General features: G+C 60.2%; 46 protein-coding genes (1 of these 46 only partly in view). 28 read left to right on the top strand and 18 right to left on the bottom strand.

What is annotated here, in order from left to right:
• Nucleotides 1–1444, bottom strand: the 5' portion of a protein-coding gene (locus tag I9H07_RS03365) for a CoA-acylating methylmalonate-semialdehyde dehydrogenase (protein WP_058824947.1). 50 nt of this gene lie to the left of the window's left edge; only the first 1444 of its 1494 coding nucleotides appear in the window; its start codon is at nt 1442–1444; its stop codon lies beyond the left edge, outside the window.
• Between the two features lie 92 nt (nt 1445–1536).
• Nucleotides 1537–2883: an aspartate aminotransferase family protein gene (locus tag I9H07_RS03360; protein ID WP_236425546.1), complete on the bottom strand. Its 1347-nt coding sequence runs from the start codon at nt 2881–2883 to the stop codon at nt 1537–1539.
• Nucleotides 2884–2995: 112 nt separating this feature from the next.
• On the opposite strand from I9H07_RS03360, the gene I9H07_RS03355 reads away from it, so the two are divergent.
• The 7 genes from I9H07_RS03355 (at nt 2996) to I9H07_RS03325 (ending at nt 11005) form a co-directional block, all read left to right on the top strand.
• Complete coding sequence (locus tag I9H07_RS03355; RefSeq protein WP_024672238.1) at nt 2996–3916, top strand: LysR family transcriptional regulator; 921 nt, start codon at nt 2996–2998, stop codon at nt 3914–3916.
• 186 nt (nt 3917–4102) lie between these two features.
• Nucleotides 4103–5509 carry a uracil-xanthine permease family protein gene (locus I9H07_RS03350; RefSeq protein ID WP_024672239.1) on the top strand — a complete coding sequence of 469 codons (1407 nt, stop codon included), beginning with the start codon at nt 4103–4105 and terminating at the stop codon, nt 5507–5509.
• 90 nt (nt 5510–5599) lie between these two features.
• Nucleotides 5600–6262 carry a TetR/AcrR family transcriptional regulator gene (locus I9H07_RS03345; protein WP_236425545.1) on the top strand — a complete coding sequence of 221 codons (663 nt, stop codon included), beginning with the start codon at nt 5600–5602 and terminating at the stop codon, nt 6260–6262.
• 33 nt (nt 6263–6295) lie between these two features.
• Complete coding sequence (locus I9H07_RS03340; protein ID WP_236425544.1) at nt 6296–6889, top strand: IMPACT family protein; 594 nt, start codon at nt 6296–6298, stop codon at nt 6887–6889.
• A 524-nt stretch (nt 6890–7413) separates the two neighbouring features.
• A complete protein-coding gene (locus I9H07_RS03335; RefSeq protein ID WP_236425543.1) occupies nt 7414–8967 on the top strand; it encodes an ABC transporter ATP-binding protein in 1554 nt (517 codons plus the stop codon).
• Nucleotides 8968–8978: 11 nt separating this feature from the next.
• Nucleotides 8979–10079 (top strand): ABC transporter permease, encoded by a 1101-nt coding sequence (locus tag I9H07_RS03330; RefSeq protein ID WP_024672243.1) that lies wholly within the window; start codon nt 8979–8981, stop codon nt 10077–10079.
• Complete coding sequence (locus I9H07_RS03325; protein ID WP_024672244.1) at nt 10079–11005, top strand: ABC transporter permease; 927 nt, start codon at nt 10079–10081, stop codon at nt 11003–11005. Before I9H07_RS03330 ends, I9H07_RS03325 begins: the two co-directional genes overlap by 1 nt.
• Before the next feature lie 115 nt (nt 11006–11120).
• Here I9H07_RS03325 and I9H07_RS03320 read toward each other — a convergent pair whose 3' ends face one another.
• From I9H07_RS03320 to I9H07_RS03305, 4 genes are read right to left on the bottom strand one after another with little or no spacing between them, the layout of a single operon-like run.
• Nucleotides 11121–11753, bottom strand: coding sequence for a BRCT domain-containing protein (locus I9H07_RS03320; protein ID WP_058824942.1), 633 nt, complete (start codon nt 11751–11753; stop codon nt 11121–11123).
• Nucleotides 11710–12156, bottom strand: coding sequence for a hypothetical protein (locus I9H07_RS03315; protein WP_419178548.1), 447 nt, complete (start codon nt 12154–12156; stop codon nt 11710–11712). The genes I9H07_RS03320 and I9H07_RS03315 overlap by 44 nt, the downstream gene beginning before the upstream one ends.
• Nucleotides 12150–12638 (bottom strand): hypothetical protein, encoded by a 489-nt coding sequence (locus tag I9H07_RS03310; protein ID WP_152998532.1) that lies wholly within the window; start codon nt 12636–12638, stop codon nt 12150–12152. The genes I9H07_RS03315 and I9H07_RS03310 overlap by 7 nt, the downstream gene beginning before the upstream one ends.
• Before the next feature lie 54 nt (nt 12639–12692).
• Complete coding sequence (locus I9H07_RS03305; protein ID WP_058824941.1) at nt 12693–13103, bottom strand: hypothetical protein; 411 nt, start codon at nt 13101–13103, stop codon at nt 12693–12695.
• An 86-nt stretch (nt 13104–13189) separates the two neighbouring features.
• On the opposite strand from I9H07_RS03305, the gene I9H07_RS03300 reads away from it, so the two are divergent.
• From I9H07_RS03300 to I9H07_RS03290, 3 genes are all read left to right on the top strand, one after another.
• Complete coding sequence (locus I9H07_RS03300) at nt 13190–13540, top strand: MerR family transcriptional regulator (RefSeq protein WP_058824940.1); 351 nt, start codon at nt 13190–13192, stop codon at nt 13538–13540.
• Between the two features lie 33 nt (nt 13541–13573).
• Nucleotides 13574–14263 (top strand): SDR family oxidoreductase, encoded by a 690-nt coding sequence (locus tag I9H07_RS03295; protein WP_236425542.1) that lies wholly within the window; start codon nt 13574–13576, stop codon nt 14261–14263.
• A 141-nt stretch (nt 14264–14404) separates the two neighbouring features.
• Nucleotides 14405–15760 carry an 8-oxoguanine deaminase gene (locus I9H07_RS03290; RefSeq protein ID WP_236427039.1) on the top strand — a complete coding sequence of 452 codons (1356 nt, stop codon included), beginning with the start codon at nt 14405–14407 and terminating at the stop codon, nt 15758–15760.
• A gap of 350 nt (nt 15761–16110) precedes the next feature.
• Here the strand turns inward: I9H07_RS03290 and I9H07_RS03285 are convergent, their stop codons facing one another.
• Complete coding sequence (locus I9H07_RS03285) at nt 16111–17208, bottom strand: calcium:proton antiporter (RefSeq protein ID WP_236425109.1); 1098 nt, start codon at nt 17206–17208, stop codon at nt 16111–16113.
• A 244-nt stretch (nt 17209–17452) separates the two neighbouring features.
• Here I9H07_RS03285 and I9H07_RS03280 point away from each other — a divergent pair, with 244 nt between their 5' ends.
• The 7 genes from I9H07_RS03280 to I9H07_RS03250 all read left to right on the top strand — a co-directional run bounded on the left by I9H07_RS03280 (nt 17453) and on the right by I9H07_RS03250 (nt 24592).
• Nucleotides 17453–18373: a Fe(3+) dicitrate ABC transporter substrate-binding protein FecB gene (locus I9H07_RS03280; RefSeq protein WP_236425110.1), complete on the top strand. Its 921-nt coding sequence runs from the start codon at nt 17453–17455 to the stop codon at nt 18371–18373.
• Nucleotides 18374–19363, top strand: a complete 990-nt coding sequence (fecC, locus tag I9H07_RS03275; RefSeq protein WP_236425111.1) for an iron-dicitrate ABC transporter permease FecC — start codon at nt 18374–18376, stop codon at nt 19361–19363.
• Nucleotides 19360–20328 carry an iron chelate uptake ABC transporter family permease subunit gene (locus I9H07_RS03270; RefSeq protein ID WP_236425112.1) on the top strand — a complete coding sequence of 323 codons (969 nt, stop codon included), beginning with the start codon at nt 19360–19362 and terminating at the stop codon, nt 20326–20328. Before fecC ends, I9H07_RS03270 begins: the two co-directional genes overlap by 4 nt.
• Before the next feature lie 4 nt (nt 20329–20332).
• Entirely contained in the window at nt 20333–21124 is a 792-nt protein-coding gene (gene fecE / locus I9H07_RS03265; protein WP_058391101.1) for a Fe(3+) dicitrate ABC transporter ATP-binding protein FecE, read from the top strand.
• A gap of 299 nt (nt 21125–21423) precedes the next feature.
• The gene (locus I9H07_RS03260) at nt 21424–22518 is read left to right on the top strand and encodes a BMP family ABC transporter substrate-binding protein (protein WP_236425113.1); all 1095 of its coding nucleotides are present in this window, start codon (nt 21424–21426) and stop codon (nt 22516–22518) included.
• A gap of 76 nt (nt 22519–22594) precedes the next feature.
• The gene (locus tag I9H07_RS03255; protein ID WP_058824935.1) at nt 22595–23560 is read left to right on the top strand and encodes a 2-oxoglutarate and iron-dependent oxygenase domain-containing protein; all 966 of its coding nucleotides are present in this window, start codon (nt 22595–22597) and stop codon (nt 23558–23560) included.
• Between the two features lie 78 nt (nt 23561–23638).
• Complete coding sequence (locus I9H07_RS03250; RefSeq protein WP_058391103.1) at nt 23639–24592, top strand: adenosine deaminase; 954 nt, start codon at nt 23639–23641, stop codon at nt 24590–24592.
• 158 nt (nt 24593–24750) lie between these two features.
• On the opposite strand, the gene I9H07_RS03245 is transcribed toward I9H07_RS03250, so the two are convergent.
• Nucleotides 24751–25443 carry an ArsR/SmtB family transcription factor gene (locus tag I9H07_RS03245; protein ID WP_024672750.1) on the bottom strand — a complete coding sequence of 231 codons (693 nt, stop codon included), beginning with the start codon at nt 25441–25443 and terminating at the stop codon, nt 24751–24753.
• Between the two features lie 435 nt (nt 25444–25878).
• Complete coding sequence (locus I9H07_RS03240; RefSeq protein ID WP_236425114.1) at nt 25879–26802, bottom strand: LysR family transcriptional regulator; 924 nt, start codon at nt 26800–26802, stop codon at nt 25879–25881.
• 114 nt (nt 26803–26916) lie between these two features.
• Between I9H07_RS03240 and I9H07_RS03235 the strand changes: the two genes are divergently transcribed.
• Nucleotides 26917–27930: a zinc-binding alcohol dehydrogenase family protein gene (locus I9H07_RS03235; RefSeq protein WP_058391946.1), complete on the top strand. Its 1014-nt coding sequence runs from the start codon at nt 26917–26919 to the stop codon at nt 27928–27930.
• Nucleotides 27931–27987: 57 nt separating this feature from the next.
• Here I9H07_RS03235 and I9H07_RS03230 read toward each other — a convergent pair whose 3' ends face one another.
• Nucleotides 27988–29184, bottom strand: a complete 1197-nt coding sequence (locus I9H07_RS03230; RefSeq protein ID WP_058824934.1) for a multidrug effflux MFS transporter — start codon at nt 29182–29184, stop codon at nt 27988–27990.
• Nucleotides 29185–29330: 146 nt separating this feature from the next.
• Nucleotides 29331–29528, bottom strand: a complete 198-nt coding sequence (locus I9H07_RS03225) for a heavy-metal-associated domain-containing protein (protein ID WP_024672754.1) — start codon at nt 29526–29528, stop codon at nt 29331–29333.
• A gap of 167 nt (nt 29529–29695) precedes the next feature.
• Between I9H07_RS03225 and I9H07_RS03220 the strand changes: the two genes are divergently transcribed.
• The 3 genes from I9H07_RS03220 to cueR all read left to right on the top strand — a co-directional run bounded on the left by I9H07_RS03220 (nt 29696) and on the right by cueR (nt 32738).
• Nucleotides 29696–30076, top strand: coding sequence for a hypothetical protein (locus I9H07_RS03220; protein WP_058391948.1), 381 nt, complete (start codon nt 29696–29698; stop codon nt 30074–30076).
• A gap of 68 nt (nt 30077–30144) precedes the next feature.
• Nucleotides 30145–32343 carry a heavy metal translocating P-type ATPase gene (locus I9H07_RS03215; RefSeq protein ID WP_024672756.1) on the top strand — a complete coding sequence of 733 codons (2199 nt, stop codon included), beginning with the start codon at nt 30145–30147 and terminating at the stop codon, nt 32341–32343.
• Complete coding sequence (gene cueR, locus I9H07_RS03210) at nt 32340–32738, top strand: Cu(I)-responsive transcriptional regulator (RefSeq protein ID WP_024672757.1); 399 nt, start codon at nt 32340–32342, stop codon at nt 32736–32738. Before I9H07_RS03215 ends, cueR begins: the two co-directional genes overlap by 4 nt.
• 179 nt (nt 32739–32917) lie before the next feature.
• On the opposite strand, the gene I9H07_RS03205 is transcribed toward cueR, so the two are convergent.
• Nucleotides 32918–33814 (bottom strand): PA4780 family RIO1-like protein kinase, encoded by an 897-nt coding sequence (locus tag I9H07_RS03205; RefSeq protein WP_024673563.1) that lies wholly within the window; start codon nt 33812–33814, stop codon nt 32918–32920.
• 387 nt (nt 33815–34201) lie between these two features.
• Here I9H07_RS03205 and I9H07_RS03200 point away from each other — a divergent pair, with 387 nt between their 5' ends.
• Nucleotides 34202–35302 carry a bile acid:sodium symporter family protein gene (locus I9H07_RS03200; RefSeq protein ID WP_419204606.1) on the top strand — a complete coding sequence of 367 codons (1101 nt, stop codon included), beginning with the start codon at nt 34202–34204 and terminating at the stop codon, nt 35300–35302.
• 6 nt (nt 35303–35308) lie between these two features.
• Here I9H07_RS03200 and I9H07_RS03195 read toward each other — a convergent pair whose 3' ends face one another.
• The 3 genes from I9H07_RS03195 to I9H07_RS03185 all read right to left on the bottom strand — a co-directional run bounded on the left by I9H07_RS03195 (nt 35309) and on the right by I9H07_RS03185 (nt 38450).
• Nucleotides 35309–36724, bottom strand: a complete 1416-nt coding sequence (locus I9H07_RS03195; protein ID WP_236425115.1) for a DUF726 domain-containing protein — start codon at nt 36722–36724, stop codon at nt 35309–35311.
• Between the two features lie 32 nt (nt 36725–36756).
• Nucleotides 36757–37035: a hypothetical protein gene (locus tag I9H07_RS03190; protein WP_236425116.1), complete on the bottom strand. Its 279-nt coding sequence runs from the start codon at nt 37033–37035 to the stop codon at nt 36757–36759.
• A gap of 137 nt (nt 37036–37172) precedes the next feature.
• Complete coding sequence (locus I9H07_RS03185; protein ID WP_236425117.1) at nt 37173–38450, bottom strand: acetyl-CoA C-acetyltransferase; 1278 nt, start codon at nt 38448–38450, stop codon at nt 37173–37175.
• A 108-nt stretch (nt 38451–38558) separates the two neighbouring features.
• On the opposite strand from I9H07_RS03185, the gene I9H07_RS03180 reads away from it, so the two are divergent.
• The 6 genes from I9H07_RS03180 to I9H07_RS03155 all read left to right on the top strand — a co-directional run bounded on the left by I9H07_RS03180 (nt 38559) and on the right by I9H07_RS03155 (nt 43208).
• Nucleotides 38559–39914, top strand: coding sequence for a 3-oxoacyl-ACP reductase (locus tag I9H07_RS03180; RefSeq protein ID WP_236425118.1), 1356 nt, complete (start codon nt 38559–38561; stop codon nt 39912–39914).
• A gap of 31 nt (nt 39915–39945) precedes the next feature.
• Entirely contained in the window at nt 39946–40806 is an 861-nt protein-coding gene (locus I9H07_RS03175) for a MaoC/PaaZ C-terminal domain-containing protein (protein ID WP_024673305.1), read from the top strand.
• Nucleotides 40807–40928: 122 nt separating this feature from the next.
• Nucleotides 40929–41234 carry a MazG-like family protein gene (locus I9H07_RS03170; protein ID WP_024646206.1) on the top strand — a complete coding sequence of 102 codons (306 nt, stop codon included), beginning with the start codon at nt 40929–40931 and terminating at the stop codon, nt 41232–41234.
• Nucleotides 41231–41980 (top strand): methyltransferase domain-containing protein, encoded by a 750-nt coding sequence (locus I9H07_RS03165; RefSeq protein ID WP_024673306.1) that lies wholly within the window; start codon nt 41231–41233, stop codon nt 41978–41980. The genes I9H07_RS03170 and I9H07_RS03165 overlap by 4 nt, the downstream gene beginning before the upstream one ends.
• 19 nt (nt 41981–41999) lie before the next feature.
• Nucleotides 42000–42623 carry a DUF4136 domain-containing protein gene (locus I9H07_RS03160; RefSeq protein ID WP_024673307.1) on the top strand — a complete coding sequence of 208 codons (624 nt, stop codon included), beginning with the start codon at nt 42000–42002 and terminating at the stop codon, nt 42621–42623.
• Nucleotides 42624–42641: 18 nt separating this feature from the next.
• Complete coding sequence (locus I9H07_RS03155) at nt 42642–43208, top strand: DUF4136 domain-containing protein (RefSeq protein ID WP_058391955.1); 567 nt, start codon at nt 42642–42644, stop codon at nt 43206–43208.
• A 440-nt stretch (nt 43209–43648) separates the two neighbouring features.
• On the opposite strand, the gene I9H07_RS03150 is transcribed toward I9H07_RS03155, so the two are convergent.
• Genes I9H07_RS03150 through I9H07_RS03140 form a run of 3 tightly spaced genes read right to left on the bottom strand, consistent with a single transcriptional unit; the run spans nt 43649 to nt 45333 of the window.
• On the bottom strand, nt 43649–44239 hold the full coding sequence (locus I9H07_RS03150; protein WP_024673467.1) for an LON peptidase substrate-binding domain-containing protein: 591 nt from the start codon (nt 44237–44239) through the stop codon (nt 43649–43651).
• Between the two features lie 18 nt (nt 44240–44257).
• Entirely contained in the window at nt 44258–44974 is a 717-nt protein-coding gene (locus I9H07_RS03145) for an LrgB family protein (protein WP_024673466.1), read from the bottom strand.
• A complete protein-coding gene (locus tag I9H07_RS03140) occupies nt 44971–45333 on the bottom strand; it encodes a CidA/LrgA family protein (protein ID WP_024673465.1) in 363 nt (120 codons plus the stop codon). The genes I9H07_RS03145 and I9H07_RS03140 overlap by 4 nt, the downstream gene beginning before the upstream one ends.
• Nucleotides 45334–45554 lie beyond the last annotated feature (221 nt).

Raw genomic sequence — 45554 nt, 5'->3', positions numbered from 1 at the left:
GCCAGCGCTGAGTAATCGCCTTGCGACGCGTATAGAAACGCACGCCATCCGGCCCGTAGGCATGCAAATCGCCAAACAACGACCGCTTCCAGCCGCCAAAGCTGTGGTAAGCGACCGGCACTGGCAGCGGGACATTGACCCCGACCATGCCCACTTCAATCTCATCGCAGAACAACCGTGCAGCTTCGCCATCACGGGTGAAGATGCACGTGCCGTTGCCATACTCGTGATCGTTGATCAATTGCATGGCCTGCTCGAGGCTGTCCACGCGCACGATGCACAGCACCGGCCCGAAGATCTCTTCTTTATAGATACGCATCTGTGGTGTCACGCGATCAAACAGACACCCGCCCATAAAGAAACCCGCCTCGTGCCCGGCAACCTGAAGATTGCGGCCATCCACAACCAGCGTAGCGCCCGACTGCACACCGTCTTCTATATAGCCGCTGACTTTGTCGCGATGCTGCCCGGTCACCAGCGGCCCCATGTCCAGGCCGCAGGTCGTGCCGGCACCGATCTTCAGGCTCTGGATTTGCGGAACCAGTTTGGCCACCAGCGCATCGGCGATCTGATCACCCACACAGACTGCGACCGAAATTGCCATGCAGCGCTCACCGCAAGAACCGTAGGCGGCCCCCATCAACGCACTGACCGCGTTATCGAGGTCAGCATCCGGCATCAGCACCGCGTGGTTCTTGGCACCACCCAGCGCCTGCACGCGTTTTCCTCGTGCCGCGCCTTCCTTATAGATGTACTCGGCAATCGGCGTTGAACCCACGAAACTCAGCGCTTTGACTTCTGGCGCTTCGATCAGCGCATCCACCGCCACCTTGTCGCCATGCACCACGTTGAGTATGCCCTTGGGCAATCCGGCTTCATGCAGCAATTCGGCGATCAACAGCGTAGAGCTCGGATCACGCTCGGATGGCTTGAGAATGAAGCAGTTACCGCATGCAATGGCCAGCGGGTACATCCAAAGCGGCACCATGGCCGGAAAGTTGAACGGCGTTATGCCCGCAACAATGCCCAACGGCTGGAAGTCCGACCACGCGTCGATGTTCGGCCCCACGTTACGACTGTATTCACCCTTGAGCACTTCCGGCGCAGCGCAGGCGTACTCCACGTTTTCGATACCGCGCTTCAGCTCACCCGCCGCATCTTCCAGCGTCTTGCCATGTTCTTCGCTGATCAACTGCGCGATACGCGCTTCGTTTTGTTCCAGTAATTGCTTGAAGCGAAACATCACTTGGGCGCGTTTGGCAGGTGGTGTGTTGCGCCAGGCCGGGAAGGCTGATTTGGCCGAGTCGATGGCTTGCTGAACGGTTTCACGGCTGGCCAGTGCAACCTGATGAATGACCTGCCCGGTCGAAGGATTGAACACATCTGCTGTGCGATCGTTACCGGATACGAACTCGCCGTGGATCAGGTGCTGAATGCTGCTCATGAAAAAGCTCCAAAAAACTGCGTCAGGCGCGAATGACTCCGTGCCCGCGGTTGAAAAAGTGACCTATATAAGAAGAAGCGCTGGCAGCACCATCAGTCGATCAGGTTCAGCGTCTCACCAACCGCATCGAACAGACGGTCCAGGTCCTGTGCCTGACTGTTAAACATTGGGCCGAACTGCAGGGTGTCGCCGCCGAAGCGCACGTAGAAGCCAGCCTTCCACAGCTTCATGCCTGCTTCGAACGGACGCACAATGGCATCGCCATCACGCGGAGCGATCTGGATGGCACCGGCCAATCCGTAATTGCGGATATCAACGACGTTCTTCGCCCCTTTGATGCCATGCAATACGTTTTCGAAATGCGGCGCGATTTCCGCTGCCTGTTGCACCAGATTCTCACGCTGCAACAGTTCCAGCGCTGCCAGCCCTGCTGCGCAGGCCACCGGGTGCGCCGAGTAGGTGTAACCGTGCGGAAACTCAACGGCGTATTCCGGCGTCGGCTGATTCATGAAGGTCTGATAAATCTCGCTGCTGGCAATCACCGCGCCCATCGGAATCGCGCCATTGGTGATCTGCTTGGCGATGCACATCAGGTCCGGGGTCACACCGAAGCTGTCGGCACCGAACATCGACCCGGTACGACCAAACCCGGTAATGACTTCGTCGAAGATCAGCAGGATGTTGTGCTGATCGCAAATTTCACGCAGTCGCTTGAGGTAGCCTTGTGGCGGGACGATGACCCCCGCCGAGCCCGCCATCGGCTCGACAATGACTGCCGCGATGTTCGACGCGTCATGCAGCTCAATCAGCTTGAGCATTTCGTCGGCCAGTGCGATACCGCCTGCCTCAGGCATGCCCTTGGAGAACGCATTGCTGGCCAGCAAGGTGTGCGGCAGATGGTCGACATCCATCAATTGACCGAACATCTTGCGGTTGCCATTCACTCCACCCAGGCTGGTGCCAGCCACGTTGACGCCATGGTAACCACGCGCACGGCCGATCATCTTGGTCTTGGTCGCCTGCCCTTTCAGGCGCCAGTAGGCGCGCACCATCTTCACGGCCGTGTCGGCGCACTCGGAGCCGGAGTTGGTATAGAAGACGTGATTGAGGTTGCCGGGGGTCAGATCGGTGATCTTTTCCGCTAACCGAAACGAAGCAGGATGCCCGAACTGGAAGCCCGGCGAGTAATCGAGCACACCCAACTGCCGTGAAACAGCCTCTTGAATTTCCTTGCGTGTGTGCCCGGCACCGCAGGTCCACAGGCCGGACAGCCCGTCGTAGATCTTGCGCCCCTTGTCGTCGGTCAGATAGCAGCCGCTTGCCGCAACGACCATGCGCGGATCACGCTGGAAATTGCGGTTCGCTGTGTAGGGCATCCAGTGGGCATCAAGTTTCAACTGGCTGGTGACGGGCAGATCGGACGCTTCGAACATATTCATGGGAGCAGGCCTCGCAGGCGCTTGAGCGAACAGTGATTGCAGCCAAGTTGCCATGCGACTAAGGTTCGTAAAACCTGATTTTCCTGATCTTTAGTTAGGTAACCACTAAACAATGAGTATCCGTCGCCCCGATCCCTTGGCGCAGGTCAGCGACTTTGATATTCGCTTGCTGCGTATTTTCAAAAGCGTCGTTGAAGCGGGCGGTTTTTCGGCCGCAGAAAGCGTGCTTGGTATCGGTCGATCAGCCATCAGTCAGCAGATGAGTGACCTGGAACAGCGTCTCGGCTTGCGCCTCTGTCAACGCGGCAGGGCCGGTTTTTCGTTGACTGACGAAGGGCGCGAGGTTTACCAGTCCTCCCTGCAATTGCTCAGTGCCCTGGAAAGTTTCAGGACCGAGGTCAACGGCCTGCACCAGAATCTGCGCGGCGAGTTGAACATCGGCCTGACCGACAACCTCGTCACCCTCCCCCACATGCGTATTACCCATGCATTGTCGCGCCTCAAAGAGCGCGGTCCCGGCGTGCACATCAATATCCGCATGAGCGCTCCCGCTGAAGTCGAGCAAGGCGTGCTGGACGGCGGGCTGCATGTCGGCGTCGTGCCACAGGCCAGCGCATTGCCAGGGCTGGAATATCACGCGCTGTACAGCGAGCGCTCGCTGCTCTACTGCGCGGTGGGTCATCCCCTGTTCTATGCCGAAAATGCGGGCCTGAGTGATGAACGTCTAGCCGGGCAGGACGCCATCGCCCCGACCTTTCGCTTGCCCAAAGACATTCAGGCTCACTATCAGGCGCTCACTTGCACCGCCAGCGCCTCCGACCGGGAGGGCATTGCGTTTCTGATCCTGACGGGCCGCTACATCGGCTACCTGCCGGATCATTACGCCAACGCCTGGGTGCAGGAAGGCAGGTTGCGCGCGCTGAAACCCGAATCGAAATTCTATGACCTCGATCTGGTCACCGTTACACGCAAGGGCCGGCGCCCTCATTTGGTGCTTGAGAGCTTTCTGGAAGCACTCGCTGCTACCCGCTGACACACTGCTGCATGGCAAATGCTCAACAGGCCCACTTCATGAAGCTCCTCGAAAGGGCTATCAGGCTGATATATCTGGCAATAAACAAGCTCACGACGAAATAACCTGAGCAGGTGGACAGTTTTTTGCAGGTGTTCCGGATAACGCCACGCCAGTACATGGCACTTCCCATTCCGAGACTTCGCCATGCAGCCTGAAAGCGTTGAGAATTCTGAAAACAATGACCTGATCTACGGCCTGAACGACCGCCCCAAACCACTGACGGCCCTATTGGCAGCGCTGCAACACGTCCTTGCCAGCTTCGTCGGCATCATCACCCCGCCGCTGATTATCGGCTCGACGCTCGGATTGACCGAATACTTGCCCTACCTGATCAGCATGGCCCTGATGGTGTCGGGTACCGGTACGTTCATTCAGGCACGCCGACCGTTCGGTATCGGCGCCGGAATGATCTGCCTGCAAGGCACCAGCTTCGCCTTCTTGGGTGCGGTGTTGTCAGCAGGTTTTCTGGTCAAGCAGCGTGGCGGCAGCCCGGAAGACATCATGGCGATGATCTTCGGCGTGTGCTTTTTCGGCGCGTTGGTGCAGATCGTTCTGAGTCGCTGCATCGGCCAGTTGCGGCGCGTCATCACACCACTGGTGACCGGTATCGTGATCACCCTGATCGGGGTGAGCCTGATCAAGGTCGGCGTCACCGACCTGGGTGGCGGCTTCAACGCAGCGGATTTCGGCGCGCCGTTGAACCTTGCACTGGGTGTGTTCGTACTGGCGGTGATCATCGTGCTCAACCGCTCCAATACACCGTCGGTGCGCTTGTCGGCGATCATCATCGGCCTGGCCATCGGCAGCCTGGCCGCGTGGTTCAGCGGCAAGCTGGTTCCTCAACCCATTCACGATCTGCCGTTGATCAGCGTGCCGGTGCCATTCAGATTCGGTTTCAGTTTTGACTGGACCGCCTTCCTGCCGGTCGCGCTGATTTATCTGATCAGCAGCATCGAAACAGTCGGCGACCTCACCGCCAATTGCATGCTGGCGCGTCAGCCGATCAGCGGCCCGGGTTATCTCGCACGCCTCAAGGGCGGCGTGCTGGGCGATGGGGTGAGCTGCATGATTGCCGCTACGTTCAGCGCGTTTCCCAACACCACGTTTGCGCAGAACAATGGCGTGATCCAGCTGACCGGCGTCGCCAGCCGCTATGTCGGCCTGTACATCGGCGCGGTGCTGTTCATCCTCGGCCTGTTCCCGCATATCGGCGCTATCGTCCAGCAGATTCCCAAGCCGGTACTGGGCGGTGCAACGCTGGTGATGTTCGGCAGCGTGGCGGCGGCAGGCGTACGAATTCTGGCCCAGTCGCCACTGGACCGACGCAGCATGCTGATCATCGCAACCTCGTTCGGCGTCGGTTTGGGCATTGCGGCGCAGCCTGCACTGCTGCATCTCATGCCCAGACTGGTGCAGAACCTGTTCGACTCGGCCATCACCAGCGGCGGCATTACCGCCATCGTCATGTGCCTGCTGATCCCTGAAAGCAACGTCAGCGTCACCCAGGCTGATCCGCTCAACGAACCCAATCCCCTTGAGCAACCACGATAACTGTCGACAGTCGCACCAGCGCTTGCCGGATGGCCGCCGGTGCGCTATCTGTTCACCTGTTGTGCCCCCACGACCTGCCCGGAATTGCCCATGACACTTGAAGTCCCAGCGCACGGCGCTCACGTCACCAAGCCCGCAAGCCGTATTCGTCAGAAGAACGAGGAAGCGATTATCCAGGCAGCCGAAGATGAATTCGCCCGCCACGGCTTCAAGGGCACCAGCATGAACACCATTGCGCTGAAAGCCGGGCTGCCGAAAGCCAACCTGCATTATTACTTCACCAACAAGCTTGGTCTGTATGTCGCGGTGCTGAGCAACATCATCGATTTGTGGGACAGCACCTTCAACCACCTCAGCGTCGATGACGATCCGGCCGAGGCACTCACACGTTACATTCGCGCCAAGATGGAATTCTCGCGTCGCCAGCCTCAGGCCTCGCGGATCTTCGCCATGGAGATCATCAGCGGTGGCGAATGCATGAGTGAATATTTCAGTCAGGATTACCGCCTCTGGTTTCAGGGGCGAGCAGCGGTTTTTCAGGCCTGGATCGATGCGGGCAAGATGGACCCGGTCGACCCGGTGCACTTGATCTTCCTGCTGTGGGGCAGCACTCAGCATTACGCCGACTTCGCGACCCAGATCTGTCGCGTGACCGGGCGCAGTCGCCTGACGCGTCAGGATATGGATCAGGCCAGCGACAATCTGATCCGGATCATCCTCAAAGGTTGTGGGCTGACGCCGCCAGCCTTGTAGAATCTGTACCTTGCCGCCAGCAAGGACACCTGAATGCCTTTTACCCTCGTCGGCCCTTGCGAGTTTCGAGAAGAAATTCGCAAGAGCCGCTTCATCACTCTCGCCGCTCCCATCGCCAGCCCGGCAGACGCGCAAGCGTTCATCGAGCAGCACAGCGACCTGAACGCGACCCACAATTGCTGGGCCTGGAAGCTGGGCGGCCAATACCGCAGCAATGACGATGGCGAACCGGGCGGCACCGCAGGCAGACCGATTCTGGCAGCCATCGAAGCGCAGGAATTCGATCAGGTCGTGGTCCTGGTGATTCGCTGGTATGGCGGCATTCAGTTGGGCACCGGCGGCCTGGCGCGCGCATACGGTGGCGGTGCCAACAAGTGTTTGCAGCAGGCCGAACGCTTGCCGTTGATTCAGCGCTCATCGTTCAATCTGGAATGCAGCTTCAGTGAGCTGGCCCTGGTCAAGGTGCGGCTGGCAGAGCTGAACGGCTTGGTGGAAAGCGAGGATTTCACCGCCAATGGTGTCCAGATGGCGATTGCCATCGGCCCTGAGCATCTCGACACATTACAACGCCAATTAGCCGACCTGAGTCGTGGAAGGATCCTTTTGCACAGCGTCGTGGATGACTGAACGCACCTTTTGGCGGCCTTTCGACAATTGCCCACATCTACTGTGCATCCGGTTGTGGATAACCTGAGCACACTCCACTGCACGCCTTGCCGGACGGGCGTTTCAAGCGAATGATCATTTTTTGTACAATCCGCCGGATAAATACCAAAAGCGGCGTAAAAACAGGCTGTTAGCGCGCTTTAGAACCGTTGGGAGCTAACCCGACTGGCGTTATTCCCCCCTTTCGAGCTTGCGCACATTAACGGTGGAACAACCTGTGGATAACAGGTGCAAGGGTGCCGTGACCACTGGCCGTGCCGCTGTCGACGGCGACTGTGCGTTTCTTGCTCAAATCAATGAGCCATAATCGACGCCTCGCCCCATCAGCGCGCCCCGAACTGGTGCTGAACTGGCAGCTTCTGAAGGTCGAGACACTCAAAGTCCCCCTATTAACACCCGATTCATTGCGGCTCGCCTGAATCCTGACTCATTGGCCAGGATTTTGCTTTATGCACAGGCGAACCACTTCTGCCTCAGAGCCTTTCATGCCAAACCACGCGATACCCGCGCGCCTCCAGCTGCGCCATATCACCAAGCAGTATCCGGGCTGCCTGGCCAACGACGCGGTCGACCTGACTATCCAGCCCGGCGAGATTCATGCGTTGCTGGGCGAAAACGGCGCGGGCAAAAGCACGCTGATGAAGATCATCTATGGCGTCACTCAGCCGGATGCCGGGTCGATCATCTGGCAAGGCCAGGCGCAGGTCATGCGCAACCCGGCGCAAGCCCGAAGCCTGGGCATCGGCATGGTGTTCCAGCATTTCTCGCTGTTCGAAACCTTGAGTGTCGCGCAGAACATCGCCCTGGCCATGGGTGCAGCGGCTGGCACACCGAAACAACTTGAGCCGCGCATTCGTGAAGTGTCGCAGCGTTACGGCATGGCCGTGGAGCCTCAACGTCTGGTCCACAGCCTGTCGATTGGCGAGCGGCAGAAAGTCGAAATCATTCGCTGCCTGATGCAGGACATCCGCCTGCTGATTCTCGATGAGCCCACATCGGTGCTCACGCCCCAGGAAGCCGAAGAGCTGTTCGTCACCCTCAGGCACCTGGCCGAAGAAGGCTGCAGCATTCTGTTTATCAGCCACAAACTGGGCGAGGTTCGGGCCTTGTGTCACAGCGCAACCGTGCTGCGCAACGGCAAAGTCTCCGGGCACTGCATTCCGGCTGAGTGCTCTGATCTGACACTGGCGCGGATGATGGTCGGTGATGCTGAAGGCCTGACCGCGCACTATGAGAAAGTCAGCGGCAGCGCACCGTTTCTGCGCGTCGACAGGCTGTCCTGGCACAACCCCGACCCGTTTGGTTGCTCACTGAAAAATCTGAGCCTGGAAGTGCGCAGCGGCGAGATCGTCGGCATCGCAGGCGTGGCGGGCAATGGTCAGGATGAACTGCTTGCGCTGCTGAGCGGCGAACAGCCGCTCGCGCACGCGCAAGCGGCTGCCCTACATTTCGCAGAGGCGCCGGTCGGGCATTTGCGCCCTGATGCACGCCGCAAACGCGGCCTGGCCTTTGTTCCGGCCGAGCGGCTCGGGCACGGTGCCGTGCCGGAATTGAGCCTGGCTGATAACGCGCTGCTCACCGCGTTCCAGCAAGGGCTGGTGAGCAACGGCCTGATTCAGCGTGGCAAGGTTCGCGCGCTGGCCGACGAAATCATTCGCCGCTTTGCGGTCAAGACGCCCGATGCTCAAGCCCCGGCGCGCAGCCTGTCGGGCGGCAACCTGCAGAAATTCATTCTCGGCCGGGAAATCCTGCAAAACCCGAAACTGCTGATTGCCGCGCACCCGACCTGGGGCGTGGATGTCGGTGCCGCAGCAGCGATTCACCGGGCACTGATCGCCTTGCGTGATGCAGGCGCAGCGATTCTGGTGATTTCCGAAGATCTGGACGAGTTGTTCCAGATCAGCGACCGCCTCGCGGCTCTAAGCGGCGGCCAGCTTTCCGACCTGATCCCCACCGGGCAGACCAGCACCGTGCAGATAGGCGGCTGGATGGCAGGACAATTCGATCATTCTCACACTCAGGCCCACACGCCGGGTTAACGGAGCAAAACATGCTGCTTTCTCTGGAACCGCGCGGCCAGCAATCGCGCGCCATGCTGTGGTGCTCCCCGTTGCTGGCCGCCGTCCTGACACTGGTGTGCGGCTCACTGCTGTTCATCGGTCTCGGCCTGGACCCATGGGTGACGCTGCATACCTTGCTGATCGCACCGGTCAGCGATTGGTACGGCCTGTCGGAATTGATGGTCAAGACCCTGCCGATCCTGCTCTGCGCGCTGGGCTTGGCGGTCGCCTATCAGGCACGTATCTGGAACATCGGTGCCGAAGGCCAGTTGCTGCTCGGCGCGCTGGCAGGCAGCGCTGTGGCGGTGAATATCATCGAAATGGAGAGCCGCTGGGCACTGGTCATGGTGCTGCTGGCCGGGACCCTGGCTGGCGCGGCATGGGCAGGCGTCACGGCGTGGCTGCGCACGCATTTCAACGCTAACGAAATCCTCACCAGCATCATGCTCAATTACATCGCGCTCAACCTGCTGTTGTATTTCGTGCATGGGCCACTCAAAGACCCGGCGGGCATGAACTTCCCGGAGTCCGCGACCTTCGGCGACGCCAGCCGTCTGCCGCTGTTGATGGAAGATGGCCGCGCGCACATCGGCGTGTACTTCGCGCTGCTGGCACTGGTGGCGGTCTGGGTTTTGCTGCAACGCAGTTTTATCGGCTTTCAGATCAAAGTGCTGGGCCTGGACAAGCGCGCAGCCGGGTTCGTCGGTTTCCGTGAGAAGCAACTGGTGTGGCTGGCGCTGTTGATCAGCGGCGGTCTGGCCGGGCTGGCGGGCGTGTCGGAAGTCACCGGCCCTATCGGCCAACTGGTGCCGCAGGTCTCGCCGGGTTACGGCTATGCCGCAATTACCGTGGCGTTTCTCGGTCGCCTGAACCCCATCGGCATCCTGTTCTCCAGCCTGCTGATCGCCCTGCTCTATCTGGGCGGAGAAAGCGCGCAGATGACTTTGAACCTGCCTTTGGCAATCACTCAGTTGTTTCAGGGCATGATGCTGTTCTTCCTGCTCGCCTGTGACGTGCTGATTCTCTACCGCCCACGCTTGAAACAACGCTGGGCCAAGCGCCAGATGACACCCGTCACAGGAGCCGCATGATGGATATCGACCTGCTGAGCAATATTTTCTACGCCATGGTGCGTTGCGGCACGCCTCTGCTGTTGGTCGCACTGGGCGAACTGATTTGCGAGAAGAGCGGCGTCATCAACCTGGGTCAGGAAGGCATGATGCTGTTTGGCGCGGTGATCGGTTTCATTATCGCGTTGAGCACCGGCAATCTCTGGCTGGGCGTGCTGCTGGCAATGCTGGCGGGCATGCTGTTGTCGGCACTGTTTGCGGTGGTGGCGCTGGTGTTCAATGCCAATCAGGTGGCGACCGGGCTGGCGCTGACCATTTTCGGAGTCGGCCTTTCAAGCTTCGTCGGCGCGGCCTGGGTCGGCAAGCCGCTCAGTGGTTTCGAGCCGGTTGCGATTCCTTTCCTCAGCGATATCCCGCTCATCGGCCGCATGCTGTTTGCGCAGGATCTTCTGGTGTACCTGTCGTTTGCGCTGTTTGCTCTGGTGGCATGGGCACTGCTGAAAAGCCGCGTCGGGCTGATCATCCAGGCTGTTGGCGAAAACCCGGACGCCGCCAGCGCCATGGGCCTGCCGGTGTTGCGGGTGCGTACACTGGCAGTGCTGTTCGGCGGCGCGATGGCCGGGCTGGCCGGTGCTTACCTGTCTTTGGCGTACACGCCGATGTGGGCAGAAAACATGAGCGCCGGACGCGGCTGGATTGCCCTGGCCCTGGTGGTATTCGCCAGCTGGCGCGTCTGGCGCCTGCTGCTCGGTGCCTACCTGTTCGGCCTCGCCAGCATCCTGCATCTGGTCGCGCAAGGCATCGGCCTGGCAATCCCTTCCAACCTGCTGGCGATGCTGCCTTATGTGGCAACCATCATCGTCCTCGTCCTGCTCTCCCGCGACGCCCTGCGCACCCGGCTGTATGCGCCGGTGTCGCTGGGCCAGCCTTGGCGGGCGGGGCATTGATGGGGAGGATCTGAAATGTGACGAGGGCGGTAGCCTCACTCGCCAAGATCATGCCGAACACGAACGATGATGGAAGAGGTAGACGCTGATTTGGCAGAGGCGACAGCGTGCTGTGTTATCCAAACACAGCTTGTTGCCAATGTTCCTCGCTCACGATGGCAATAGGCACTCCCGCCTCCCTTAGTTCTACAGCCTTTTTGATCTTTAGACCGTAGCTGCTATGCAGCCATTGGTCATTCCCCAGGCTTCCAACGATCAGGAAGCTGGTTTTTTTTGTGAGCCCGCTACAAATCTGGCCACCTCGCTCAAGGACGAGTTCTTCGCAATGCTTTCTGGGCCCATACGCCATTGTTCCGGTGAACATGAAAAGACGGTCGTTCCAGTCAAGCACCGGTGCCGGATTATTGAGCGGTAACGTGCCCGGCATTGAAAACCCGTCAGAAGAGAGACTTTGGCCTCCACCAAACTGCTTAAGCAGGCTGAATAGCTCAACGGACTCCTCTGCATCAAGCACATCGTCACTCAGCATATTTTCCAGTCGGCGATAGAGGAGATTGACGACAGGATCTTCAAGATGGGTAAGGTTTCCCTCAACCCATTCTTTGAGAAAAACGGCCTCCGCTTGATTGATTGAGCCATCTGCGCAAAGTCCTGCACTTATTCCAATCAAAGCGTCCACGGATCGTCTGTCTATGCGTGCCTGATTAAAAAAGCGACTGTTCTGAAACTCCTGATGCAAGTCGACCATCAATTTTTTCTCCTGGCTTATCTGCCTCAGCAGCCTTGTTGAGGTATTTAGATCGATCCGACGTGAACGTCACGACAATTTTCGTCAATGAACACACGAGCTGATATTTTTTTGTACGGTCAATATTCAGATCCTCACCTCTCAGCCCCTGCCATTGGGCCAAGTACTTAAAAGATCCAAATTTTTTACGCAATTTCATGTCTCTGGAAACTCCGCCTTTCCATGCAAGAATCGGCAGCTCGTTTTCCAAACATTTTTTGGCCAAGTCTTGCGAAGTGACTGCGAGCTCACGTCCGTTTTCCCAGCACTGGATTATGCCCTCGTCCTCCGCGTCCCATACCTGAGCATGCATTAGCTCAACTCTTGGTGGCGCATCATTTTTACGAAAGAGACGAGTCATAATCCGGACTCCTGCAGATCACTGACTGGTGGAAAATCTGTTCCGTACCGAAGATAAGCAATGACAGCACTCTGCGTCGTTTCCAGAATCCGATCATTTATAAGGCTTGATTGAGTTTCATTGAGACGGTAAAGCGTCACCAGCGCATAGCCATCCTTTCCTTTAGAGGCGCTAGATATCTGTATCCCGCGTAGATCAGTTTTCAGCGCTGCGTTCCAGTCACTGGCTGCAAGTGGGGTATTAAAGATAAGTGACCGGCTAGACAAACGTACTCCATCGTCACTCAGCAGGTGGTTATAACCTTTGACCCCTCCCTTCTCCTTAGGAAGAAGACTGTAGCCAAGGGCAGAAGCATGAACACGGTGTACAGCAAAATGCCAACCACGCAGGAAATCTCCGTCATAGAAGTCGTCGTGAGATATCCACACGTGCCTGGTTTTCTTCGGTGAATGGTTAGAACAATCTTTGGGTGCTGGCTTCGACATCAGCCTCTCCATGGCTTGTATGATCCGTGCTTGTACCGGTGGAAACAGATGATGTCAATATGGCTTCTGAGAACCGCTAACTGGCCAGAGCTGCACTGCAGCCCAGATCAATTCAACCACCATAAATCCGATTAACAGGCTACTCGCGCCATGGGCCAGTGCATGAGCTTGCCATGTTGCAAACAGCAATCGACCCGCTGCGTCGTAGCGTCCAAAAACCGGCTGCGGGTCGCGGATTCGCAGCACAGCCCACACGCAGACAATCGAGCCCAGCAGATTCGCCATCAGCGTTTGCATCGGTGCGAATGCGGGTAGGTCCCCAGGTAGATTCAAGTGTTGGCTCAATGCCGTCAGAGCACTGTGCAATGCTGCAAAACTCCACGGGGTCACAAAGGCGCCAGTGACGATCAAGTCATACCAGGCGCTAGACCGGACCACTCGACGATATTGCTTGGCACTCCACATGAACATGCTTCCTGTTTGATTAAGATTCCAACAGGCTAAAGGCTGGAGTACGCTCCAGGGTCAAGCATTCCAAGGACTGGTTATTTATGCGTATCGGTGAGCTGGCCAAAGCTGCAGCCGTCAGTCGCGACACGTTACGTTTTTATGAGCAACGCGGACTGATCGTCGCGCAACGCGGCGCAAACGGTTATCGCCACTACCCAGCGGAGACGTTACAGCTAGTGCAGTTCATCAAAGTGGCGCAACGGTTGGGTTTCACCCTGAACGAAGTGGGCAACAACGTTGCCGAATTGTGGAAGGCTCCAGCACCGGACGTTGCGATCGCCTTATTGCTTCAGGAAAAGCTGGCGCTTATTGATGCCCGAATTGCTGAACTCAGTGAGCTACGTAGCGAACTGCATCAGCGTTTGGGTCAGCGATGCCCGTTGCAGCATTGACTACCTCTTATTAAAACTGCCAAGGAATCATTCATGACCACTACCAAAAAAACCGCCCTCATCATCGGCGCCTCTCGCGGTTTGGGGCTTGGGCTGGTGCAGCGTTTGACCGAGCAGGGCTGGCAGGTCACTGCTACCGTTCGTGACCCGCAGAACGCCGAGAATCTAAGGGCCGTCGAGGGTGTTCGAATTGAAGCCGTGGACCTGGACGAAACCGCTTCGCTTGAGGTGCTGGTGCAGAAGCTCAAGGGCGAGGTCTTTGACGTGCTGTTCGTCAATGCCGGGATCAGCGGTGCGGAACATCAAAGTGCTGCGAAATCGACCGCTGCCGAGCTGGGTCAGTTGTTCCTGACCAATGCGGTCGCGCCGATTCGGCTGGCTGAACGCTTTGTCGCGCACATCCGTCCTGAAACCGGCGTTCTGGCATTCATGAGTTCGTGGCTGGGCAGCGTCACCTGCCCGGATGGCGCGAACCTGGCGCTGTACAAGGCCAGCAAGGCAGCACTCAATTCGATGACCAACACCTTTGTCAGTCAGCTGGACGAGAAACGCCCGACTGTACTGTCGATGCATCCGGGTTGGGTCAAGACTGATATGGGCGGCGAAAACGCAGCCATTGACGTGCTGACCAGCACCACCGGGCTTGTGGAACAGCTCAATGCCTATGCAGGCAAAGGTGGGCATCACTTCATCGATTATCAGGGCAAGACCATTGCCTGGTAACGGACAGTGTTGATCAAGCACCGATCACCCCGATAGACTTGCAAACCTTGCCGGGGCGCTGTACGCCCTGGCAACCCTGGATCAGCAGACAGGGCATCACTGAGCTGGCTAACCCTGAACCCTTTTCAGAGGAGCCGGCCCATGCCCGCGATCCGTATCTGGTTGAAAAATCCCCTTGCTGTGTTCACCGCCAATGACCTGGACGCCCGTGGCGGTCTGGTCATTGAGGGCGGTGTCATCACTGAGGTGCTGGCCGCCGGTCAGCACCCATCCTTGCCCTGCGCCCAGACGTTCGATGCTCGCGAGCATGTGTTGCTGCCGGGGCTGATCAATACCCACCATCACTTTTATCAAACCCTGACGCGTGCCTGGGCACCGGTGGTCAATCAGCCGCTGTTCCCGTGGCTCAAGACCCTGTACCCGGTGTGGGCGCGCCTGACACCGGACAAGCTCGCCGTTGCCAGCAAGGTCGCGTTGGCGGAGCTGTTGTTGTCGGGCTGCACGACGGCTGCCGATCATCACTACCTGTTTCCAAACGGGCTGGAGCACGCCATCGATGTGCAGGTGCAGAGTGTGCGTGAGCTCGGCATGCGCGCCATGCTGACCCGTGGTTCCATGAGCCTGGGCGAAGCGGATGGCGGGTTGCCGCCGCAGCAGACGGTGCAACAGGGCGAGGTGATTCTGGCGGACAGCCAGCGCCTGATCGAGACGTATCACGAGCGCGGCGACGGCGCGCAGATTCAGGTCGCGCTGGCGCCTTGCTCGCCGTTTTCGGTGACGCCGCAGATCATGGCCGAGAGCGCTGCGATGGCAGAAAAGCTCGATGTGCGCCTGCACACGCATCTGGCCGAAACCCTGGATGAAGAAGACTTCTGCCTGCAGCGCTTTGGCCTGCGCACGGTTGACTATCTGGACAGCGTCGGCTGGCTCGGCCCACGTACCTGGCTGGCCCACGGCATCCATTTCAACCCCGATGAAATCGCCCGCCTTGGCGCAGCGGGCACCGGAGTCTGCCACTGCCCCAGCTCGAACATGCGCCTGGCTTCGGGTATTTGCCCGACCCTGGACCTGATCGCTGCCGGCGCGCCGCTCGGGCTTGGGGTAGACGGCTCGGCGTCCAACGATGCATCGAACATGATCCTCGAAGCACGACAGGCACTTTACCTGCAACGCCTGCGCTACGGCGCCGAGAAAATCACCCCGCAACGGGTACTCGGCTGGGCGACCAAGGGTTCAGCACATTTGCTGGGGCGCACTGATATTGGAGAGCTGGCCGTGAGCAAACAGGCTGATCTGGCGTTGTTCAAGCTGGACGAACTGCGCTTCTCCGGCAGCCATGATCCACTGTCCGCACTGCTGCTGTGCGGCGCAGATCGTGCGGACCGGGTGATGATTGCAGGGCAATGGCGAGTGATCGACGGGCAGGTCGAAGGGCTCGATATCAAGAAGCTGATCGCCGATCACAGCCACGCGGCGCGGGAACTGATTCAGGGCTGAACCTGCACAAGGAAAATATCAACATCGTGCGACGCAGAGCGTGACTATCGTGCCAATGCTCCGCGTTGGCATGCATTGGGTGACGCTCCGCGTCACAAATCTGCAGCCTGGCGCGGTATCAAGCACAAAGGAGTCTCAGGCTTTGGTACGGCCTGTACTTCAGACCAGATTGAGTGATGCGCCATGGCTGCAATGTGACGCAGAGCGTCACGAAATGCATTACCACGCGGAGCGTGGGAACGATAAGCAAAGCACTATCGTGCGACGCTCCGCGTCGGCATGCCGTTCTGGACGCTCTGCGTCCTCTGCGACGCGGAGCGTGGAAGCGACAGGCGATGAGCGCTACAGCCTCAAAGCCCCAGGCACGACAGCATGATGAACGTCGCGAACAGCACGAAGTGGGTCATGCCTTCGATGGCGTTGGTTTCGCCGTCGTTGAGGTTGATGGCGGACACCAGCAGGGTGATGAAGATCATTACGGTCTGCACCGGGGTCATGGCCATCTGGAACGGCTGGCCGCTGTAAAGCGCCATTGCTTCCATGACCGGAACGGTCAGAATCACGGTGGACAGCGATGCACCCAAGGCGATATTGACCACCGACTGCATGCGGTTGGCGAGGGCTGCACGCAAGGCGGTCAGGATCTCCGGCGCTGCGGAAATGGCGGCGACCAGAATCGCGGTCATCACCGGCGGCGCACCCGTGCCCTCCAGGCCGAGGTCAACGGTCTTGGACATCACTTCAGCCAGCGCACCGATAACCACAACGCCGACTACCAGGGTGCCAATCGAACGAGGCAGATTGACCGCTTCTGCATGTTCCTCAGTCTGATCCGAGCCCTGGCGCTTTTTCTTCTCCGGGTAGCTGTAGCTGAAAAAGTAACTGTGCGGCCCGACCTGCATGCGCAGGAACAAGGTGTAGAGCAGAATCATCGCGCCAATGGTGAACGCCGAATAGATCTTCCAGTCACCCTTGGGAATGAATTCGGGCACGACCATGGAAACGCCCATGGCGGTCAGAATCATCACGCTGTAGGTACGTGCCGAATCATCGTTGTAAGACTGCTCGCCATGCTTGATGCCGCCCATCAGCGCGGCCAGGCCAAGAATGCCGTTGATGTCGAGCATGACAGCCGAGTAAATCGTATCGCGCACCAGCGTCGGCGACGGCTCGTTGCTCATCATGATTGCCAGAATCACCACCTCGACCAGCACGGCCGACAGCGTGAGGATCATCGTGCCGTAGGGGTCACCGACTTTTTCCGCGAGCATCTCGGCATGATGGGCGACGCGCATCGAGGCGCAGACGATGAAGCCGACCAGCGCCAGCCCTGAGACCAGTGCAACGACCTGGCCATTGCCCAGCAGCACGTGCTCCAGTGGGTAGGCGACGAACATGGCAATGATTGCCAGCAGCAGAAACTTTTCTTGCTTGAGCAATGCGCCCATTTTTTATTCCCCAAACCTTGCGACATCGCCGCGGATGTACATGAAGGTGGCCAACAGTGAAGCGTCTCAGAGTAGCTTGTGTGACAAAAGGTTTCATAAAATAGCCCGAATGAGAACTGCACCCACGCGTAAATGACTTTTGATCCCGTCGCCACGATGTGAAATAGTGCCCGCCGTTTTCTTCGCGGCCTTTATGGCACGCCTGTTTTTCACGATTCTGCCTCTGTTAGAAAGGACATTCGCCATGCGTGCTTTTCGACTTCCGCATCTAGTGGCTTGCGGCCTGCTGACCTTGCTGGCGACCACCGCCCAGGCCGCGCCCATCGACATCAATGACGGCCAGCACAACGTCCATCTGCCAGACACCCCCAAGCGCGTGGTGGTCCTGGAGTTTTCGTTTCTCGACGGACTGGCTTCGGTGGGCGTGACGCCGGTCGGTGCTGCCGACGACGGTGATGCCAGTCGCGTGCTGCCCAAGGTGCGCAAAGCCGTGGGCGAATGGCAGTCAGTGGGGCTGCGCTCGCAACCCAACATCGAAGTGATTGCGCGGCTCAAGCCGGACCTGATCATTGCTGACCTAGGCCGTCATCAAGCGCTGTACAACGACCTGGCCAGCCTGGCGCCGACGCTGATGCTGCCGTCACGCGGCGAGGACTATCAGGGCAGCCTGAAATCCGCCGAACTGATCGGCAAGGCGCTGGGCAAGGGTCCGCAGATGCAGGCACGTATCGCGGAAAACAAACAGCACCTGAAGACCGTCGCCGAGCAGATTCCGACCCATACCAAGGTGCTGTTCGGGGTTGCCCGTGAAGACAGCTTCTCGGTGCATGGTCCGCACTCTTACGCTGGCAGCGTGTTGCAGGCCATCGGCTTGCAGGTGCCGGAAGTGCGCAAAGAGGCTGCGCCGACCGAGTTCGCCAGCCTGGAGCAACTGCTGGCGCTGGACCCTGCCTGGCTGCTGATCGGCCATTATCGTCGCCCGAGCATTGTTGACAGCTGGAGCAAGCAGCCGCTGTGGCAGGTGCTTGGCGCGGTACGTAATAACCAGGTGGCCGAAGTCGATGGTGACAGCTGGGCGCGCAATCGCGGGATCATGGCGTCCGAGCAGATCGCCGACGACGCGCTGGCCGTGCTCAAGGGCGGCAAGGCCGTGTTGAACCCTTAAATGCGCCGCTGGCTGATGGCAGGCGTCATCACGGTGACCTGTCTGGGACTGTTCTGGGTGTCGCTGTTCGCACTGTCATCGTTCAGCATCCGCCAGGTCGACGCCTGGAACGGGCTGTTCACCCAGGGTCGCGAGGGCGGCAACATTGCCTACATCGTCGCGCAGTTGCGAGTGCCGCGCGCCTTATGCGCCGCGCTGGTCGGCGCGTGTCTTGGTGTTGCCGGAGCGTTGATGCAAGGCATCACCCGTAATCGTCTGGCCTCGCCTTCCCTGTTCGGCGTTACCGCAGGCGCGGCACTGGGGCTGGCGCTGTTTTCCACCGGTCTGGTCGCCCTGCCCTTCCCCGGCGGCGCACTGCTGATGACCTGCCTCGGCGGTACGCTGGCGTGGATTACGGTGTTCAGCCTTGGCGGTGCATGGTCACCCGCCACCTCCCAAGGGCGACTGGTGCTGGCAGGCGTTGCCGTCGCAGCACTGTGCGCGGCACTGACCCGCCTCACGGTGATTCTTGTCGAAGCCCAGGCGCAAAGCGTCCTTAACTGGCTGGCCGGTTCACTGGCCAATGTCGGTGCCGAACAATTGCAACTGCTCTGGCCCTGCACGCTGATCGGCCTGGTGTTGGCGATTGCCTGTGCGCCGCGCCTGAATCTGATCAACCTCGGCGAAGACGCTGCCCGCTCGCTGGGCGTGCGCATCGGTGCCCTGCGGCTGCTGGTGTTCGTGGTCAGCCTGCTGCTGGTCGGAGCCAGTGTCTGTGCCGTCGGGCCGATTGGCTTTGTCGGCCTGATCGCGCCGAACATTGCCCGCCAATGGCTGGGCAATGACTATCGCTGGCTGATCCCGATCAGCGCCGGGCTGGGCGCGGCCATCGTCCTGGCCTCTGACCTGATCAGCCGCGCCGTGGCATTCCCGGTGGAGACCCCGGCCGGCGTGGTCACCGCATTGATCGGCGCGCCATTCTTTCTGTTTCTGGCAAGGCGCGCACTATGAGTCAGCCCCGCTCACGGCTGTTATTGCTGATCACCCTGCTCGCGCTGGCCCTGCTGTTGAGCCTCAGCGCGGGCACTGTCTGGCTGACACCCGGTGCAGTGCTCGATCACCTGATCGCCCACGACAGCAAGGATTTTGAGGTCTGGAACCACCGCCTGCCACGCGGCTTGATCGCAATTATAACGGGCTGCGCATTCGGCCTGGCAGGTGCCATCGTGCAAGGCGTGATTCGTAACCCGCTGGCCTCGCCGGAAATCCTTGGCGTGACCCAGGGCGCAGGGCTGGCGTTGACCATTGCGATCATCGGCCTGCCGCAATTACCAGTGGCCGCGCTGCCGTTCGTGGCCTGTCTGGGCGGCGCGGCCGGCGCACTGCTACTGGCGCTGTACAACACCGGCGTGCAGTTTTCCGGCGTGCGTTTTGCGCTGTCCGGGGTGGCGATCGCGGTCACGCTGTCGAGCATCACCGAATTCCTGATTCTGGCCAATCCGCTGGACATCAACACTGCCCTGCTGGCGCTGACCGGCAGTTTGTGGAGCCGCAACTGGCACCATGTGTTGCTGGCCACGCCGCTGCTGTTGCTGATCCCGCTCAGCCTGCTGCTTGCCAAGCCATTGAACCTGATCGGCCTTGGCGATGAGGCGGCGCAAAGCCTGGGCACCGGCCTCAAACGTACTCGCTGGCTGGCAATGGGCAGTGCTGTGCTGCTGACCAGTCTTGGCGTAGGCATCATCGGGCCAGTCAGTTTCGTCGGTCTGGTTGCGCCGCACATGGCTCGCCGCTTGGTGGGTGGGCATCATCAATACCTGCTGCCTGCGTCCATGGTGTTGGGCGCATTACTGCTGGTGCTAGCCGATACGCTGGGCCGCACGCTGATCGCCCCCAGTGAAATTCCAGCCGGGATTCTCACCGCCGTGATCGGTGCTCCGTATTTTCTCTGGCTGCTAGCCCGATTCAAAGGTTGAACCCATGAGCATTCTGAAGGCACAGCAACTCGATATCGGCTACGGCACCACCCGCATCGTGCAGGACCTGTCGTTCAGCCCGCCAGCGGGACAGGTTACGGCTCTGATCGGGCCTAACGGCTGCGGCAAATCCACGTTGCTCAAGGCCTTTGCACGCATTCTCACGCCGCAATCGGGCAGCCTGAGCCTGGACGGCAAAGCTTACAGCCAGCTGTCGGCCAGAGAACTGGCCTGCAAAGTGGCTTTTTTGCCGCAAGTGCTGCCGATTCCCGAAGGGGTCAGCGTGCGCCAACTGGTGGCGTATGGACGCAGCCCGCATAACAGTTTGTGGGGACGCTTGAGCGGGGCCGATCAACACAGTGTCGATCAAGCCATGCAGCGCATGGAATTGGACATGCTGGCCGAGCGCCCGCTGTCCGATCTGTCCGGCGGGCAGCGCCAGCGCGCATGGCTGGCGATGATCCTTGCGCAAGACGCGGCCATCGTCCTGCTCGACGAACCGACAACCTACCTGGACATCAGCCATCAGGTCGAACTGCTGGACCTGATGCGCGAACTCAGTGCCGAAGGCAAAACGGTGATCACCGTGCTGCACGATATCAATCAGGCCTGCCGCTACGCCGACCATCTGGCCGTGATGCAGGGCGGGCGTCTGGTGACCTGCGGCGCACCCGGCGATGTACTGACCGCCGAGCTGGTGTGCCAGGTGTTCGATGTACAGGTGCAGATCATGCGCGAGCCGGTGGCTGGCACGCCGATGTGCATTGTCGAGCGCAGCACGCGCTGCACCAGTTAGCGGCGCAGCCCACCGCTGCCTGCACCTTCCCGCTGCACTTCGGCTATACGCAACACTGCTCTTGATTCTGGCCGAAGACCGTAGGAGCGACCGGGGCGGCGATCCGCATTGTTCGCGAAAGGGTCGCCGTATTCTCCGAAAATGCATCGTCTGCACTGCCTCCTTCGCGGACAAGTCCGCTCCTGCCCACGCACTATTGCTACAGGGTGAAGCAAGCCAGCATCGTAAGTTGTCCTGTTGGTCAGTTATTTGCATTACAGGGTTATGCACTCCAACAAGACCGCAAGGAGCTAGACCCGATGCACCTGACCAACCCACGTCGTCCCCTGAAAAAACTGCTGTGCGCCATGGCCGCTGTTGTCGGCATCGGTTCCAGCCTGCTCGCCTCGGCAGCCGATCCGCTGAAAGTCGGATTCGTCTATATCGGCCCTATCGGCGACCACGGCTGGACCTATCAGCACGAGCAGGGCCGCCAGGCGATGGTCAAGGCGCTGGGTGACAAGGTCAGCAGCAGCTACGTGGAGAACGTGCCGGAAGGCGCGGATGCCGAGCGGGTTATCCGCAACATGGCCAAGGGTGGCTACGACCTGATTTTCAGCACCTCCTTCGGTTACATGAACCCGACCCTGAAAGTCGCCAAGCAATTTCCAAAAGTGAAATTCGAGCACGCGACCGGCTACAAGCAGGACAAGAACATGGGCACTTATCTGGCCCGCACCTACGAAGGCCGCTATGTCAGCGGTTACATCGCGGCGAAAATGACCAAGACCAAGAAGATCGGTTACGTCGCCTCGTTCCCGATCCCTGAAGTGCTGCGCGACATCGACGCCATCCAGCTGGCGCTAAACAAATACAACCCGGGCACCGAGATCAAAGTGGTATGGGTCAACTCGTGGTTCGATCCGGGCAAGGAAGCCGACGCCGCCAACGCACTGATCGACCAGGGCGTGGACGTGATATTCCAGCACACTGACAGCCCGGCACCGATCCAGACGGCCGAACGTCGTGGCGTCTATGCCGTAGGTTATGCCTCGGACATGGCGCACTTCGGGCCGAAAGCGGTACTGGCCTCGATCGTCAACAACTGGGGCCCGCATTACATTCAGGCAGCCGAGGGCGCCATCGCCGGCACCTGGAAGCCTCAGGATTACTGGGGTGGCCTGAAAGAAGGCACCGTCGAGTTGCCGATCAGCGACGTGGTGCCTGCGGATGTGAAGGCTGAGGCACAGAAGATCATCGCCAGCATCGAAAGCGGCGAATTTCACCCCTTCACCGGCCCGATCAAGGACCAGAACGGCACAATCAAGATTGCTGACGGCGTGGTCGCGACCAACGCCGAGCTGGCGTCGATGAACTACTACGTTGAAGGCATCAAGGCCGAACTGCCTAAATAACCGGGTGGCGTCTCGTGCCCGCTGCGGCGGGCACGATCATCGATACTGAACACCACAGAATTTCCAGGACCGGTTAATGGACCAGCTTCCCGTCATCGACATCAGCCCGCTTTACGGCGCAGATACCCAGGCGTGGCAGGCTGTCGCCACGCAGATCGACAGTGCCTGCCGTGAGTGGGGCTTTTTCTACATCAAAGGTCACCCGATCAGCGCCGAACGCATCCAACAGGTGCAATCCGCAGCCAAGGGCTTCTTCGCACAGGGTGCCGCCGAAAAGCTCAGCATCGATATCACCCAGAGCACGCACCATCGCGGTTACGGCGCGATTGCCACCGAGCAACTGGACCCCAGCCTGCCGAGCGACCTGAAAGAAACCTTCGACATGGGCCTGCATATGGATGCCAATCATCCCGACGTGCTGGCCGGCAAACCGCTGCGCGGCCCCAATCGGCATCCGCACATTCCCGGCTGGGAAAGCCTGATGGAGCAGCATTACCTGGACATGCAGGCGCTGGCGCAAACCCTGCTGCGCGCCATGACGCTGGCGCTGGGCATCGAGCGCGATTTTTTTGATCAGCGCTTCAAGGACCCGGTCAGCGTACTGCGCATGATTCACTATCCGCCGCGCCACACGGCCACTTCAAGCGAGCAACAGGGCGCCGGCGCGCACACCGATTACGGCTGCATCACCTTGTTGTATCAGGACACGGCGGGCGGTTTGCAGGTGCGCGATGTACGCGGCGAATGGATCGACGCGCCGCCAGTCGAGGGCACTTTCGTGGTCAACCTTGGGGATATGATGGCGCGCTGGAGCAACGACCGTTACCTGTCCACGCCGCACCGGGTCATCAGCCCGCTGGGCGTTGATCGCTATTCGATGCCGTTCTTCGCCGAGCCGCATCCAGACACCCGCATCGAATGCCTGCCGGGCTGTCAGAGCGAAACTCATCCGGCCCGCTACCCTGTAACAACCTGCGCCGAATTTCTGCTTTCGCGCTTCGCCGACACTTACGCTTATCGTCGCGAACAGGAGGCAAGTTGAACGTTCGGTCAGGTTTTACCCTGCGCAGCGGCGTGCATCTGTAGAATGCCCGCGATCTGCACCTGATGAGAAAAGAATATGTACGACTGGTTGAACGCCCTGCCCAAGGCAGAACTGCACTTGCACCTCGAAGGCTCGCTGGAACCCGAGCTGCTGTTCGCCCTGGCCGAGCGCAACAAAATCGCCCTGCCGTGGAATGACGTCGAAGCCCTGCGCAAAGCCTATGCCTTCAACAATCTGCAGGAATTCCTTGATCTGTACTACCGCGGCGCAGACGTGTTGCGCACCGAGCAGGACTTCTACGACCTGACCTGGGCTTACTTGCTGCGCTGCAAGGAACAGAATGTTATCCACACCGAACCGTTCTTTGATCCGCAAACCCACACTGACCGTGGCATTCCGTTTGAAGTGGTGCTGGCGGGGATTACCGGCGCGCTGAAAGACGGTAAGTCGAAGCTGGGTGTCGACAGCGGTTTGATCCTGAGCTTTCTGCGCCACCTGTCCCAGGAAGAAGCCGAAAAGACCCTCGACCAGGCGCTGCCGTTTCGTGATGCGTTCGTGGCCGTTGGCCTCGACAGCTCGGAAATGGGCCACCCGCCGAGCAAGTTCCAGCGCGTGTTTGACCGGGCGCGCAACGAAGGTTTCCTGACCGTGGCGCATGCGGGCGAAGAAGGCCCGCCGGAATACATCTGGGAAGCACTCGACCTGCTGAAAATCCAGCGCATCGACCATGGCGTGCGGGCTATCGAAGACGAGCGGCTGATGCAGCGCATCATCGACGAACAGATCCCGCTGACCGTCTGCCCGTTGTCCAACACCAAGCTGTGCGTGTTCGATGACATGGCCAAACACAACATCCTCGACATGCTGGAACGCGGCGTGAAAGTCACCGTGAACTCGGACGACCCGGCCTACTTCGGTGGTTACGTGACCGAGAACTTCCACGCGCTGTATACGCACCTGGGCATGACCCAGGACCAGGCCAGCCGCCTGGCGCAAAACAGCCTGGATGCACGACTGATCAAGCCCTAGACAGTCATTTGAGGAGGCTACACCTATCGTTCCTCACGCTCCGTGCAGGAATGCCTTGCGCGACGCTCTGCGTCGCAAGAGGACGCAGAGCGTCCAGACCTGCATGCCAACGCGTATTGGCACGATAGTGATGGAGCAGGCTACACCTGCCGCTCCACTCACGCCGCTGCTGCGATCTTGCTGATTTCCCGCTGCCCGTTCGACGAGACCTGCAAGGTGCTGGATTCTTCGGTGGTGCGCAGCCAGCCCATCTGAATGAACAACTGCAACAGTCCCGCGCCCAATGCACCGCCCAGATGCGGGCTGAGTTCGCTCCATTTCGGGCAGGCACAGACCGTTTCGCGCTTGCGCTGGGCAAGTGCCGGTATGTAGATACCGCGCTCGGCGAATCTGGCAACGCCCTTGCTGGTCACCTCGATGCGTTTCTCCTGTTGCTCGATCCAGCCCGCCCCCAATAGACGCTGATAGAGTTCGGCGGCCATTTCTCCCCCCAGATGATCGGAACAGATCCTTGCACGACGCAACGGCAACGGCGGAACGGACTGGTCCAGACGGCGACTGATCTGATCTGCACTGGCTATTGAAGCGCTGGCCAGCGCCTCCACCGCTGCGCCCACTTCGGGCGCGGCCAGGCGAAAGAAACGCTTGCGCCCGCGTGTTTCCTGTTTCAACAGACCGCCACTGCTCAGACGCGCAAGATGTGCGCCGGCAGAGGACGCAGAGAGCCCCGCCAGAATGGACAGTTCCTCGGCAGAGCGAGCCGTCCCGTCCATCAAGGCCCATATCATTGCGCTACGCTTGGGATCGGCCAGCAAGGTTGCTATCTGGCTGATGCAAGGTGCATATTCCATGTGTTCACTCCCTGTTGAAACATTCATCTGTCGTGATGACCTAATGACAGCGATCACGCTTTAATAAAGTTGAACGCGGCTTTAACTTGAAATGACAAGTATAAACTCTATGCCCTCCGGCCAAATTGAGTAAAAAACTATTCGTACAAACTGTTGTCGCGCAACTATCCGGAAAAGGCTTCGAAGTTCCCTTGTGCCAGGCCATTGAACCGTTTGGCCCTTGACGACGGAACAGCTCTATTCAAGGGCTTTGGGTCGTTATTCAAAGCATCGTTTGAAAAGACAAGCGCAACACTCATGACAAAAATGCCAAAAGCGCTCAACAACAGTCCGTTCCTGTTTCACTCCTGCGCAGGAATTTTGCATTTTTGAAATGCATTTAAATACTCTATTTTCCGACAATTCCGTAGGCTGTTTCCCTCCACGGCGTAGCTGTTAAAACAAACCAACAGGCGACTGGCCTACAGCATGTTGCTTACAGCGCGACCTGAGCATATCCAGCAACAGATTGACCGGCTTACTGAGTTGCGCACGGTGCGCGCACAACAGGTTCAGCGGTGCGCGCTCGCCTTGCAAATCGGCCATCAGTACGTTGAGGCGCCCGGCTCGCACGTCTGCCGCGACATCCAGCCATGACTTGTACGCCACGCCCTCGCCGGCCACCGCCCAGCGACGCACAACGTCGGCGTCATCGCTGAATCGGTTGCCACTGACGGTCAGGCTGATCTCGCGCTTGCCGTCATGCAATGTCCAGCGGTCATGCACACGGTCACCGAGCATGAACAACAGGCAGTTATGCTGCGCCAGTTGCTCGACCTGCTGCGGTTCGCCGTAACGCTGCAGATAACTCGGCGCTGCGCACAACACACGCCGGTTGTCAGGCAACACCGGTAACGCGACCAGGCTGGAATCCTCGGGTTCGCCGTACCGCAACGCGACGTCCACGGGCTGACGAAACAGGTCCGCCATGCGATCACCCAGCAACAGCCGCACGCTCAATTGCGGATGCTGTTGCTGGAACTCGTCCAGCCACGGCAACAGCACATTGCGCCCAAGATCCGAAGGGGCCGACAGTTGCAGCACACCCTCGCAGCGATCCTGACTGCTGGCCAGCAAACGCCGCCCTTCTTCCAGGCTACCCAACGCTGCGCGCGCGTATTCCAGAAAACCCTCACCTTCAGCGGTCAGGCGCAAACTGCGGGTTGAACGCGCCAGCAAGCGAGCACCCAATTGCTGCTCAATGCGCTTGAGTGCCGCGCTGGCAACCGCTGCCGACAGGTCCATGACCCGCGCGGCGGCAGACAGACTGCCCAGGTCGGCAGCACGCACAAACAACTGCAAGTCATCCAAACGCAGCATCAAACCCTCGTATTATCAAAATAAAATTGAAAGAGACTGCCGTTTTAGCGGGTTTTATCTTTACTGGAAATAGCTAATGATCCCTTCATCACTTTCCCTATGGAGGCCTCTGCCATGAAAGCCATTGCGTACTACCAGTCCCTGCCGATCAGCGACACTCAGTCATTGCAGGACATCGAGCTGCCAGAGCCGGTCGCAGGCGAGCGTGATCTGCTGGTCGAAGTGAAAGCCATTTCGGTCAACCCGGTGGACACCAAGATTCGCCAGAACGTCCAGCCCGAAGACGGTGTGGCCAAAGTACTGGGCTGGGATGTGGCAGGTGTGGTGAAGGCGGTCGGCAGCCAGGTCACGCTGTTCAAGCCAGGCGACAAGGTCTTTTATGCCGGCTCACTGACCCGCCCCGGCGCCAACAGCGAACTGCACGTTGTCGATGAGCGCATCGTAGGCCACATGCCCAAGACCCTGAGTTTTGCTCACGCGGCGGCATTGCCGTTGACGGCAATCACGGCCTGGGAGCTGCTGTTCGAGCGTCTGCAGGTTGCTCAACAGAAAGGCGAGGGCTCGCAAAGCCTGTTGATCGTGGGCGCGGCAGGCGGCGTCGGTTCGATCCTGACCCAGCTGGCACGGCAGCTGACTTCGCTGAAAGTCATCGGCACAGCCTCCCGCCCCGAAACCGAACGCTGGGTTCGCGAGCTGGGCGCGCACGAAGTACTGGATCACAGCAAGCCGTTGAGCGAAGAACTGAAGCGCGTGGGCCTGAATCAGGTGACCCATGTGGCGAGCCTGACTCAGACCGAGCAGCATCTGGATCAATTGGTCGAAGCGCTCAAGCCACAAGGCAAACTGGCGTTGATCGATGACCCCAAGGCGCTGGATGTGTCGAAGCTCAAGCGCAAAAGCCTCTCGCTGCACTGGGAGTTCATGTACACCCGGTCGATGTTTGAAACCGAGGACATGATCGAGCAGCACAACCTGCTCAATCGAGTGGCCGAGCTGATCGACGCCGGAACGCTGAAAACCACGTTCGGTGAACACTTCGGCAGCATCAACGCCGAGAATCTGCGCCGCGCCCACGCGTTGCTGGAAAGCGGCAAGGCCAAGGGCAAGGTCGTGCTGGAAGGCTTCTGAACCTGAGAGCAATTGTGTCAGCCACGCACTGCGCGGCTGACACCAGCGTCGTAGCGATCAGGCAGTTTTGAGCTGCACATCCCGTTTGCTCTGCGCACGGCGCGTCAGCACCGAGATGCTCACCGTCAGCACGCCGCACAGGCTGATGACCAACGCCATCGGGGTAGCGGTGCCGTCATGCAGCACGCCGACCAGGCTGGCGGCGATGGCGGCAACACTGAATTGCAGACAGCCCAGCAGCGCCGAGGCACTGCCCGCGCGCGCCCACTGCCCATTCATGGCGCAGGCCGATGCGTTGGGGATGATGCAACCCAGGCTCGCCACGCAAATGAACAGCGGCACCAGCAATGGCCAGAGCGCTTCGGTGCGCAGCAAGCTGATCGCCAGCAACACCAGCCCCGCCGCCAGGTAGATCCAGACCGTGCGCGACAGCAAAAACGCCGGACCGGTCTTGCGCAGAATACGCGCGTTGATCTGCGCGACCAGAATGAAGCCCGCCGCATTCATCCCGAACAGCCAGCCGTAATGCTCGGCCGGTACGCCATACAGTTTGATGAAGACAAACGGCGAACCCGCGACGTAGGCAAACATCCCGGCCATGGCGATACCGCCTGTCAGGGCATGCCCAAGGAACACCCCGTCCTTGAACAGATTGGCGTACTGCCGAAACGCGCCGCTCAACGGTTGACGCGGCGTACTGGCAGGCATGCTTTCCGGCAGCCCCAGCGCAACGGCTGTCAGGCACGCCCCGCTGAACAGGGCAAGGCTGGCAAAGATCGACTGCCAACCGAAGGTGCTGACCAGTACGCCGCCCAGCATCGGGGCCAGAATCGGCGCCAGACCCATCACCAGCATCAGTTGCGAAAAGACCTTGGCCGACTCGACCGCATTGCACTTGTCGCTGACAATCGCCCGCGACAGCACCATCCCGGCACAGCCTCCCAATGCCTGAACGAAGCGCGCAGCGATCAGCCATTCAAGACTCGGCGCAAACGCGCAGGCCACCGATGCCAACATGAACAGTGTGACGCCGACCAGCATTGGAATGCGCCGACCGAACCGGTCAGCCACCGGGCCATACGCCAGTTGCCCCAGAGATAGCCCCAGAAAGTAGGCCGCTAACGTCAGCTGAATATGTTTTTCATCGGTCCCGAAATACGAGGCCATGGCCGGAAAGCCAGGAAGATAGAAGTCAATGGCCAGAGGGCCGAAGGCGCTCAATGAGCCAAGGATAAGGATCGTTCGTAGATTCATCGGGTGTCCATTCACAGATGCAGAGCAACGGGCAAGTTTACCCGGCTTACCTTGCACAGAACGACAGACGGGGGAATTAATTCAAAATTTTTCAGCATGATTGCAGATACATAACCGGGGAAATCGACAGACTTCCCCTTTTCGAGTCATGCCAGTTGCGCTTGATAACCCTCCTGGTTGATCAGGCCGATAATCTGCTCCGGCGACAGGCTGCTCTGGACCTTCACCTGCTTGCTGGCCAGCTCGACCTGTACCTCGGCGGCTGGCTCTTGCGTTTTGATCGCTTCGGTCACGGCGCGCACACAGTGCCCGCAGGTCATGCCTTGCACGTTGAATAACTGCATGAGGTGTCTCCTTCGATGATGGATGGCAGCATCTTCAACCTTGTCATCGTGGCAAGGTCAAGTTTCTGTTGTTGCTGCCGGGCTGGCATTCGGCGTAATCGTGGGCCAAGCTGGTCATCAACGCTTATTTTGTATAGCCATCAACGTTTACATCAGGAGTATCAGCGATGCGCTGGTCAGCAGTGGGGCTCTTCAGCATTCTCGGTTTCTTGGCTATCGCACCCGCCACTCAGGCTGCTCAGGATTACGGCATCCTGATCATTTCCCGAGAGCGTCTGGAGGTGGCGACCTCCTGCGAGATCGGCATCTACGTTCAGAACAGGCTGGCCGGAAGGCTTTTTCAGGAAGATTCGGTCTCTTTCAACCTGCCGCCTGGCGAGGTGTCAGTGCGTCTGACCACCTTGCGCGGCACTGTGGGAGGCTGCGAGGGCGGCATGGAAGCGCAGCGCAGCACCAAGATCCAGCTGCATGCCGGGGATATCCTCAAATACCGCATTGCTACCGACCTGAACGGGCTGTACCTCAAGAAAGCCGACCTCAACTATTGAGTCGCGCTTGACCTTGCCCATGTGGCAAGGTTGATCCTTGCAGGTATCAGCCTCAGGGAGTGACAGAGATGCAAGACACCACCACCTTCGACCTGCCGATCAGCGGCATGACCTGCGCCAGTTGCGCTGGTCGGGTCGAGCGTGCACTGGCGAAAGTACCGGGGGTCAACAGCGTAACGGTCAATCTGGCCAATGAGCGCGCCCATGTGACGAGCGCACCGCACATTGATCCGCAGACCCTGGTCGACGCCGTCAGTCGTGCAGGCTATGGCGCAACGCTGGTTCAGGACCGTCACGCGGAAGCCGATAAAAAGCTTCGCCACCTGCACCGTGAACGCTGGGCCTTGCTGCTGGCTATTGCACTGGCGCTGCCGTTGATCACCCCGATGCTACTGACGCCGCTGGGCGTGCACTGGATGTTGCCCGCCTGGGTTCAGTTCGCGTTGGCGACACCGGTGCAATTCATTCTGGGCGCGCGTTTTTACGTGGCCGCCTGGAAGGCCGTGCGGGCGGGCGCGGGCAACATGGACCTGCTGGTGGCCATCGGCACCAGCGCGGGCTACGGCCTGAGCGTCTACCAGTGGTTGAGCGCCGTACCCGGCACTGCGCCGCATCTGTACTTCGAAGCCTCGGCGGTGGTCATCGCACTGGTGTTGCTGGGCAAATACCTGGAAAGCCGTGCCAAACGCCAGACCGCCAGCGCCATTCGTGCGCTTGAAGCGCTGCGCCCGGATCGCGCCCTGCGCTTGATCGACGGCGTTGAACATGACGTTGCGATCAGCGCACTTCAATTGGGCGACGTCGTGCTGCTCAAGCCAGGCGAACGTTGCCCGGTAGACGGGGAAGTGATCGAGGGTCGAAGTCATGCCGATGAAGCGCTGATCACCGGTGAAAGCCTGCCGGTGGCCAAGCAGCCCGGCGACAGGGTCACCGGGGGGGCGATCAATGGTGAAGGTCGCTTGCTGATCAAAGCCACGGCGCTGGGCGCGGAAACCGTTTTGGCGCGCATCATTCGTCTGGTTGAAGACGCACAGGCGGGCAAGGCCCCGATTCAGAGGCTGGTGGATAAAGTCAGCCAAGTGTTCGTGCCGACCGTGCTGGTGATCGCCTTCTGTACCCTGGCGGGTTGGCTGTTGGTCGGTGCATCCCTCGAAGTGGCACTGATCAATGCCGTCGCCGTGCTGGTGATCGCCTGCCCCTGCTCTCTGGGCCTGGCGACGCCGACGGCGATCATGGCCGGGACCGGCGTGGCAGCGCGCTACGGCATTCTGATCAAGGACGCCGAAGCACTGGAGCGCGCCCATGACGTGGATGCCGTGGTGTTCGACAAAACCGGCACGCTGACCTCGGGCACGCCGCGCATCACCAACATGAGCGCGGTACTGGGCAACGAAGAGCACCTGTTGCAACTGGCGGGCGCGCTGCAACGCGGCAGCGAACACCCCTTGGCCAAGGCCGTGCTGGACGTCTGTCATGAATGGCAACTCAGACTCGATCCGGTTGAAAACAGCCACGCCCTGAGCGGACGAGGTATCGCCGGAACGGTACAGGGTCGCGAACTGGCGCTGGGCAATCGAAGAATGCTGGACGAAAGCGGCCTGCCCATGGGCGAACTGGCCGAGTCCGCACGTATCTGGGAAGCCGACGGACGCACGCTGTCCTGGCTGATCGAGCAGGCTCCTGAGCCGAAAGTCATCGGCATGTTCGCCTTCGGTGACACGCTGAAACCCGGAACGGACCAGGCGATCAGGGAGCTGAACGCGCGCGGTATCACCAGCCATCTGCTGACCGGCGATAACCGGGGCAGCGCTCAGGTGGTTGCCAAAGCGCTGGGCATACAGGATGTACACGCCGAGGTGCTGCCTGCCGACAAGGCGGCTACAGTCAATCAGTTGAAAAGCAACCATGTGGTGGCCATGGTCGGCGACGGCATCAACGATGCACCGGCGCTGGCGGCGGCGGACGTCGGCATTGCAATGGGCGGCGGGACGGATGTCGCGATGCATGCGGCGGGCATCACACTGATGCGCGGCGACCCACGACTGGTACCGGCCGCACTGGACATCAGCCGTCGGACCTATGCCAAGATCCGCCAGAATCTGTTCTGGGCATTTGTCTACAACCTGATCGGCATTCCGCTCGCCGCGTTCGGTTATCTCAACCCGGTCCTGGCTGGCGCGGCCATGGCGCTGTCCAGTGTCAGCGTAGTCGGTAACGCGCTGCTGCTGAAGACCTGGAAACCCCGCGATCTGGAGGACACGCCATGAACATCGGTCAGGCAGCGAAGAGCAGCGGCTTGAGCGCGAAAATGATCCGTTATTACGAATCCATCGGCCTGCTGAAGGCGGCCCATCGCAGCGACAGTGGCTATCGCCTGTACAACGCAGAAGACCTGCACACACTGGCCTTCATCAAGCGTTCGAGGGACCTGGGGTTTTCGCTGGAAGAAGTCGGCAAACTGCTGACCCTCTGGCAAGACCGCCAACGCGCCAGCGCCGACGTCAAGGCGCTGGCCCGTCAGCACATCACCGAACTGAACCGCAAGATCGATGAACTCGCCAGCCTGCGCGACACGCTCCAGGAACTGGTGGAACATTGTCAGGGCAACGACCGCCCCGACTGCCCGATTCTCAAGGACCTGGCGTCGGGCGGGTGTTGTTGAGGGGTGTGCCACTACCGGAGCGCCGCACGATAGTTGAGGTTATCGTTCCCTACGCTCCTCGTGGGAATGCAGTTCACGACGCTCTGCGTCGCACGAGGACGCGGAGCGTACAGAACGGCATGCCGACGCGGAGCGCCGCACGATAATCGAGGTTATCGTTCAACCCCCACGTTCCCGTTTTACTGCATCCACGGCGGTGGTGGTTCTTCGGTGGATTTGCTCGGCGGTGCATCGTCTGCAGCACGGGCTGCCTGGCGGCGGGCTTCGTCGAGACGGGCGGCTTCGATTTCGCGCAGTACGCCGCCCACATCGGCTTCGTCCTCCGGCTCGTCGAACTCACCGGTCAACACCGTAGTTGGTGACAGGGTGCCAGCCTCGTAGTACGACCACATTTCCTTGGCGTACTTGGTACTGCGCAGCTCCGGCGCAAAGCGACCGAAATACAGAGCCATGTTGCCGACGTCGCGCTCCAGCATGCTGAACGCGTGGTTGTTGCCTGCGGCATCGACCGCTTGCGGCAGGTCGATAATCACCGGGCCGGACGGCGCCAGCAGCACGTTGAACTCGGAAAGGTCACCGTGCACCAGACCGGCACACAACATCAGCACGATCTGCTCGATCAGGAACGCGTGGTACTCACGCGCCTGATCCGGCTCCAGCACCACATCGTTCAGGCGCGGGGCGGCATCGCCGTACTCGTCGGCGACCAGTTCCATGAGCAATACGCCTTCCAGGAAGTCATACGGCTTGGGCACGCGGACACCCGCGCTGGCCAGACGAAACAGTGCAGCCACCTCGGCGTTCTGCCAGGCATCTTCGGTTTCCTTGCGGCCGAACTTGGAACCCTTGGCCATGGCCCGGGCCTGTCGACTGTTACGTACCTTGCGACCTTCCTGATACTCGGCCGCCTGACGGAAACTGCGTTTGTTGGCCTCCTTGTAAACCTTGGCGCACCGCAGCTCATTGCCACAGCGCACCACATAAACAGCTGCCTCTTTACCACTCATGAGCGGGCGCAGCACCTCGTCGACCAGACCGTCTTCGATCAGGGGTTCAATGCGTTTAGGAGTTTTCATCAGCTTTTATTGTGGGTCCTTTGTTGCCAGATACGCGATTGTTGCCGTTATACGGCAATCTTCCGCAAGCGAGTAGGGGTAGGGCCTTTTAGATTGAAGGGTTTTTCAAGCAAAAACCGCGCAATGCCCCGGTTCAAGCACCTTTCGTGCCGTACGGCGGGGGAAAGATATTCCGGGACAAAATGTACTGTCGTAGGAAAAGACGACACATGGCACTTCATTAGTGCCCGCGCAACTTGCCTTACTACTTGAACAAACCATCGTCCGGATGACCTGGCAACCCCTCGAACGCGGTAACCACACAGCCGCGCGGTATTGGTTACACTTGCGCCCTGTTGCAGTGCAGATCCTGAAAACGAAAGTCGCGCGCCAACTCGCCTTACGGCCCTGTGTCGCAAGACAGCGCCGGGCAGAGTAGCCTGCACACATTCCCGATCAGAAAAGTTGTCCGAGCCCGCTATGCAATCACTCAAACACTTCAAACGCGTCGCCACCGACTGGTTCCTGTGGGGCATGGTGCTGGCAACAGTCCTCGCTTACTTCTTTCCACGCTTCGGCGCCACGGGCGGCACCATGCACGCCGAATACGTCATCAATACCGGCGTGTTCGTGGTGTTCTTTCTGCACGGCGTGAACCTGTCCAGTGAACAGATCAAGCGGGGCCTGAGCAACTGGCGCCTGCACGTGATGATCCAGACGTTCACTTTTGTGGTGTTCCCGCTGATCTGGCTCGCCTGCGACAGACTGCTGGGCTCGCATGTCCCCGCCTTGCTGATGCTGGGTTTCCTGTACCTGTGCGCCCTGCCCTCGACCATATCTTCGTCAGTGGCGCTGACCGGCAGCGCGGGCGGCAACGTTCCGGCGGCGATTCTCAACGCCAGCCTGTCCAGCGTCATCGGGATTTTCATCACGCCGTGGCTGGTGAGCCTGGTGGTCGGTACTGGCGCTGGCGGCATCGATCTGGGCGATACGCTGCTGAGCCTCTGCGCCCTGCTCTTGCTGCCACTGATTCTGGGCCAATTGCTGAGACCGCTGCTGGGCAAATTCTTTGCACGGCACAAGAAGACCACCAACCTGATCGACAAAATGGTGATCCTGCTGCTGGTCTACGCGGCGTTCTGCAATTCGATGATCTCCGGCATGTGGCAGAACCAGGGCAACAGCGTGATCCTGACCGCGTTCATCGGCACCGCGCTGCTGCTGGCGGTGATTCTGTTGCTGACCACGCGCACCGCGCGAGCGCTCAAGTTCGACCATGCCGACAAAGTTGCGGCGGTGTTTTGCGCCACCAAGAAGTCACTGGCAGCCGGCGCGCCGATGGCAGCGTTGATTTTCAGCGGTAATCCGGGGCTGGGCCTGATCCTGCTGCCAATCATGATCTATCACCCGATGCAGCTGATCGTCTGTTCGGTGATTGCCGAAAGCTACGCCAGCCGCCATCGCCAGCAGCTTTCGCAAGCCGCGCTGGAAGAAGCGCGAGCCGCCTGACAGGCGCTACATCAGCGCGTCATCATCCAGCGTGACGCGCGCATAAAAAATGATTGCCACTGTGGGGATCAGCGCTGAATAACCGGGCCTGAGTGCGGTGCCGAAATGCGTCAGCAGACGCTGCACCGGGGCCTGACGAATCGCCCCCAGCAACCCCTTGATCGAGCCGGGGGCCTTTTCCGGCTGCGCGGGCAGGCCAGCCACTGCGGGCTTGAAAAACGCCGCCACCGTCAGGCGCTCGGCCAATGTATCAACATGTGCCGCGTACACTTCCCAACTCAACGCCCTGACACTGGCGCGTGGCATTTGCACCAGCGGGTGCGCAGTGTTGAACGCCTGCCGGAAGAAGGTCTTGAGCAGCAGTTCTTCTACCTCGACCACCGTCGCGCAGTGATGCAGCGCATCGTCCAGACCATATTGCCGCGCCAGCATGCCCAGCACCCGCGTGTAGGGCACGCCACGACGCCGGGCGGCGTTGATCAGAAAGTGTCCGGCGACCAGCTGGAATTCGCGCACGAATGCGTAAGTGCGGTCCACTTCGGTTTCCTTGAGCCGGGTCCAGCGGCTACTGCGCAGATGCTTGATCGCCGCATCCAGCACGTAATCCGGCGAGCGCGCCAGAACGTCGTGCAGCCAAGTGTCCTGCAAGACCGGGTCGCGGGTCGTTGTCGGCAAAACCGCTACGCCCGTTTCCAGCCCTTCACAGCCGCTGAATCCGGTCGCGATCAGCACTTCCTGCAAGCGCCGCCAGTAATGGTGATGGCGGTAGCCCGGCATGCGCACGTTTTCGAAATGCTCGACCGGCGTGCGCCCAAGGCTTTTCTCGCCCAGGTTCAGCAACAGCACATGGTCCTCACTGGAGTATGCGTTGATCAGCCTGCCACTGATCCTGCGCTTGAGCACCTGCGCCTCGGCGGCATTGATGCGCACCGCGGCGGCCATCAGCAGCACATCGACGATCACCAGGCCGTGTTCGAGGGGGTGTTCGAAGTTTTTTAGCGCACTGACCAACAGTCGGCCGCCCAGCGAATGACCAATCAGATTGACGCGTTTTACACCCGGATGATGTTCGAACAGGTAACGATCCAGCTGTCCCAGCAACACTTTGCCCATGTCGCGGGCCCGGTTGCGGATTCGCGCAAAATGAACCACCCGGTCCCCCGCCAGCGCCGCCGCACCGGCCAGCGGATGCACGCGGGCAGCCGCCATCAACAGGCCCCGAGAGCGGTTATCCATTTGCGTGAAATGGCTCGACGGCCAGAAGGCGAGGATATTCACGCTGTGGCGCAGGGCACCGGGAATGCTGTTGGCCAGCATGCGCCGGTCATCCAGATCATGGCCGGACGAATAGCCGTGAATAAAGACGTTGGCGACCTCGCCCGACGTCTTGGGCAAAGTCAGAAACTTGAAATGATTGTCCACGTTGTCCTGTTACGCATGGGCGGGTTGCGCGCTCAATGTTTAACGATAAAGCGTTTGGCGATCAACATGATCAGTCGCAGGCAGAACATGATCCCGGTCACGGCGATCACCCATTTGGCAGCCAGCAGAAAATACCCTTCGATGTCATCGGAAACCAGCCCCACCAGCAACCCCATTCCGCCGATCAGCAGACCAATCAGCGCGAGGCCGACGTAGGGCCGCAACCAGCGAGTCCGCGAGCCTTTATCGAACAGATAGAGTACGGCGCCGAGCAGGATCAGAAGTACCGATATACCGATGATGAGCCCCATGTTTTACCTCAACGTTACCGAATCTCGACTATCGTGCGACGCTCCGCGTCGACATGCCGTTCGGGACGCTCTGCGTCCGATCCTGACTGCGCAACGCAGCGCGAAAGCGGATTATGCCCATGCCCCCAGCCATTTGCCTAACGCTCCAGAATCGCCGTCACGCCCTGGCCCCCTGCCGCGCAGATCGAGATCAAGCCGCGTCCGCTGCCTACGGCGTCGAGCAGTTTGGCCAGGTTGGCGACAATCCGGCCTCCGGTGGCGGCAAACGGGTGGCCAGCGGCAAGCGAGCTGCCTTTGACATTCATTTTGCTGCGGTCTATCGATCCCAGCGGCGCGTCCAGCCCAAGGCGGGTTTTGCAGTACTCGGCGTCTTCCCACGCCTTGAGCGTACACAGCACCTGAGCCGCAAACGCTTCGTGAATCTCGTAATAATCAAAATCCTGAAGCGTCAGCCCGTTGCGCGCCAGCAAACGCGGCACAGCGTAGACCGGGGCCATCAACAGCCCTTCCGCCCCCTTGGCGAAATCAACGGCCGCCGCCTCGCCGTCACGCCAGTAAGCCAGCACCGGCAAGCCTCGCTCGCGCGCCCACTCTTCACTGGCCAGCAGCACCACCGACGCGCCATCGGTCAGCGGCGTCGAGTTACCCGCCGACAGCGTGCCCTTGGCGCTACGCTCGAACGCTGGCTTGAGGCTGGCGAGTTTTTCCAGGGTCAGGTCCGGGCGCAGGTTGTTGTCGCGGATCAACCCAAGGTACGGAGTCATCAGATCATCCTGCCAGCCTTCGGCATAAGCAGCGGCCATTTTCAGGTGACTCTCCAGCGCCAGTTGATCCTGGGCCGAGCGCTCTATGCCCCAGGTCTGCGCCATGAGTTCGCAGTGCTGGCCCATGGACAGACCCGTGCGAGGCTCGCCGTTGCGCGGCAGCTCCGGTTTGAGGTGATGCGGGCGCAATTGCAGCAGGGCCTTGAGCTTGTCACCCGGTGTTTTGGCGCGATTGACCTGCAACAGAATCGTGCGCAGGCCTTCATTGACACCGATCGGCGCATCGGACGTGGTGTCCACCCCTCCGGCAATGCCACACTCGATCTGCCCCAATGCAATCTTGTTGGCCACCAGCAGCGCAGCCTCCAGCCCGGTGCCGCAGGCCTGCTGAATGTCATAGGCCGGGGTTTGCGCAGACAGCCGCGAACCCAACACGCATTCGCGGGTCAGGTTGAAGTCTCTGGAATGCTTGAGCACTGCACCTGCCACCACTTCCCCCAGACGCAACCCGTGCAGGTTGAACCGCTCGATCAGGCCTTCGAGTGCGGCTGTGAGCATGTCCTGATTGCTGGCCGTGGCATAAGGGCCATTGGAGCGGGCGAACGGAATGCGGTTACCGCCGACGATGGCGACTCGACGTGGATGCGTCATGGAAAACTCCCTTTCTTCAAACGAATGAATGAGCCGTGTCGATCGCAAGAACGAACGTCGTGCCAGCGTGGTCCATTCCTTTGAACCCCGACTTCAGGAGAGTGTTCCATGCCGTCAGATCGCTATATCGATTTCGCCAATTCCGACATGGGTCGGCGTCTGGTGAACGCCGCCGGTCTGCCCGCACCGGCGCACCTGGAGCGCTGGCAGGCCGGACGTCTACGCCCCGTCGAAGGTACCCTGCTGATCAGCGCCGGACCGCTGGGCGACCGGGTGCGGCAATTCGCCAGCCGCCTGACCGACTCGCTTTACAGCTTCGGCAGCGAAATGCCCGGGGCGAGCACCTGGGTGGCCAATCAGGGCCCCCGGCTGAAAGCGGTGGTCTTCGACGCCAGTCAGATTCTGCGCACTGAACAGCTCCGGCAGCTTCGTGACTTCTTTCAACCGCTGCTGCGCAACCTCGACCACTGTGCGCATGTGGTGATTCTGGCCAGATCGCCCGCGACTCTGGAAGACCCGCTGGCGGCCAGCACCCAGCAAGCCATCGAAGGTTTCAGCCGTTCGCTGGCCAAAGAGATGCGTAACGGCGCGACCGTCAAGCTGTTGCAGGTGGATGAAGATGCTCAGGACCAACTGGAAGGCGCGTTGCGCTTCTTCTTGACGCCCAAGGCGGCCTTCATCACGGGGCAAGTCGTTCATCTGAGTGCCTGCCCGACCCTGGTTCAAGACTGGACCCGCCCGCTGGCCGGGCGCAAGGCTGTGGTCACCGGTGCAGCGCGGGGCATTGGCGCATCGATTGCTGAAACCCTGACCCGTGACGGCGCACACGTCATTCTGCTGGATGTACCGCAAACCCGAAACGAGCTGGAAGCGCTGGCCTCACGGCTCGGGGGCCAGGCACTGGCGCTGGATATCTGCGCCGAGGACGCGCCTGCCCAACTGCTTGAGCAGTTGCCGGGCGGCGTCGACATTCTGGTCCACAACGCCGGTATCACGCGCGACAAGACGCTGGCCAACATGCCCGAGGACTTCTGGGACTCGGTACTGGCCGTCAACCTCAATGCCCCGCAAGTGCTGACCCAGGCCCTGCTCGACGGCGGCGCGCTGAACGACAACGCGCGAATCGTGCTGATGGCCTCGATCAGCGGCATCGCCGGTAATCGCGGACAGACCAACTACACCACCAGCAAGGCCGGGCTGATCGGTTTTGCCCGCGCCATGGCCCCGGCCCTCAAGGCACGCGGTATCAGCATCAACGCCATCGCCCCGGGTTTCATCGAAACGAAGATGACCGCCAAGATGCCTTTCACCCTTCGCGAAGCCGGTCGGCGCATGAGCACACTGGGTCAGGGCGGTTCGCCTCAGGATGTTGCCGAAGCCGTGGCGTGGTTCAGCCAGCCCGGCAGCGGCGCGGTAAGCGGTCAGGTTTTGCGCGTATGCGGTCAAAGTGTAATCGGGGCCTGAGGGTCCTGTACTGAGTTCAAGGAGATGGATAATGACGGCTCACTGGCGCTACCTCGATTCCCTGCAACCCCTTTCCAATCTGTTCCTTCAGGCGGCCCTGCGCCGCCGCAAAGTGACCGGCTCGCAGTTACCCGATCTTGGCTTGCGTAGCTGGATCGCGGTGGATACCGACAAGCTGGAGGCCTACCGCAAGGTGTGCGGCTTCGAAGACAGCAGCCTGCTGCCGCCGACCTATCCGCATGTCATGGCGTTTCAGCTACAGATGCAGTTGATGACCTCGCCGGAATTCCCGTTCCCGCTGCTGGGGTTGATTCATGTCGACAATTGCATCCGCATCCATCGCCCGCTGGGGGGCGTGAGCCAGCTGTATATCAGCGTTCAGGCCACTGACCTGCGTCCGCATCGCAAAGGCGCGATGTTCACCCTGGTGACGCAGGCTGAAGACGGGCTGGGCCTGCTCTGGGAAGAAGAAAGCACCATGCTCTGCACCGCTGCGCAGCCAGACAGCTCGTCTGCCGAGCAGGAAGAACCCGCACGGCTACCACTGCTGCAGGTGGAAAGCTGGCGGGCGCCGCCACAGATCGGTCGCGATTACGCCAAGGTGTCCGGCGACTACAATCCGATTCACCTGAGCGCACCGAGTGCCAAGATGTTTGGTTTCCCGCGCGCCATTGCACATGGCATGTGGCTGAAGGCTCGGACGCTGGCGGCGCTGGACGAGCATTTGCCCGCCTCCAATGTCGAGATCAGCGTGCAATTCCAGAAGGCCGTGCGCCTGCCCGCCGATGTGATGCTGTCGGCCAGTGCTGCGGGTTCACATGGCCAGTTTCAGGTCGACAATGATCAGGACACCGTGCACATGACCGGCAGTTGGCAGCCCGTTACTCCGTAAGCGTTTCCCTGATGCGGGAGCCTTGCTCCCTTGTCACGGCAAGGTCGCGGCTGAACAAACCTCAACGCCTGCTTGCCTGGCGACTCGTTCCCCCTGAAGCTATGCGTCTTCAGGAGAGCACCATGAACCTCGACGAGTTGACCCAACGCCTGCACCGCATTCGCGACCAGAACGACTGGAAGCCATTTCACAGCCCCAAGAACCTGGCCATGGCGGCCAGCGTGGAGATGGCCGAGCTGGTGGAAATATTCCAGTGGCTGCGCGAGGACCAGTCTCGCGAGCTGCCTGCCGATCAACTGGAACATGCTGGCCAGGAAGTCGGCGATATTGTCCTTTACCTGTTGCTGCTGTGCAGCGAGCTGGGGCTGGACATGGAAGCCGTGGTGCGCAGCAAACTGGCTGACAGCGAGCGGAGATTCGCCCGGTGAGTGATCGTCATTTCGACCAGTTGGCGACCCGTTTCGCAGAAAAGATCTACGGTGGCGCCAAAGGGGCCATTCGCCTTGCCGTGTTGCAGGCCGACCTGACTGAAACGCTGCCAGAGCGGCCGCTGCGCGTGCTGGACATCGGCGCAGGGCTGGGGCACATGTCGTTGTGGCTGGCCGAGCACGGTCACGAGGTGACGCTGGCCGAGCCCGCCGAGCCAATGCTGGAAGGCGCCCGCCAGCGTTTCGCCGCTGCCGGACAGACGGCGACGTTTATTCAGGCCCCCTGGCAGGCGCTGCCCGATTTGCTGAGCGACACTTACGACCTGGTGCTGTGCCATGCCGTGCTGGAGTGGCTGGCCGAACCGCACACGATCCTTCCTGTGCTGCGCCAGCTCACCAAGGCCGATGGCTGGCTGTCGCTGGCGTTCTACAACCGCGACGCGCTGATCTACCGCAACCTGCTGAAGGGCCATTTCCGCAAGATGCGCAAGAACGACATGGCCGGGGAAAAACAGAGCCTCACGCCGCAGCAGCCCCTCGACCCTCGCGAGCTGGCGACGCAACTTGAAGGGCTGTGGCAAGTCGAAACCCGTAGCGGCGTGCGGGTGTTCCACGATTACATGCCGGTTGAGTTCCAGGCTCGGGCCGACCTGACGGACCTGCTGGAAATGGAGCTGGCCCATCGGCGCCATCCGGCCTTTGCAGGTTTGGGGCGCTACCTGCACTGGATGTGCCGTCCGGTCTGACACCACTGCGGAGACCACCATGAAACACCGTTTTGCCTTGCTGACTTTGTTTTTCGGGATCAGCGCTTGCCAGAGCAGCAACCCGTATGTGGCCAGCTCACTGCCCATGCCGCCTGCGCCCCCGCAAGCGGCCAACACGCTGGACCTGAGCGCCTACCCCGCGCCGCAGCGCGATTACGGGCGCTATCGGACCTGGGGCTGGCTCAACGGCCAGTTACCACCGGGCACCGCATGGGTCGATTCGGCGCAGGTGGTGGAGGCGTTGAGCAATGGTCTTGACCAGCGAGGCTTGCGTCCGGCGCGCAACAATCAGCCTGCGGACCTGTATGTCAGCGCCACGACGCGCCAGGAAATCCGGCTGCGGCAGGTGCGCGACGAGGTCGACCCGTATTACGGTGGCGGCCCGGGTTATGGCCCCTACAGCGGCTATCGGCCAGGTTATGGCGGCTACGCCAGCGTGCCGGTGGTGCGCACCTATCAGGAAAAAGTGATGGTGGTCCAGATCAACCTGTTCGACGCCCGTACCGGCCAGCCTGTCTGGAGTGCCAGCGCAGACGCACGCAGCAGCAATAATCTGGCAGACCGCAGCAAAGCCCTTCGTCAGGCCGTGCAACAGGCGCTGACGGCCTATCCTCCTTCGTAATCGCTTCGGAGAACTGCCATGTTCCGCCGTATTGTCCTGCTGTCCTGCGCCCTGCTGCTGGCTGCCTGTCAGAGCAACTCGATCAACCGCGATTTCGATGCCCAGCGGGATTTTGGCGGCTATCGCAACTGGAGCTGGAAAGAGCCCGCCGTTCAATACCAGCCGGATAACGACCCACGACTAAAAAGTGACCTGACTGAACAGCGCATTCGCCAGTCAATCAGCGAGCAGCTGGACCAGCGCGGCTTGCGCATGGCTGCGCCCGGTACTCGCTCGGACCTGAAGGTGCAGGCGTGGCTGATCGTCGAAAACCGTCAGCAGACGGTGAGTACCAACTACGGTGGCGGCTGGAACCCCTGGGGCGGCTACGGCTACTGGAACGGCCCGATGAACACCGAAACACGCAGCGTGGATTACAAGGTCAGCACCCTGCAGATCGACCTGTTCGATGGCAAAGACGGCAAACTGGTCTGGCGCGGCAGCACCGAGCGCATCCTCAACGACAACGCTGGCAACCCGGCTGAACGCGACCAGGCCATCCGCACAACCGTCGCGAAAATCCTGGAGCAGTATCCACCGCATTGACGGGAATTAGATGTGGATGCGGCATGATTAGGCCACATCACTTGCGACGCAGAGCGTCGTGAACTGCATTCCCACGCTGGAGCGTGCGGAACGATGATCTCAACTATCGTGCGACGCTCCGCGTCGGCATGCCGTTCTGGACGCTCCGCGTCCTCTTGCGACGCAGAGCGTCGTGAACTGCGTTCCCACGCGGGAGCGTGCGGAACGATAATCTCAACTATCGTGCGACGCAGAGCGTCGGCATGCAGTTCTGGACGCTCCGCGTCTTCTTGCGACGCAGAGCGTCGTGAACTGCATTCCCACGCTGGAGCGTGCGGAACGATAATCTCAACTATCGTGCGACGCTCCGCGTCGGCATGCCGTTCTGGACGCTCCGCGTCCTCTTGCGACGCAAAGCATGGGCACGAGAGCCAGCGTTGTTTCAGCTCTGTTTCCAAGGCTCAGGCCTGCATATCGCCCTGCATTTCATCCAGCAGTTCCTGGATCGCGTCGAGGCGTTCTTCGGGGTCGTCGATTTCCAGCAGTTCGACTTTGTCCTGCTCGGTAAACGGCAGCAGGTACGCGAGCTGATTGGACAGCGCGTACTGGCCGGCAGCGGACACGCCCATGTTCAAGGACGCGACCATCGGGTGTTCGGCGAGGGCCTCAAGCAGCGCAACCAGGTCGGCGTCTTCTTCCTGTAACGGGCGCTCCTCGGGTTCTTCCAGCCACTCAACCTCGGCGACCAGCAACTGATCACGCTGCACTTCAGCGGACACCACGCGGAAACGACGCCCGCCGACCACACGGATGCCCAGCAGGCCGTTGTCCTGCTGCTGAAAATCCTGAACCAGCGCCTCGCAGCCGATCAACGAATAACCGCCCGGCACCGGCCCCGTCTCACTGCCCTCGGTGATGCACACCACGCCAAACCCTTCGCCCTGCTTCATGCAGCGACCGATCATGTCCAGGTAGCGCGCTTCAAACAGCTGCAGATCAAGAATGCACCCCGGAAACAGCACGGCGTTCAGCGGAAATAATGGCAGTGTCATGGAAAAGCGTCCCCCCTTTTAAATGGCCAGCGACATTGCCAGCGGCAGGAACAGTGCCGTTGCAACGCCCATCAAACTCATTGCCAACGCAGCAAAAGCCCCTGCTTCCTCACCTTCCTGCAACGCCACGGATGTGCCTACCGCGTGTGCAGTCAGCCCCAAGGCCATGCCGCGCGCTGCCGGGTTATCCACCCCCGCCAGCGTCAACAGGCCCGGGCCGAAAATGGCACCGAACACGCCGGTAATCAATACAAAAACCGCCGCCAGCGCCGCTACTCCGCCAATCTGCTCCGCGACCAGCATGGCAATGGGTGATGTAACCGACTTCGGCGCCATGGTCATCAGAATCATGTGATCGGCACCGAACAAGACGCCCAGCCCGACACACAGCCCGGTGGCGAAGACCCCGCCAATCACCAGCGTAGTCAAGGTCGGCCACAACAACTGCCGGATGCGGCGCATATTCAGATAAAGCGGCACGGCCAGGGCAACCGTCGCCGGGCCGAGCAGAGTCCCCAGAATCTCGGTGCTTTTGCGGTATTCAGCGTATTCAAGGTCGCAGAACAGTACGATGCCGATCACCACCACCATCGAGACCAGCACCGGCTGCAGGAACAACCAGCGGGTTTTCTCATAAGCGGCCATCGCCAGTTGATAGGCGCCCAGCGTAATCGCGATACCGAACAACGGGTGGTGAATCACCGACAGCCACGCGCCATGCCAGTCCAGATTCATGGCAACTCCTGGCGGCGCGCCTGGCGCTTGATGAGTTGCTGCATCAGCCAGCCGGCAAAGGTCAGAGAAATCATCAGCGACAGGGTCAATGTGCCGAAGATCGCCCAGAAATCCTCGGCAATCGCCGCCGCGTAGACCATCACCCCGACCGCAGGCGGCACCAGCAACAGCGGCAGATAGCGCAGCAGGCTACCGGCGGCGACGCTGAGCGGCTCACTGACCTCACCGCGCAGCATCAGATAGGCCATCAACAGCACCAGCCCGATGATCGGGCCCGGCAATATCGACAGAAACAGGTGGTTGAGCGCCGTCCCCAGTAATTGGAACAGCACCAGCCACGTCAAACCCCGTAACAACATGAGAACTCCAGCAAAGAAAAGAATCCGGCGAATTCACAGCGCCATTATAAACATGCCGTGACGCAGGCTATCAGCGGGTATTCGCATTGAAGCCATCGCTTGACCAACTGCCAACCCTCTGCTGATCTTGAGGTCTGCCGGCCAGCCCTGATCGACCAGAACAGCAGCTCGACGCCGGCAGCGGCGCTTTGCCATGCAACCCCTCAGACAAGGAAAGCAGC

Origin of the sequence: Pseudomonas syringae (assembly GCF_023278085.1) — a bacterium.
In the GTDB taxonomy this organism is placed as follows: Bacteria; Pseudomonadota; Gammaproteobacteria; order Pseudomonadales; family Pseudomonadaceae; genus Aquipseudomonas; species Aquipseudomonas syringae_Q.
Note: the sequence above shows the minus strand (reverse complement) of the source record. Positions and strands in the feature narration are given on the sequence as shown.

Excerpts from the sequence above, each read along its gene's own strand:
- I9H07_RS03360 (WP_236425546.1), bottom strand. The coding sequence starts at position 2,883 with ATGAATATGTTCGAAGCGTCCGATCTGCCCGTCACCAGCCAGTTGAAA.
- I9H07_RS03355 (WP_024672238.1), top strand. The coding sequence starts at position 2,996 with ATGAGTATCCGTCGCCCCGATCCCTTGGCGCAGGTCAGCGACTTTGAT.
- I9H07_RS03350 (WP_024672239.1), top strand. The coding sequence starts at position 4,103 with ATGCAGCCTGAAAGCGTTGAGAATTCTGAAAACAATGACCTGATCTAC.
- I9H07_RS03345 (WP_236425545.1), top strand. The coding sequence starts at position 5,600 with ATGACACTTGAAGTCCCAGCGCACGGCGCTCACGTCACCAAGCCCGCA.
- I9H07_RS03340 (WP_236425544.1), top strand. The coding sequence starts at position 6,296 with ATGCCTTTTACCCTCGTCGGCCCTTGCGAGTTTCGAGAAGAAATTCGC.
- I9H07_RS03335 (WP_236425543.1), top strand. The coding sequence starts at position 7,414 with ATGCCAAACCACGCGATACCCGCGCGCCTCCAGCTGCGCCATATCACC.
- I9H07_RS03330 (WP_024672243.1), top strand. The coding sequence starts at position 8,979 with ATGCTGCTTTCTCTGGAACCGCGCGGCCAGCAATCGCGCGCCATGCTG.
- I9H07_RS03325 (WP_024672244.1), top strand. The coding sequence starts at position 10,079 with ATGGATATCGACCTGCTGAGCAATATTTTCTACGCCATGGTGCGTTGC.
- I9H07_RS03320 (WP_058824942.1), bottom strand. The coding sequence starts at position 11,753 with ATGGTCGACTTGCATCAGGAGTTTCAGAACAGTCGCTTTTTTAATCAG.
- I9H07_RS03310 (WP_152998532.1), bottom strand. The coding sequence starts at position 12,638 with ATGTCGAAGCCAGCACCCAAAGATTGTTCTAACCATTCACCGAAGAAA.
- I9H07_RS03305 (WP_058824941.1), bottom strand. The coding sequence starts at position 13,103 with ATGTGGAGTGCCAAGCAATATCGTCGAGTGGTCCGGTCTAGCGCCTGG.
- I9H07_RS03300 (WP_058824940.1), top strand. The coding sequence starts at position 13,190 with ATGCGTATCGGTGAGCTGGCCAAAGCTGCAGCCGTCAGTCGCGACACG.
- I9H07_RS03295 (WP_236425542.1), top strand. The coding sequence starts at position 13,574 with ATGACCACTACCAAAAAAACCGCCCTCATCATCGGCGCCTCTCGCGGT.
- I9H07_RS03290 (WP_236427039.1), top strand. The coding sequence starts at position 14,405 with ATGCCCGCGATCCGTATCTGGTTGAAAAATCCCCTTGCTGTGTTCACC.
- I9H07_RS03285 (WP_236425109.1), bottom strand. The coding sequence starts at position 17,208 with ATGGGCGCATTGCTCAAGCAAGAAAAGTTTCTGCTGCTGGCAATCATT.
- I9H07_RS03280 (WP_236425110.1), top strand. The coding sequence starts at position 17,453 with ATGCGTGCTTTTCGACTTCCGCATCTAGTGGCTTGCGGCCTGCTGACC.
- fecC (WP_236425111.1), top strand. The coding sequence starts at position 18,374 with ATGCGCCGCTGGCTGATGGCAGGCGTCATCACGGTGACCTGTCTGGGA.
- I9H07_RS03270 (WP_236425112.1), top strand. The coding sequence starts at position 19,360 with ATGAGTCAGCCCCGCTCACGGCTGTTATTGCTGATCACCCTGCTCGCG.
- fecE (WP_058391101.1), top strand. The coding sequence starts at position 20,333 with ATGAGCATTCTGAAGGCACAGCAACTCGATATCGGCTACGGCACCACC.
- I9H07_RS03260 (WP_236425113.1), top strand. The coding sequence starts at position 21,424 with ATGCACCTGACCAACCCACGTCGTCCCCTGAAAAAACTGCTGTGCGCC.
- I9H07_RS03255 (WP_058824935.1), top strand. The coding sequence starts at position 22,595 with ATGGACCAGCTTCCCGTCATCGACATCAGCCCGCTTTACGGCGCAGAT.
- I9H07_RS03250 (WP_058391103.1), top strand. The coding sequence starts at position 23,639 with ATGTACGACTGGTTGAACGCCCTGCCCAAGGCAGAACTGCACTTGCAC.
- I9H07_RS03245 (WP_024672750.1), bottom strand. The coding sequence starts at position 25,443 with ATGGAATATGCACCTTGCATCAGCCAGATAGCAACCTTGCTGGCCGAT.
- I9H07_RS03240 (WP_236425114.1), bottom strand. The coding sequence starts at position 26,802 with ATGCTGCGTTTGGATGACTTGCAGTTGTTTGTGCGTGCTGCCGACCTG.
- I9H07_RS03235 (WP_058391946.1), top strand. The coding sequence starts at position 26,917 with ATGAAAGCCATTGCGTACTACCAGTCCCTGCCGATCAGCGACACTCAG.
- I9H07_RS03230 (WP_058824934.1), bottom strand. The coding sequence starts at position 29,184 with ATGAATCTACGAACGATCCTTATCCTTGGCTCATTGAGCGCCTTCGGC.
- I9H07_RS03225 (WP_024672754.1), bottom strand. The coding sequence starts at position 29,528 with ATGCAGTTATTCAACGTGCAAGGCATGACCTGCGGGCACTGTGTGCGC.
- I9H07_RS03220 (WP_058391948.1), top strand. The coding sequence starts at position 29,696 with ATGCGCTGGTCAGCAGTGGGGCTCTTCAGCATTCTCGGTTTCTTGGCT.
- I9H07_RS03215 (WP_024672756.1), top strand. The coding sequence starts at position 30,145 with ATGCAAGACACCACCACCTTCGACCTGCCGATCAGCGGCATGACCTGC.
- cueR (WP_024672757.1), top strand. The coding sequence starts at position 32,340 with ATGAACATCGGTCAGGCAGCGAAGAGCAGCGGCTTGAGCGCGAAAATG.
- I9H07_RS03205 (WP_024673563.1), bottom strand. The coding sequence starts at position 33,814 with ATGAAAACTCCTAAACGCATTGAACCCCTGATCGAAGACGGTCTGGTC.
- I9H07_RS03190 (WP_236425116.1), bottom strand. The coding sequence starts at position 37,035 with ATGGGGCTCATCATCGGTATATCGGTACTTCTGATCCTGCTCGGCGCC.
- I9H07_RS03185 (WP_236425117.1), bottom strand. The coding sequence starts at position 38,450 with ATGACGCATCCACGTCGAGTCGCCATCGTCGGCGGTAACCGCATTCCG.
- I9H07_RS03180 (WP_236425118.1), top strand. The coding sequence starts at position 38,559 with ATGCCGTCAGATCGCTATATCGATTTCGCCAATTCCGACATGGGTCGG.
- I9H07_RS03175 (WP_024673305.1), top strand. The coding sequence starts at position 39,946 with ATGACGGCTCACTGGCGCTACCTCGATTCCCTGCAACCCCTTTCCAAT.
- I9H07_RS03170 (WP_024646206.1), top strand. The coding sequence starts at position 40,929 with ATGAACCTCGACGAGTTGACCCAACGCCTGCACCGCATTCGCGACCAG.
- I9H07_RS03160 (WP_024673307.1), top strand. The coding sequence starts at position 42,000 with ATGAAACACCGTTTTGCCTTGCTGACTTTGTTTTTCGGGATCAGCGCT.
- I9H07_RS03155 (WP_058391955.1), top strand. The coding sequence starts at position 42,642 with ATGTTCCGCCGTATTGTCCTGCTGTCCTGCGCCCTGCTGCTGGCTGCC.
- I9H07_RS03150 (WP_024673467.1), bottom strand. The coding sequence starts at position 44,239 with ATGACACTGCCATTATTTCCGCTGAACGCCGTGCTGTTTCCGGGGTGC.
- I9H07_RS03145 (WP_024673466.1), bottom strand. The coding sequence starts at position 44,974 with ATGAATCTGGACTGGCATGGCGCGTGGCTGTCGGTGATTCACCACCCG.
- I9H07_RS03140 (WP_024673465.1), bottom strand. The coding sequence starts at position 45,333 with ATGTTGTTACGGGGTTTGACGTGGCTGGTGCTGTTCCAATTACTGGGG.